At 60.1% G+C, this 45,921-nt stretch carries 45 protein-coding genes (1 of these 45 running past the window's edge); 44 read left to right on the top strand and 1 reads right to left on the bottom strand.

Annotated elements, in window-relative coordinates; genetic code table 11:
* From ACYSTU_RS25140 to ACYSTU_RS25355, 44 genes are all read left to right on the top strand, one after another.
* A protein-coding gene (locus ACYSTU_RS25140; RefSeq protein WP_499002258.1) for a glycosyltransferase crosses the window boundary here: on the top strand, positions 1 to 397 show its final stretch. It extends 3,197 nt beyond the left edge of the window; only the last 397 of its 3,594 coding nucleotides appear in the window; its start codon lies beyond the left edge, outside the window; its stop codon occupies positions 395 to 397.
* A 954-nt stretch (positions 398 to 1,351) separates the two neighbouring features.
* Positions 1,352 to 2,125: a glucose-1-phosphate cytidylyltransferase gene (gene rfbF / locus ACYSTU_RS25145; protein WP_016771105.1), complete on the top strand. Its 774-nt coding sequence runs from the start codon at positions 1,352 to 1,354 to the stop codon at positions 2,123 to 2,125.
* The gene (gene rfbG, locus ACYSTU_RS25150) at positions 2,107 to 3,189 is read left to right on the top strand and encodes a CDP-glucose 4,6-dehydratase (RefSeq protein WP_130901816.1); all 1,083 of its coding nucleotides are present in this window, start codon (positions 2,107 to 2,109) and stop codon (positions 3,187 to 3,189) included. The genes rfbF and rfbG overlap by 19 nt, the downstream gene beginning before the upstream one ends.
* Complete coding sequence (locus tag ACYSTU_RS25155) at positions 3,186 to 3,746, top strand: dTDP-4-dehydrorhamnose 3,5-epimerase family protein (protein WP_499002262.1); 561 nt, start codon at positions 3,186 to 3,188, stop codon at positions 3,744 to 3,746. The genes rfbG and ACYSTU_RS25155 overlap by 4 nt, the downstream gene beginning before the upstream one ends.
* Positions 3,743 to 4,969, top strand: a complete 1,227-nt coding sequence (locus ACYSTU_RS25160; RefSeq protein WP_499002265.1) for a methyltransferase domain-containing protein — start codon at positions 3,743 to 3,745, stop codon at positions 4,967 to 4,969. Before ACYSTU_RS25155 ends, ACYSTU_RS25160 begins: the two co-directional genes overlap by 4 nt.
* Positions 4,966 to 5,817 (top strand): NAD-dependent epimerase/dehydratase family protein, encoded by an 852-nt coding sequence (locus tag ACYSTU_RS25165; RefSeq protein WP_016771102.1) that lies wholly within the window; start codon positions 4,966 to 4,968, stop codon positions 5,815 to 5,817. Before ACYSTU_RS25160 ends, ACYSTU_RS25165 begins: the two co-directional genes overlap by 4 nt.
* Entirely contained in the window at positions 5,814 to 6,884 is a 1,071-nt protein-coding gene (locus ACYSTU_RS25170; protein WP_499002268.1) for a class I SAM-dependent methyltransferase, read from the top strand. Before ACYSTU_RS25165 ends, ACYSTU_RS25170 begins: the two co-directional genes overlap by 4 nt.
* A gap of 17 nt (positions 6,885 to 6,901) precedes the next feature.
* The gene (locus ACYSTU_RS25175; protein WP_038860482.1) at positions 6,902 to 7,639 is read left to right on the top strand and encodes a cephalosporin hydroxylase family protein; all 738 of its coding nucleotides are present in this window, start codon (positions 6,902 to 6,904) and stop codon (positions 7,637 to 7,639) included.
* A 55-nt stretch (positions 7,640 to 7,694) separates the two neighbouring features.
* Entirely contained in the window at positions 7,695 to 10,607 is a 2,913-nt protein-coding gene (locus tag ACYSTU_RS25180) for a glycosyltransferase family 2 protein (protein WP_499002271.1), read from the top strand.
* Positions 10,608 to 10,635: 28 nt separating this feature from the next.
* Positions 10,636 to 11,637 (top strand): UDP-N-acetylglucosamine 4,6-dehydratase (inverting), encoded by a 1,002-nt coding sequence (gene pseB / locus ACYSTU_RS25185; protein ID WP_263218077.1) that lies wholly within the window; start codon positions 10,636 to 10,638, stop codon positions 11,635 to 11,637.
* Positions 11,634 to 12,797, top strand: coding sequence for a UDP-4-amino-4,6-dideoxy-N-acetyl-beta-L-altrosamine transaminase (gene pseC, locus ACYSTU_RS25190; protein ID WP_499002274.1), 1,164 nt, complete (start codon positions 11,634 to 11,636; stop codon positions 12,795 to 12,797). Before pseB ends, pseC begins: the two co-directional genes overlap by 4 nt.
* Before the next feature lie 6 nt (positions 12,798 to 12,803).
* Positions 12,804 to 13,499: a pseudaminic acid cytidylyltransferase gene (gene pseF / locus ACYSTU_RS25195; protein WP_499002277.1), complete on the top strand. Its 696-nt coding sequence runs from the start codon at positions 12,804 to 12,806 to the stop codon at positions 13,497 to 13,499.
* Positions 13,496 to 15,001 carry a UDP-2,4-diacetamido-2,4,6-trideoxy-beta-L-altropyranose hydrolase gene (pseG, locus tag ACYSTU_RS25200; protein WP_499002280.1) on the top strand — a complete coding sequence of 502 codons (1,506 nt, stop codon included), beginning with the start codon at positions 13,496 to 13,498 and terminating at the stop codon, positions 14,999 to 15,001. Before pseF ends, pseG begins: the two co-directional genes overlap by 4 nt.
* On the top strand, positions 14,994 to 16,046 hold the full coding sequence (gene pseI, locus ACYSTU_RS25205; protein ID WP_499002283.1) for a pseudaminic acid synthase: 1,053 nt from the start codon (positions 14,994 to 14,996) through the stop codon (positions 16,044 to 16,046). The genes pseG and pseI overlap by 8 nt, the downstream gene beginning before the upstream one ends.
* 227 nt (positions 16,047 to 16,273) lie before the next feature.
* Positions 16,274 to 17,200: a ketoacyl-ACP synthase III gene (locus ACYSTU_RS25210; protein ID WP_016771093.1), complete on the top strand. Its 927-nt coding sequence runs from the start codon at positions 16,274 to 16,276 to the stop codon at positions 17,198 to 17,200.
* An 87-nt stretch (positions 17,201 to 17,287) separates the two neighbouring features.
* Entirely contained in the window at positions 17,288 to 18,577 is a 1,290-nt protein-coding gene (locus ACYSTU_RS25215; RefSeq protein ID WP_499002286.1) for a motility associated factor glycosyltransferase family protein, read from the top strand.
* Positions 18,574 to 18,840 (top strand): DUF8042 domain-containing protein, encoded by a 267-nt coding sequence (locus ACYSTU_RS25220; protein ID WP_016771091.1) that lies wholly within the window; start codon positions 18,574 to 18,576, stop codon positions 18,838 to 18,840. Before ACYSTU_RS25215 ends, ACYSTU_RS25220 begins: the two co-directional genes overlap by 4 nt.
* Before the next feature lie 242 nt (positions 18,841 to 19,082).
* Complete coding sequence (locus ACYSTU_RS25225) at positions 19,083 to 19,943, top strand: flagellin domain-containing protein (RefSeq protein ID WP_016771090.1); 861 nt, start codon at positions 19,083 to 19,085, stop codon at positions 19,941 to 19,943.
* Positions 19,944 to 20,016: 73 nt separating this feature from the next.
* Positions 20,017 to 20,373, top strand: coding sequence for a flagellar protein FlaG (locus ACYSTU_RS25230; RefSeq protein WP_150742462.1), 357 nt, complete (start codon positions 20,017 to 20,019; stop codon positions 20,371 to 20,373).
* An 82-nt stretch (positions 20,374 to 20,455) separates the two neighbouring features.
* Positions 20,456 to 21,910, top strand: coding sequence for a flagellar filament capping protein FliD (fliD, locus tag ACYSTU_RS25235; protein ID WP_024012100.1), 1,455 nt, complete (start codon positions 20,456 to 20,458; stop codon positions 21,908 to 21,910).
* 129 nt (positions 21,911 to 22,039) lie between these two features.
* Entirely contained in the window at positions 22,040 to 22,438 is a 399-nt protein-coding gene (fliS, locus tag ACYSTU_RS25240; RefSeq protein ID WP_024012101.1) for a flagellar export chaperone FliS, read from the top strand.
* A gap of 11 nt (positions 22,439 to 22,449) precedes the next feature.
* The gene (fliT, locus tag ACYSTU_RS25245; protein ID WP_016771085.1) at positions 22,450 to 22,746 is read left to right on the top strand and encodes a flagellar protein FliT; all 297 of its coding nucleotides are present in this window, start codon (positions 22,450 to 22,452) and stop codon (positions 22,744 to 22,746) included.
* A 172-nt stretch (positions 22,747 to 22,918) separates the two neighbouring features.
* A complete protein-coding gene (locus ACYSTU_RS25250; RefSeq protein WP_016771084.1) occupies positions 22,919 to 24,394 on the top strand; it encodes a sigma-54 dependent transcriptional regulator in 1,476 nt (491 codons plus the stop codon).
* A gap of 110 nt (positions 24,395 to 24,504) precedes the next feature.
* Entirely contained in the window at positions 24,505 to 25,716 is a 1,212-nt protein-coding gene (locus ACYSTU_RS25255) for a sensor histidine kinase (RefSeq protein WP_024012102.1), read from the top strand.
* 5 nt (positions 25,717 to 25,721) lie between these two features.
* Positions 25,722 to 27,104, top strand: coding sequence for a sigma-54-dependent transcriptional regulator (locus ACYSTU_RS25260; RefSeq protein WP_282383650.1), 1,383 nt, complete (start codon positions 25,722 to 25,724; stop codon positions 27,102 to 27,104).
* A 128-nt stretch (positions 27,105 to 27,232) separates the two neighbouring features.
* Positions 27,233 to 27,562, top strand: a complete 330-nt coding sequence (gene fliE, locus ACYSTU_RS25265) for a flagellar hook-basal body complex protein FliE (protein ID WP_016771081.1) — start codon at positions 27,233 to 27,235, stop codon at positions 27,560 to 27,562.
* Positions 27,563 to 27,576: 14 nt separating this feature from the next.
* Positions 27,577 to 29,364 carry a flagellar basal-body MS-ring/collar protein FliF gene (fliF, locus tag ACYSTU_RS25270; RefSeq protein ID WP_499002296.1) on the top strand — a complete coding sequence of 596 codons (1,788 nt, stop codon included), beginning with the start codon at positions 27,577 to 27,579 and terminating at the stop codon, positions 29,362 to 29,364.
* Complete coding sequence (gene fliG, locus ACYSTU_RS25275) at positions 29,357 to 30,376, top strand: flagellar motor switch protein FliG (protein ID WP_016771079.1); 1,020 nt, start codon at positions 29,357 to 29,359, stop codon at positions 30,374 to 30,376. The genes fliF and fliG overlap by 8 nt, the downstream gene beginning before the upstream one ends.
* A gap of 4 nt (positions 30,377 to 30,380) precedes the next feature.
* The gene (fliH, locus tag ACYSTU_RS25280) at positions 30,381 to 31,187 is read left to right on the top strand and encodes a flagellar assembly protein FliH (protein ID WP_499002298.1); all 807 of its coding nucleotides are present in this window, start codon (positions 30,381 to 30,383) and stop codon (positions 31,185 to 31,187) included.
* Positions 31,177 to 32,535: a flagellar protein export ATPase FliI gene (gene fliI / locus ACYSTU_RS25285; RefSeq protein ID WP_016771077.1), complete on the top strand. Its 1,359-nt coding sequence runs from the start codon at positions 31,177 to 31,179 to the stop codon at positions 32,533 to 32,535. Before fliH ends, fliI begins: the two co-directional genes overlap by 11 nt.
* A 6-nt stretch (positions 32,536 to 32,541) precedes the next feature.
* Positions 32,542 to 32,991, top strand: coding sequence for a flagellar export protein FliJ (fliJ, locus tag ACYSTU_RS25290; RefSeq protein ID WP_016771076.1), 450 nt, complete (start codon positions 32,542 to 32,544; stop codon positions 32,989 to 32,991).
* A 190-nt stretch (positions 32,992 to 33,181) separates the two neighbouring features.
* Positions 33,182 to 33,487 (top strand): STAS domain-containing protein, encoded by a 306-nt coding sequence (locus tag ACYSTU_RS25295; RefSeq protein WP_016771075.1) that lies wholly within the window; start codon positions 33,182 to 33,184, stop codon positions 33,485 to 33,487.
* A gap of 5 nt (positions 33,488 to 33,492) precedes the next feature.
* The gene (locus ACYSTU_RS25300; protein WP_217879543.1) at positions 33,493 to 35,196 is read left to right on the top strand and encodes an ATP-binding SpoIIE family protein phosphatase; all 1,704 of its coding nucleotides are present in this window, start codon (positions 33,493 to 33,495) and stop codon (positions 35,194 to 35,196) included.
* 30 nt (positions 35,197 to 35,226) lie between these two features.
* Entirely contained in the window at positions 35,227 to 35,574 is a 348-nt protein-coding gene (locus tag ACYSTU_RS25305; protein ID WP_123442841.1) for an Hpt domain-containing protein, read from the top strand.
* A gap of 105 nt (positions 35,575 to 35,679) precedes the next feature.
* A complete protein-coding gene (locus ACYSTU_RS25310) occupies positions 35,680 to 37,047 on the top strand; it encodes a flagellar hook-length control protein FliK (RefSeq protein WP_499002304.1) in 1,368 nt (455 codons plus the stop codon).
* 338 nt (positions 37,048 to 37,385) lie between these two features.
* A complete protein-coding gene (fliL, locus tag ACYSTU_RS25315) occupies positions 37,386 to 37,889 on the top strand; it encodes a flagellar basal body-associated protein FliL (protein WP_016771071.1) in 504 nt (167 codons plus the stop codon).
* A 9-nt stretch (positions 37,890 to 37,898) separates the two neighbouring features.
* Complete coding sequence (gene fliM, locus ACYSTU_RS25320) at positions 37,899 to 38,867, top strand: flagellar motor switch protein FliM (protein ID WP_003222890.1); 969 nt, start codon at positions 37,899 to 37,901, stop codon at positions 38,865 to 38,867.
* 55 nt (positions 38,868 to 38,922) lie between these two features.
* On the top strand, positions 38,923 to 39,381 hold the full coding sequence (fliN, locus tag ACYSTU_RS25325) for a flagellar motor switch protein FliN (protein ID WP_016771070.1): 459 nt from the start codon (positions 38,923 to 38,925) through the stop codon (positions 39,379 to 39,381).
* Positions 39,382 to 39,834 (top strand): flagellar biosynthetic protein FliO, encoded by a 453-nt coding sequence (gene fliO / locus ACYSTU_RS25330; protein WP_024012109.1) that lies wholly within the window; start codon positions 39,382 to 39,384, stop codon positions 39,832 to 39,834.
* Positions 39,834 to 40,592, top strand: coding sequence for a flagellar type III secretion system pore protein FliP (gene fliP, locus ACYSTU_RS25335; protein WP_071171446.1), 759 nt, complete (start codon positions 39,834 to 39,836; stop codon positions 40,590 to 40,592). Before fliO ends, fliP begins: the two co-directional genes overlap by 1 nt.
* On the top strand, positions 40,589 to 40,858 hold the full coding sequence (fliQ, locus tag ACYSTU_RS25340; RefSeq protein ID WP_016771067.1) for a flagellar biosynthesis protein FliQ: 270 nt from the start codon (positions 40,589 to 40,591) through the stop codon (positions 40,856 to 40,858). The genes fliP and fliQ overlap by 4 nt, the downstream gene beginning before the upstream one ends.
* Positions 40,859 to 40,861: 3 nt before the next feature.
* The gene (gene fliR, locus ACYSTU_RS25345) at positions 40,862 to 41,647 is read left to right on the top strand and encodes a flagellar biosynthetic protein FliR (RefSeq protein ID WP_073472764.1); all 786 of its coding nucleotides are present in this window, start codon (positions 40,862 to 40,864) and stop codon (positions 41,645 to 41,647) included.
* Between the two features lie 3 nt (positions 41,648 to 41,650).
* Positions 41,651 to 42,790 (top strand): flagellar biosynthesis protein FlhB, encoded by a 1,140-nt coding sequence (flhB, locus tag ACYSTU_RS25350; protein WP_024012110.1) that lies wholly within the window; start codon positions 41,651 to 41,653, stop codon positions 42,788 to 42,790.
* A 105-nt stretch (positions 42,791 to 42,895) separates the two neighbouring features.
* Positions 42,896 to 43,591, top strand: a complete 696-nt coding sequence (locus tag ACYSTU_RS25355) for a hypothetical protein (protein WP_499002312.1) — start codon at positions 42,896 to 42,898, stop codon at positions 43,589 to 43,591.
* Between the two features lie 469 nt (positions 43,592 to 44,060).
* On the opposite strand, the gene ACYSTU_RS25360 is transcribed toward ACYSTU_RS25355, so the two are convergent.
* The coding region (locus ACYSTU_RS25360) for an immunoglobulin-like domain-containing protein (RefSeq protein ID WP_499002315.1) at positions 44,061 to 45,921 on the bottom strand (1,861 nt) is incomplete at its 5' end.

Consider the following 45,921-nt stretch of genomic DNA (forward strand, 5'->3'; position numbering starts at 1 on the left):
CCCGGATGACCTGCGTCCGTACATGCACGAGTTCCACGGTGTGATTCCTCTGGACGTCTATCCGGCCAAGCTGGCCAGTCTTAACCTCGACCTGGCCCTGGCACCGCTGGAGTTTCACATTTTCAATGACTGCAAGAGCAACCTGCGTTTGCTGGAATACGGCGCCTGTGGTTATCCGGTCATCTGCACTGACACCGAAGCCTATCAGGGCTACCTGCCGTGCACGCGGGTGAAGACCAACAGCACTGATGAATGGCTGCAGGCGATTCGCATGCATCTGGCCGACCCTGACGCGAGTTATCGCATGGGTGACGAGCTGCACGAGGTGGTCATGCGCGATTATGTGTTGCGTGGTGACAATCTGCGGTATTGGGAGAATGGCTGGCTGGCGGATTGATCGTTTATATGGGCGGCTTTTTGGGGTTGCTTTTTTTGGGGTCTTGGCGGCCTTTGGGCCGACCAGGCTGTTGGGGTTTTGGGTGTAGATCCGTTTCTGCGGATGTTGCTGATTACGGTTCCGCCCTTACGGCGGGTCACCTTTTTCAAACGCCAAAAAGGTAACCCAAAAGGCTTGCTCCTACGTTCGGCCCTCGCAGGCTCGGGTTCCTTCGCTGCGGGACTGATCCGGGCGCAGCGGCTCCGGTTTGCTTCGCTGCACCTCCTTCCGCTGTGTCTGGCTGCGCCAGACGGTCGCTGCGCTCCTACGCCCGGATCAATCCCTTCACTCAGCCTTCCGACGTCGCCGGTGGATCAAGATCAAGAGCACTCGAGCTTGCGCTCATTGTTGAGTGGGGCGGCTTCGCCGCGGGCAGCTGCGCTGCTTTGCTTTTCTGTGGGAGCGAGCCTGCTCGCGAAGGCGGCCTGCCGAGCAACCCATTTCTCCCAAATGCCCACGATCCAACTGTAGGAGCTGCCGAAGGCTGCGATCTTTTGCTCTTGCTCTTGCTCTTGCTCTTGCTCTTGCTCTTGCTGTTCTGTGGGCGCGAGCCTGCTCGCGAAGGCGGCCTGACAGCCGACCCATTTCTTGCTGGATGCACGCGATCCAACTGTAGGAACTGGCGAAGGCTCGGGCTGCGATCGGACGATCTTTTGCTTTGGCTTTTGATCTCTTGCCCCTTCACGCCCTCAGCCTGCCCATCAGCCTGTTGCCACTTCCACCGACGCCTCTATCAGCCATCTCCGAAAACCCGAGTCTGAGCTGGCGCGTTTCCTGCAAGTGCCCCGCAAATCGCCATAAAACGAGCGCTCGCGGTGTTTCCTCCTGCGCCCGTAGCGGCAGAAGGTTTGGCCAGAAGGCCTGCGACGCTCAAAAAAGCAGTGCGCAGCCCGGTGACGTACGAGAGGGGAGACGATGAAGGCAGTAATTTTGGCGGGTGGCCTCGGCACGCGCATCAGTGAAGAGTCGCACCTCAAGCCCAAGCCGATGATCGAGATCGGCGGCAAGCCAATTCTCTGGCACATCATGAAGCAGTATTCCGCCCACGGGATCCACGACTTCGTCATCTGCCTGGGTTACAAGGGCTACGCGATCAAGGACTTCTTCGCCAACTACTTCCTGCATACATCCGACGTCACTTTCGACATGCGCAACAACCGCATGGACGTCCATCAGAACTACAGTGAGCCGTGGAGTGTGACCCTCATCGACACCGGCGAGGAAACCATGACCGGTGGCCGCCTGTTGCGTGCCGCGCGTTATCTCAAGGATGAAGAGGCGTTCTGCTTCACCTATGGCGATGGCGTTTCCGACATCAATATTGCTGAGCTGGTCGACTATCACAAGGCTCACGGCCGCCTGGCGACCGTCACTGCGGTGCAGCCGCCAGGTCGTTACGGCGCGCTTGAACGCCAAGGTGACCAGGTGCTGGGTTTCACTGAAAAACCCCGTGGTGACGGTGGCTGGATCAATGGCGGTTTCTTCGTGCTTTCGCCAAAAGTGCTGCCCTACATCAGCGATGACGCCACCACCTGGGAAGCCGAGCCGTTGGCCCGTCTGGCTCAGGACGAACAATTGAAGGCCTTCGAGCATGAAGGCTTCTGGCATCCGATGGACACCCTGCGTGACAAGAACCATCTCGAAGCGCTGTGGCAGAGCGGGGAGGCCCCATGGAAGCAATGGGCCTGAGTGCGGATTTCTGGCGTGGCAAACGCGTTCTCGTCACCGGACACACTGGATTCAAAGGCAGTTGGCTGACCCTGTGGCTGCAAAGCCTTGGTGCGCAGGTCAGCGGTTTTTCTCTGGATCCGTCGACCGAGCCGAGCCTGTTCGAACTGGCGCGCGTGCGCGAAGGCATCAATGATCAACGCGGCGATCTGCGTGACCTCGGTGCCTTGCTGGAAATCATCGCCGAGACCGAGCCGGAAATCGTCCTGCATCTGGCGGCCCAGCCTCTGGTGCGCGAGGGCTATCGCGATCCGCTTGGCACCTATTCCAGCAACGTCATGGGTACGCTGAATCTGCTCGAAGCGATTCGTCAGGTCGGCGGCGTGCGGGCCTGCGTGCTGGTGACCACTGACAAGGTCTACGCCAACAAGGAATGGCTGTGGCCATACCGCGAAGACGAAGCCCTTGGTGGACACGATCCTTACAGCAGCAGCAAGGCCTGCTGCGAATTGCTCGCGCAGTCGTACGCGGCGTCGTTCTTCCCGGCGGACAAACATGCCGAACACGGTCTGGCCTTGGCTACCGCACGCGCTGGCAATGTACTGGGCGGTGGTGATTTTGCGCCGGAGCGACTGATTCCCGACGTATTGAAAGCATGGACCGCCGACGAGCCAGTGACCCTGCGTTACCCGCAAGCCGTGCGTCCGTGGCAGCACGCGCTGGAACCGCTGGCCGGATATCTGCAACTGGCTGCTGCTCTCTACGAGTACGGCCCGGAATACGCCGGTGCGTGGAACTTCGGTCCCGGTGAGGCTGACATGTGCAGCGTCGGTGAAGTGGTTGAACTGCTCGCCAACCGTTGGCCGCAGGCCCGTGGTTTGCGCATCGAGCCGAGTGAATTGCACGAAGCCGGTCTGCTGCGTCTGGACAGCAGTCGTGCGCGGCAGGTGCTCGGCTGGCAGCCGCGCTGGTCGTTGCAGGCGTGCCTGGCGCAGACCCTCGATTGGCACTTGGCGTGGCAGAACGGCGATGATATGCGCGCCGTAACTCTGGGCCAATTGAATCTGTACCGAGGCGCGCTGTGAGCGAGTTTTCCCTGCAAGCGTTGCCATTGGCCGGCCTGTTCAGCGTTCAGCATAAACGTTTCGAAGACCAGCGCGGGCACTTCGCCCGGTTGTTCTGCGAGGGCAGCCTGAGTGCGTTCGGCAATGAATTTCATATCCGCCAGATCAACCATTCCTGCACCCGCGAGAAGGGCAGTGTGCGTGGCCTGCATTATCAGAATGCCAACGCCCCGGAAGCCAAACTGATCACGTGCCTGCGCGGTGAGGTCTGGGATGTGGCGGTGGATCTGCGCCCGGACTCGGAGACGTTTTTGCACTGGCACGCCGAGCACTTGAAGGCGGGCGATGGCCGCAGCCTGTTGATTCCGGGCGGTTTCGCTCATGGCTTTCAGACGCTCACCGACGACGCCGAATTGCTCTATCTGCACAGCGCCGATTACGTACCGGAGCACGAGGGCGGCTTGTCGGTGAACGATCCTCGGCTGGCGATTGCCTGGCCGTTGCCTGTCAATAATTTGTCAGCGCGCGATTCCAGCCATCCCGCGCTTGATCAACACTTTGCTGGAGTGCGTCTATGAATTGCCGTGGGTGCGCCGCACCGCTGAATCTGCCGCTGATCGACCTCGGCACTTCGCCGCCGTCCAACGCCTACGTGCATGCCGATCGCCTTGAGCAGGCCGAGCAATGGGTCCCGCTGAAAGTCGCGGTGTGCGAGCAATGCTGGCTGGTGCAGACCGAGGATTACACCAGTGCCGACAGCCTGTTTGATGCCGAGTACGCCTACTTCAGTTCGTTCTCCAGTACTTGGCTGAATCACGCCGAGCGCTATGTCGCCGAGATGAGCGAGCGCTTTGGGCTGAACGCTGACAGCCGCGTGGTCGAAGTTGCCGCCAACGACGGTTACTTGCTGCAATATGTCGCCGCGCGCGGCATCCCGTGCCTGGGCGTCGAGCCGACCCGCAGCACCGCACAGGCTGCACGGGAAAAAGGCCTGGAAATTCGTGAGCTGTTTTTCGGCCGCGACACCGCCACGCAATTGCGCAGCGAAGGCTGGGGCGCCGATCTGATGGCGGCCAACAACGTGCTCGCGCACGTGCCGGACATCAACGATTTCCTCGCCGGCTTCGCGACGTTGCTCAAGCCGACCGGCGTCGCCACTTTCGAGTTTCCGCAACTGCTGACGCTGATGGCTGGAGCGCAGTTCGACACGCTGTATCACGAACATTATTCCTACCTGTCGCTGACCGCCGTGCAGACCCTGTGCGAGCGCAATGGACTGGAAGTGTTCGACGTCAGCCAGTTGAGCACTCACGGCGGCTCGCTGCGCGTATTCGTGCAGCGCAAGGACGGCCAGCGCCGCACTGTTCTCCCGGCAGTTCAGCAACAACTGCAGGCCGAACTCGATGCCGGGGTGAAAACCGCCGAGTACTACGCGACCCTCGCGCCTGCTGCCGAACGCATCAAACATGACCTGCTGCGCTTCCTGTTGCAGGCCAAGGCCGACGGTAAACGTGTGGTCGGATACGGCGCGGCAGCCAAGGGCAATACCTTGCTCAATTACGCCGGGGTCAAACCAGACTTGCTCGCTTGGGTCGCGGATGCCAACCCGCACAAACAGGGCAAGTTCTTGCCGGGCAGTCGCATCCCGATTGTTGCGCCAGCGCAGATCGACATCGACAAGCCGGACTACGTGCTGGTACTGCCGTGGAACCTGCTGCACGAACTCAGTCAGCAACTGGCGCAGATGCGTCAGTGGGACGGGCGCTTCGTCATCGCCGTGCCTGAGTTGAAAGTGCTGTGAAAGTTCTGGTCACTGGCGCCACGGGCTTTGTCGGTCGGCATCTGGTTGCTGCATTGCTTGAACGCGGCTGCGAAGTTCGCGCGGTGGGGCGCAACGCAGAAAAGGCGCAGGGCATGCCATGGATCAACCACGTCGAATTCGTCGCGGCAGACATTCACGCTGCCGACCTGAATGTCGTCGCGCTGACCGAAGGCATCGACGCGCTGGCGCATCTGGCCTGGCCGGGGTTGCCGAACTATCGGGCGCTGTTTCATTTCGAGCACAACCTGATGGCCGATTACCGCTTTATCAAAAGCGCGGTAGAGGCGGGCGTGTCGCAGGTGCTGGTGACCGGCACTTGCTTCGAATACGGCATGCAGAGCGGTCCGCTCAGCGAATCAACCGAGCCACGGCCGAGCAATCCCTACGGTCTGGCCAAACATACGCTGCACCTGTTTCTGCAGAATTTGCAGCAGGAGCAACCGTTCACCCTGCAATGGGCGCGCTTGTTCTATTTGCACGGCGAAGGGCAGAACCCCAACAGCCTGTTGGCTGCGCTGGACCGGGCAATCGATGCCGGCGAGGCGTCGTTCAACATGTCGGCCGGTGAGCAGTTGCGCGATTTCCTCGCGATTGAAACCGCCGCGAGTCACCTCGCCGCGATCCTCCATCAGCGCGATTTCGATGGCGTGGTCAACTGCGCCAGCGGCCATCCGGTGTCGGTGCGTGCGCTGGTCGAACAGCGCTTGCATGAGCGTGGCGCAACACTGGCTCTGAACCTCGGCCATTACCCGTATCCGACCCACGAACCGCTGGCGTTCTGGGCCGTCACCGAGTGCTTGCAACAGTTATTGGGAGAGTCGCCATGAGGCACGAGTTGTACCGGGCCACCGGCCTGCCGGTGTTGCAGAACCGCACTTTCGCCGATGCCGAATCGGCGCGTGCCTCGGCCAGCGCCGACATGCTGCTGGTTCAGGACGAGCGCAGCGGTCTGGTCTTCAACGCCGCGTTCGATGCCGACAAGCTCAGTTATGACGCCGACTATCAGAACGAGCAGGCGCACTCCGGTCAGTTCCAGAAGCATTTGAGTGACGTCGAAGGCATCATCGCCAAGCACTTCAAGGGCCAGGAACTGATCGAAGTCGGCTGCGGCAAGGGCTACTTTCTCGAGTTGCTCAAAGGCCTGGGCTATTCGATCACCGGCATCGACCCTGCTTATGAAGGCGAAAACCCCGAGGTGATCAAGGCGCCGTTCACGCGCGGCCTCGGCCTGGCGGCAGACGCCATTGTGCTGCGTCATGTGCTGGAGCACATCGAAGACCCGGTGAGCTTTCTGGCCGTGATCGCCGAGGCCAATCAGGGCGGGCAGATCTACATCGAAGTGCCGTGCCTGGACTGGATCCTCGAGCACAAGGCCTGGTTCGACCTGTTCTACGAACACGTCAATTATTTCCGTCTCGATGACCTGCGCCGGATGTTCGGCACGGTGCATGAGGCCGGGCATCTGTTCGGCGGCCAGTATCTGTACATCGTCGCCGATCTGTCGACGTTGCGCCTGATACCCGAACAACCGGTGCCGCGCCTGACTCTGCCTGAAGATTTCAGCGCCAGTCTCGACCGCGCTGTGCAGATCATCCGCTCGGCGCCTGCGCAGGGTTCGGCGATCTGGGGTGCCTCGTCCAAAGGCGTGATCTATTCGCTGTACCTGCAACGCGCCGGCGTCGCGGTCGATCGCGTAGTCGATATCAACCCGGCCAAGCAGGGGCGTTATCTGCCGCTGAGCGGCGCGCGGGTGTCCTCGCCGCAAGAGGCCATGGATGCGCTGCCCGAAGGCGCGCACCTGTTTGTGATGAATTCCAATTACCTCGAAGAGATCAAGCGGATGACCGGTGGACGCTACGTCTATCACGCCGTCGACAGCGCTTCGTTTCAGTGACCCTTGAGATGACCAAAATGACCGACAACAGCATCAACCAAGCCTTCGAAGCCGAGTGCCGCGAGCAGATCGCCCAGCAAGGTGACGACCCCAAACTGACCGGCCTGGCCCGCGATTTCTTCAACGAATCGGCCAAGCACAAATACAGTTACCACTTCTCGTGGATGGGCCGCCCGATCATCCAGCTGCCGCAAGACATGATGGCCATGCAGGAGATCATCTGGCAGGTCAAGCCGGACCTGGTTATCGAGTGCGGCATTGCCCACGGCGGTTCGATCATCTACTACGCCTCGCTGCTCGAGCTGCAAGGCCACGGCGAAGTGCTCGGCATCGACCTCGACATTCGTCCGCACAACCGTGAAGCCATCGAAAGCCACCCGATGGCCAAGCGCATCAAAATGATCGAAGGTTCGAGCATTGACCCGGCCATTGCCGCTCAGGTGCAGGCCGCCGCCAAAGGCAAGAAAGTCATTCTGGTCCTCGACTCCAACCACACCCACGATCACGTGCTCGAAGAGCTGCGCCTCTACGCGCCGCTGGTGTCGGTCGACAGCTATTGCGTGGTCATGGACACCGTGGTTGAAGACATGCCGGCCGATTTCTTCCCGGATCGTCCATGGGGCCCGGGCGACAACCCGAAAACCGCCGTGTGGAAGTACCTGGAAGAGAACCAGGACTTCGAAATCGACCAGCAATTGCAGAACAAACTGCTGATCACCGTGGCGCCGGACGGCTACCTGCGTCGCGTTCGTTAATTCGCAACATTTACCCAGAGTTGTTTCGGCGAGTCGCCGGTTGTGGAGAGAAGTTATGCAAGGCAAGTACAGTTCTGAACTGACGCTACCGCTTGATGAGCTGTTGACGGTGGTGCTGATTACCCACAACCGACCGGCGTTCCTGCGTCGGGCTGTGAAGTATTACAGCGACTTGCCCTGCAAGATCATGGTGCTCGACTCCTCGCCGGAACGTCCGGAAGGCGATTTTTCCGCCGTCGATTACCATCATGTGCCGCAATTCGCGTACTGGGGGATGCAGGCCAAACTGGCCTACGGTGTCGAGCAACTGACCACGCCGTACATGGTGCTGGCGGCCGATGACGACTTCATCCTGCATGATTCATTGGCCGAATCCGTGGGTTTCCTGCAGGCCAATCCGGATTACGGCATGTGCCACGGCTATTGCCTGATGTACCTGACGCTGGCCGGTGGCGTCAGCTACTACCGCCGCGACAAAAAAGTCCAGGAAGACTACTGCTCCGAACAGGCTCAGGAGCGGGTCATCGATTACATGAGCCAGTACATCCCGCCGTTCTATGCGGTGACCCGTACTGATCTGATGAAGACCTGGCACTCGGCATTGCCACCCGGCACCAGCTTCCAGTGGCAGGAAATCGGCCATGTCTATTTCCTGCTGGCCAGTGCCAAAGCACGGATTCTGCCGATCCCTTATGTGGTTCGGGAGATCAACTACGGTGCCTCCGAGCACAGCACCGAGGTGTATCACTCGCTGACCTACGTCGATGCCAAATCGGTGGCCGAGCGTGAAGCCTTTGCCGAGTTCCTTGCCGCGCTGCCAACCCAGATCAAAGGACTGGACGCCGAGCAGGGCAAATCGCTTGCCCTGCAAAGCTTCGAGGCAATGGTCGACAGCCTGCAATCGAATCGAGCGCTGACCGCGGAACTGATCATCCAGTCCACCTGGAATCAGGAGCTCAAGTACCCGGATCGCCGTTTCGGGCCTTTGCAGTACGTGGAAATGCCGTTCTACAACGAGGCATTTTTCGACCGCCTGGCGCAGTTCGAATTCATGCTGCACGCCATGCCGGCGGGGCGCATCCAACTTGAAGGCCTGGAGGGCGTCTGGACCCGTCAGGCGCACTTGCTGCAAGCACGCAACAACGACACGCCGGAAAGCGTTCTCGACCGTTTGTGGCAGGCTCACGATCTCAATGCGTTCAATCGCACCGTTATCAAACGGCTGGCGGCTCAGCTGACTGCGATGGGCCAAGCCGAAGAGGCGCAAGCGATGCAGGCCTGGATCGAGCGTCTCGAAGCGTTGACCGTCGATGACCATCATGCGGTCATGGACAAGATGCAGTCCGGTCGCCTGCTCAACTGGCTGGCCGCACGTGCGCCCGGCGCTCACCTCGAGGCAATCGGCCAACATCTGGCGGTGAATGGCGGCGGGCCGCAGTTCGGCATTTTTCTGCTGGATCTGGACGACGACATCGACAAGCTTCAGGTGTCTCTCGACAGCTTGCTGGAAGGGCAGTGCAAGGCCTTCCGCATTGTCGTGTTCACCACCGGCGAAGCGCCCGCCGCGACCACGGCACAGAACACCCTGCATTTTGTCCGAGTGACCGCGGGCAATCTGATCGACAAGCTCAATCAAAGCGCTCGTCAATCACCGTGTGACTGGCTGCTGTTGGCTGAAGCCGGTGATGAGTTCACTGCCAGCGGATTGTTGCGCGCCAGCCTGGAGTTGATGAACGCCGGCGATTGCCGCGCGGTATCCACCGACGAAATCCAGCGTCAGGAAAACGGTGCCCTGACCGACGTGTTCCGGCCGGGCTTCAACCTTGATCTGCTGCTGAGCCTGCCAACGCTGATGGCGCGGCACTGGCTGGTACGGCGCGATGCGCTGGTCGAAATCGGCGGCTATCGAGCTGATTTCAATCAGGCACTGGAGCTCGATGTGCTGCTGCGTCTTATCGAAGAACATGGGCTCAACAGCCTGGCTCACCTCGACGAGCCGCTATTGATCAGCCAGGCACCAGAGCTGGTCGAGAATGCTGACGAGCGCCTGGCGCTGCTGCGCCATCTGGGCAATCGCGGCTACAAGGCCAAAGTGACGTCAGCGGTTCCAGGGGTTTACCAGATCGACTACCACCACAGTGATCGGCCTCTGGTATCGATCGTTATTCCGGCGGGCAGCGATCTGGCGGTGCTGCAACGTTGCCTTGAAGGTGTGCTGCTGCGTACCCGTTACCATCACTATGAAGTGCTGATCGCCACCGCTGCGGATCAGACGGCTGAGATCAATGATTGGCTCGGCACTTACAAGCACTCCAGAGTGCAGGTGCTGCGCACTGACCGGACGTTGAGCGAAGCAGGATTGTTCAACGCGGCCAGTCGTCAGGCGCGGGGCGAGTACCTGGTGCTGCTCGCCGCCGATGCGGAAGTGGTCAATCCGAACTGGCTCGACTCTTTGCTCAACCATGCTCTGCGTCCAGAGGTTGGCGTGGTCGGGCCGAAACTGATCGACCGTGATCGCAAGATCAGCCAGGCGGGATTGATCCTGGGCCTGAACGGCGGGGTCGATTCGCCCTTCGTTGGTGAAGATCACGATGCCGACGGTTACCTGCATCGCTTGGCGGTGGAACAAAACTACTCGGCGGTATCAAGCGTGTGCCTGATGGTCCGCAAAGAGCTGTACGAGGCGCTCGGCGGTCTGGACGAAAGCACATTTGCCGAAGGCTTCAGCGATGTCGATCTGTGCCTGAGCGCCGGGCAGGCCGGTTATCTGACGGTATGGACTCCGGCGGTGCAAGTCATCCATCAGGGCGGTATGCCTGACGCCCCGCAAGCGCTGCTGGCCCTGCGCGAAAAATGGCCGGCGGCATTCGTTCAGGATCAGGCCTACAACGCGAACCTGAGCCTGAAGGGCAAAGGCTTCGTGCTCGATGACAATGCTTCACTGGACTGGGCACAGTTGCTCGCTTAAGCCTGGCGACAGGGACGGAATTGACAAAATGTTCAACGGTAAATCGATCTTCATCTCCGGCGGCACCGGCTCGTTCGGACGCAATTTCATCCGTCGCTTGCTGGAGCAATACCAGCCCAAGCGCGTGGTGGTGTTCTCCCGCGACGAGCTCAAGCAATACGAAATGCAGCAGACGTTCAATGCACCGTGCATGCGTTATTTCATCGGCGACGTGCGTGACGCCGAGCGCTTGCGTCAGGCGATGCGCGGCATCGATTACGTAGTGCATGCCGCCGCGTTGAAGCAGGTGCCGGCGGCGGAGTACAACCCGACCGAATGCATTCGCACCAACGTCAACGGCGCGGAAAACATCATCGCGGCCGCCATCGATAACGGCGTAAAGAAAGTCGTCGCGCTGTCCACCGACAAGGCGGCCAGCCCGATCAATCTGTACGGCGCGACCAAGTTGCTTTCGGACAAACTTTTCGTTGCAGCCAACAATATTGCCGGCGAGCAGCAGACCCGTTTCGCCGTGGTGCGCTACGGCAACGTCGCTGGCTCGCGCGGCTCGGTGGTGCCGTTCTTCAGCAAGCTGATCGCTGACGGCGCGCAAGAATTGCCGATCACCGACGAGCGCATGACCCGATTCTGGATCACCCTTGATCATGGCGTGCAGTTCGTCCTCGATAGCTTCGCTCGCATGCACGGCGGCGAAGTGTTCGTGCCGAAGATTCCGTCGATCCGCATCGTTGATCTGGCGCGCGGCATGGCCGAGCATCTGCCGCACAAGAACGTCGGCATTCGTCCCGGTGAGAAGCTGCACGAACTGATGGTGCCGCTGGACGATGCGCGGATGACCCTTGAGTTTGACGACCATTACACGATTCAGCCGTCGATTCGTTTTACCAGCGTCGACGTCGATTTCGCCGTCGATAAACTCGGTGAACGTGGCCGTGCCGTGGACGAGGATTTCGAGTATCGCTCGGATACCAACCCGCATTTCCTTTCAGTGGGGCAGATCGCCGATCTGCACGCGAAGCTGTCGGTATGATCCCTTACGGTCGGCAGAGCCTTGATCAGGCGGACATCGACGCGGTGGTCGAAGTTTTGCAGTCGGACTGGCTGACCCAGGGGCCGACCATCGAACGCTTCGAGCAGGCCATGGCTGAGCGCTGTCAGGCCGATTTCGGCGTGGCGGTGTGCAATGCCACGGCGGCGCTGCACATCGCCTGTCTGGCCGCTGACCTGGGGCCGGGCGATCGCTTGTGGACCTCGCCGAATACGTTTCTGGCTTCGGCCAATTGCGGGCGTTATTGCGGCGCTGATGTTGATTTCGTCGACATCGATCCGCTGACCTGGAACCTCGACGCGGTGGCGCTGGCCGCGAAGCTGGAACAGGCCGAGCGCGACGGCACGCTGCCGAAAGTCCTTGTCGCCGTCGCGTTCTCCGGGCAGAGCTGCGATATGCGCAAGATCGCCGATCTGGCGGTGCGCTACCACTTCACCGTGATCGAAGACGCCTCGCACGCCGTGGGCGCGAGCTACGCCGGCCGCCCGGTCGGTTGCGGCGAATTTGCGGCAATGACGGTGTTCAGTTTTCACCCGGTGAAAATCATCACCAGCGCCGAAGGCGGCATGGTCCTGACCAATCGCCCGGTGCTGGCCGAACGTCTGCGACGCCTGCGCAGCCATGGCATGACCCGCGAAGCCGAGCACATGACCGAGCCCAGCCACGGGCCTTGGTATTACCAGCAAGTCGAGCTGGGCTTCAACTATCGGATCACCGATCTGCAAGCGGCGCTGGGCCTGTCGCAACTTGCCAAACTGGATGAGTTTGTTGCACGTCGCCGGGAACTGGCCGCGCGTTACGATCAACTCCTCGCCTACCTGCCGCTGACCTTGCCGAGCGCGCAACCGGAAGCCGAATCGGCGTGGCACCTTTACGTGGTGCGCGTGCAGGTCGAGCGCTGCAACCTCAGTCATCGTCAGGTGTTCGAAGGTTTGCGCAGCGCTGGCATCGGCGTCAATCTGCACTACATTCCCGTGCACTTGCAGCCTTACTATCGTGATCTGGGTTTTGCCGAAGGCGACTTCCCCGAGGCCGAGCGCTATTACGCCGAGGCGATCAGCTTGCCGCTGTTCCCTTTGCTCAGCGAAGTACAACAGGATCAGGTGGTCGAGCAACTGCGCCGGCTGCTGCTTGAGGAGTAAGGCACCGTGAGCTGCGTCGCGATCATCCCCGCCCGTGGTGGCAGCAAGCGCATCCCGCGCAAGAATCTCAAACCGTTCGACGGCGTACCGATGATCGTCCGCTCGATTCGCACGGCGCTGGAGTCAGGGCTGTTCGAGATGGTTGCAGTCAGCACTGACGATGAGGACATTGCCGACGTCGCGCGGGCAAATGGCGCCGAGGTGCCGTTCATGCGACCGGCTGATCTTGCCGATGATTTCACCGGCACCGCTGCGGTGATCGTGCATGCCTTGCAGCAATTGCCGACGTTCGATTACGCCTGCTGCGTGTACGCGACCGCGCCGTTGTTGCAGGCGCGTTATCTGCGTCAGGGTCTGGATTTGCTCAAGCAGCATCCGCACAAGTCGTTTGCCTTTTCGGTGTGCAGCTTCGGCTTCCCGGTGCAGCGCGCACTGACCCTCGACGAGGAGGGCGCGTTGACGTCTTTGTACCCCGAATTTCGTACCACCCGTTCGCAGGATCTGCCCGAAGCGTTTCAGGATGCCGGGCAGTTTTACTGGGGCCGCAGCGAAGCGTGGTTGCGCGGCGAGACGCTGTTCTCGCCAGCGAGTCTGCCGGTGATCCTGCCGCGTCATCTGGTCCAGGATATCGACACCCCCGAGGACTGGAAACGCGCCGAATACCTGTACGCCGCGCTCAAGGCCGACGGAGAACTGCAATGAGAGTGCTGATCCGCGCCGACGCCTCGCCAACCATTGGCAGCGGCCACATTGCCCGCTGCCTGACCTTGGCGCGGGTGCTGCGCGGGCAGGGCAGTCATGTCGCATTCGCCTGTCGGCGTTTGCCCGGGCATCGACTCGAAGCCTTGAATGCCGAGGGCTTCGAGATCTTCGCGCTGCCCGAGCGCTATCGTGATGAGGACCCGCTGCAGGCTATCGAATCGATGTTGCCGTGGCAGTTCGATATTGATGCACTGGGCCTGCTGCTGGACGGGCAGGCACCGTTCGACTGGATCATCGTCGACCATTACGGCCTCCATCATCACTGGCAAACCGCTGCCCGGCGCTGGGCGCATCGAATCGCCGCCGTGGATGATCTGGCCACGCGGCGCTACAGCGTCGATCTGCTGCTCAATCAGAACCTGTCCGGTCTTAGCGAAAACTACGCGCCGCTGCTGCCGCCAGGCTGTCGCACCTTGCTCGGCCCGCGCTACGCCATGCTGCGCGAAGAATTCAACTGCGATGCCATCGAGATCAAACCGAAGGCCCGCCGGGTGCTGGTGAATTTCGGCGGTTTCGACGCGGCGAGGCAGACTCACCATGCGATGCTGGCGCTGGCTGATTTCACTGAGTTGCAGGTGGATTTCGTCGCTGGCGCCGACAACCCGGCGTGGACGCAGATGCAAGCGTTGGCCGAGACGCGACCGAACTGGCGCCTGCACAGTTTCGTCAGTGATTTCCATCAGCGCATGACTGAGGCCGACCTGTTTATCGGCGCTGGCGGTGGCACCAGTTGGGAGCGCGCGGCGTTGGGCTTGCCGACCATCTGCATCGCCGTGGCGAACAATCAGCAGGCCAACGGCGAAGTCATGGCCGCTGCCGGTGCGCATGTGTTCATGGGCGCTCGCGAGCAGGTCAGCGTCGAGCAGTTGCGTGATGCGGTCGGCTTCGTCGTGAGCAATCTTTTTTTGCGCCGCAGCCTCGCCGAGCGCTCGCGGCAACTGGTCGACGGGCGCGGTGCCGAGCGTGTGGCGGCGGCGCTGGCCGGTGCGGTGCTGAAACTGCGCCCGGCGACGCTGGACGATGCGCAGTTGCTGTTCGATGGGCGCAATGCTGAAGCGGTACGGCGCTGGTCGCTGGAAACCGGAGTGATCGATTGGGCGCAGCATCTGAACTGGCTGACAGCGACCCTGCGCAATCCGCAACGGTTGCTGTTGATCGCCGAGGCGGATGACGGCCCGGTCGGGGTGCTGCGCTACGACTTGCGCGGGTTCGATGCCGAAGTGTCGATCTATCTGCTGGAGGGGCGTTTCGGCCTCGGTTGGGGCAGGGCAGTGCTCAGCCGTGGCGAAGCATTTGTCGCTGCGCACTGGCCGCAATTGACACGCATCACTGCGCGGGTCATGCCCGCCAATCAGTCCTCATTGAAAGTTTTTCGCGACGCCGGGTTCATCCAGGAAACCTGCGCGTTCAGCCGTGTTTTGAAGGATCACCCGCATGTCTAGTTTCAAGATTGGCCACCACACCATCGGTGCCGATGCGCCGCCGTTCATCATTGCTGAGATGAGCGGTAACCATAACCAGTCCCTCGACGTCGCTCTGCAAATCGTCGAGGCGGCGGCCAAGGCCGGGGCGCATGCCTTGAAGCTGCAAACCTACACCGCCGAAACCATGACCCTGGATTTGGCTGAAGGCGAATTCTTCATCAAGGATCCGGGCAGTCTGTGGGTCGGCACGTCGCTCTACGATCTCTACGAAAAAGCCCACACACCGTGGGAGTGGCACGCGCCGATTTTTGCTCGGGCCAAGGAGTTGGGGATGCTCGCGTTCTCGACGCCGTTCGATGACAGCGCGGTGGATTTTCTCGAAAGCCTTGAAGTGCCGGCGTACAAGATCGCCAGTTTCGAAAACACCGATCTGCCGCTGATCCGCCGTGTGGCGGCTACGGGCAAACCGCTGATCATCTCCACCGGCATGGCGAGTATTGCTGAGCTGGATGAAACCGTGCGTGCCGCACGCGAGGCCGGGTGCAAGGATCTGGTGTTGCTCAAGTGCACCAGCACCTATCCGGCCACGCCTCTCAACAGCAACGTGCGCACGATCCCGCATCTGCGCGAGCTGTTTGGTTGCGAGGTGGGGCTGTCAGATCATTCGATGGGCGTTGGCGTGTCGGTGGCAGCGGTGGCATTGGGGGCGACGGTGGTGGAGAAGCATTTCACCCTCGACCGTTCCGCCGGTGGCGTGGACGCGAGTTTCTCCCTGGAGCCTGCGGAGCTGGCCAGTCTGGTCGTCGAAACCGAGCGTGCCTGGCAGGCGATGGGGCGTGTTCAGTACGGTCCGACCGAGGCCGAGCGCAAGTCGCTGGTCTATCGCCGCTCGCTGTATGTCACCGCTGACATGGCCGCCGGTGAAGCCTTTACTGGCGACAATCTGCGCGCCATTCGTCCCGGTCTCGGTCTGCCGCCCAAGCACACCGAAGCCGTCCTCGGACGCCGTGCGCGCACCGCGATCAAGCGCGGTACGCCGCTGGATTGGTCGCTGGTCGAATAGGCCAATCTGCCATCGATTCGGCAAAATAGCGTGACCTGCGAGTCATAACGCGCATCTTCACTGTATTGTATTGACCGGGGAGATGGCGCCTGGCCCGTTTTGCGGTTCCAGTGATAGCCCTTTGCGCTTCCCGTGGCTGCCCGTCGTGGCGGCCGTTTTCTGTTTGTCGGCGCCCCTCGAATCCTTGCGAGCGGTGGTTTTGGGCTGTTTTTTATTGGGAAGCCGTAATGATTGGCATAAAAAGCATTGCGAGCTACGTTCCTGTAGCCGGCGTGGACAATTACGCACAAGGTGCAAAATTCGAAAAGGATGAAGAGTTCATCCTTGGCAAGATCGGTTCGGCGTTCCTGCCGCGCAAAGACGCTGAGCAGGAAACTTCCGACCTGTGCGTGGAAGCGGCCAATGCGCTGTTCGCCAGCAATCCTGAACTGAAGCGTGAATCGATCGACGCGTTAATTGTCGTCACGCAAAACGGTGACGAAGAAGGCCTGCCGCACACAGCAGCAATCGTCCAGGACAAACTCGGCCTGCCGACCAATGTCGCAGCGTTCGATATCTCTTTGGGCTGCTCCGGTTACGTCTACGGCATCTACGCGATCAAGGGCTTCATGGAAGCCGCCGGCCTGAAGAACGGCCTGCTGATCACCGCTGACCCGTATTCGAAAATCGTTGACCCGGAAGACCGCAACACCACCATGCTGTTTGGCGATGCCGCCACCGCTACGTGGATGGGCGAAAACCCGACCTGGGCGCTGGGCAAGGCCAAGTTCGGCACCGACGGTTCCGGCGCACCGCACTTGAAAGTCAGCAACGGCGTGTTCTTCATGAACGGTCGTCAGGTCTTCAACTTCGCTCTGCTGAAAGTCCCGGCGCACCTGCACGAGTTGCTCGACGATTCCAATCTCAAGGCCGATGACATCGACGCATTCTGCATTCACCAGGGCAGCGCGGCGATTGTCGACGCCGTGGCGCGACGCTTTGAAGGCGAACCGGAGAAGTTCATCAAGGACATGGTCGAAACCGGCAACACCGTGTCGTCGAGCATTCCGCTGCTGCTGGAAAAACATGTGCTTGATTCCGACTGGCAGCGCGTTGCGCTGAGCGGTTTTGGCGTGGGCCTGTCGTGGGGCTCGGCGATCATCTATCGTCCGTAAGCCCGAGCAAAAAGCGCTGATACAAAAATAGCGTTCAAGGTTAACCTTGAACGCTATTTTTTTGCCCGAGAAGGAGCGCGAGGCGCCATGAGCGAGTTTTTCCAAGCCAATGCCGAGGTGTTGCAACGGCGCTGGCCGGCGCTGTTCGAGCGATTGATGGCCGAAGACAGCGCGTCCGTACAGGCCGAACTCGTGCAAGGGCTGGGCTCGACGCTGAGCGTTGACGGCATTCAGTTGACCAGTCGCCATGATCGTCTGCACGAGGCGCAGGTTCAGGCGGCAAGCCTGCCGGCAAAACCGCATCTGCATGTCTATGGCACCGGCCTCGGCGATTTGCCCGGTGTGCTGCTGGAGCGCGCAGGGCTGGAGCGTCTGTACGTGCACATCCTCAACGGCGCGCTGTTCGCGCTGGTACTGCAACTGCTCGATCAGCGCCAATGGATGGAGGATCCTCGGGTCGAACTGTTTTACGCCGGTGATCACCCGGACTTCTTCACGCCATTCTTTGCCTTGCCCGCCGAGGTGATATTGGCCGATGACTTCAACGCGAAGATCCGCGACCGGCTGATCAATGAAGTGCACCTGACATTCAACAATCGCGATTTCGATCCGCAGTCGCCAGAAATCCAGCAACGCTTGCAGGAATGTCTGCCGGTGTTGCTTGGCGATGCCGATGTCGCGCAGTTGTTCGGCAGCTGCGCTGGACGTGAAATCTACGTGATCGCTACCGGGCCGACGCTGGAGCAGCAATTCGAGCGGCTGGCGGCGATCCGTCAGCTTGCCGAGCGGCCGTTGTTCATCTGTGTTGATACCGCTTATCGACCGCTACGTGAGCACGGCATCGTGCCTGATCTGGTGGTGAGCATCGATCAGCGCATCGGCTTTCGGCATCTGCCCTTCGAGACGTCTGACGGCATTACCCTGGTGTACCTGCCGATGAGCGACCCGCAGGTATTGAAGGCATGGAAGGGCAAGCGCTATGGCGGCTATTCGGCCAGCCCGATCTATGCCGAGCTGAAAGAACAGTATCCACGCGGCGAGCTGCACGTCGGCGGCAGCGTGATTCATCCGGCGGTGGATCTCGCGGTAAAAATGGGCGCGAGGCGTATCACGCTATTTGGCGCTGACTTCGCTTTCCCGATGAACAAGACTCACGCCGGTTGGAATGACGGCGATCTCGGACCACCGGTGAATCAGGCGCGGCACTGGGTGCGCGATGGCCACGGTCAGCGCGTCAGCACTCAGCTGAATTTTCGCGGTTATCTGTGTGTGCTCGAGCGTTATATCGCTGCGCATCCAAAGGTCGAATTTCTCAACAGCAGCCGCGCCGGTGCATTGATTGCCGGGACCGCTTTCAATCCGGAGTTCGTGCAATGAGTGCGCTGGGTCAGTGTCAGGATCAGTGTCGTCAGTGTGCGGCGTTGTTTCGCCTTGGGCGTGACGTTGAGGCGGCACTGACGATGGTCGATGTATTCGAACAGGCCCAGCAATGTCTGGCGTCTGCCTCAGTGGATATCCAGCAGGCGTGGGCACAGGTGCTCACGCAAATGCTCGACTGTCAGGAGCGCCAGGACTGGTTGGGCCTGGCTGACTATATGGAATACGAACTGGTCGAATTGCTGGAAAGTGCCAGGCGCTGAACCGCTGCGCAGCGCTGGCCCGCGGCTTTGCGTTACAGGCGGTTTTATGACGTCATTTTTTCGCGCTGGATGTGCTGCTAAGTCTTTGTTTTCTTGGGGGTGGCGTGGTGATGGCAAAATTTTTTCAAAAAGCCCTCAAGCAACCTGCAATCCCGACGATAACTATTACGAAGGTTCTCTAGGCCATACCCGGCGGTTGCCAGGGCCGGAAGCCGCAGTACCCAACCAACGAGGAATTCGTCATGGCTTTAACAGTAAACACCAACACCACATCGTTGAACGTTCAGAAAAACCTGAACCGCGCTTCCGACGCTCTGTCCACCTCGATGCAGCGCCTGTCTTCCGGCCTGAAAATCAACAGCGCCAAAGACGACGCCGCTGGCCTGCAGATCTCCAACCGTATGTCCTCGCAGATCCGCGGTAACACCCAGGCCATCCAGAACGCCAACGACGGTATCTCCGTTGCCCAGACCGCTGAAGGCGCTCTGCAAGCTTCGACCGACATCCTGCAGCGTATGCGTGAACTGGCTGTTAAAGCTCGTAACGGTACCAACGGCACCGCTGACCAGACCGCTACCAACGCTGAATTCGCTCAGATGTCTGACGAAATCACCCGTATCTCGGCTGCTACCAACCTGAACGGCAAAAACCTGCTGGACGGTTCGGCTGGTACTGTGACCCTGCAAGTTGGCGCAAACACCGGTTCGGCTAACCACATCGACCTGGTACTGAGCTCCAAGTTCGACGCCGTCAGCCTGTCGGTAGGTAGCGGTACTGTAGTTCTGACCGGTACTTCGGGTACTGGTGCTGGTTCTGCTTCGCAGAACATCGACAACGCGATCACTGCAATCGACGCCGCTATCGCTGCAATCGGTGCAACCCGTGCCAGCCTGGGTGCTTCGCAAAACCGTCTGACCAGCACCATCTCCAACCTGCAGAACATCACTGAAAACACCACCGCTGCTCAGGGTCGTGTACAGGACACCGACTTCGCCGCAGAAACTGCTAACCTGACCAAGCAGCAGACTCTGCAGCAAGCTTCGACCTCCGTACTGGCTCAAGCCAACCAACTGCCTTCCGCTGTACTGAAGCTGCTTCAGTAATTTCGGAATGAGTTTAAGCGGGGGAGTGCGCTTGTCGTGCTCTCTCGCTTTTTTACGTTAAGAGGTGATGGGCATGGACATGAGCGTAAAGCTTAACGTGTCTTATCCGGCTCCCAAGCCAGTAACGCCGGTCGCTGACAAGCCGTCAGCAACGCCTGAAGTTGCCAAGACTGAAGCGCCGGTCGCTGCCAAGAGACAGGATACGGACGACGCCAAGTTGAAACTGGCGGTGCAAGAGATAGAAAAGTTCGTACAGTCGATCAAGCGTAATCTGGAGTTCTCGATCGACGAGCATTCCGGCAAGGTCATCGTCAAGGTGATCGCAAGCGAGACGGGTGAGGTCGTTCGACAGATTCCCTCCGCCGAAGCCCTTAAGCTCGCAGACAGCCTGGCCAATGCAAGCCACGTGTTGTTCGACGCCAAAGTCTGATAGCTGGCATGAATAGTGTTTGCCCATTCTCAGGACGCGTGTAACGGTCAAAAGAATGGCAACAATCTGAAGGGAGATGCACATGGCAAGTCCAATTCTACCGGGTTCCGGACTGGGTTCCGGCCTGGACATCGGCGCGATCGTGACCGCGCTGGTCAACGCCGACAAGTCTGCCAAGCAGACGCAGATCGATACTGCTACCAAGACCAATAGCCTGAAGATCTCCGGTGTCGGTTCGTTGAAGAGTGCGCTGACCGCATTCCAGACGGCGATGACCAACCTGAGCAGCAAGACCAACCCTGCGTTTGCCGGCTTTGCGGCGACGTCGGGCAATACCGATATTCTCAGTGCCACCTCCGATAGCACCGCGGTTGCGGGCAAATACAATGTGGTGGTGAACAAGCTGGCCACGGGCTCGAAAATCGCCAGTGCTTCCTTTGCCGGCGGCGCCGCCAGTGCCATTCCGAGTGGTACCCTGAAAATCAGTCAGAATGGCACTGATTACAACGTCGACATCCCCGCCAATGCCACCTTGCAGACCACCCGTGACGCCATCAACAAGGCTCAGGGCGCCAACGGCATTTCCGCCAACATCGTCACCGACAGCTCCGGTTCCTCGCGCCTCGTTATCAGCTCAAGCAAGACCGGCGCAGGTTCCGATCTGACCGTTAGCGGTATTGCCGGTCTGGAAATCGATGGTACCCAGCTGATGGGTACCAGCCCGGCCGCCGGTGCTTCGGGCGCGGTCAACGGCGTTGCGCAAAATGCCGAGCTGACCATCGACGGTCTGACGGTAACCAGCAAGAGCAACACGGTAAGCGGCGCGATCAGTGGCCTGACCTTGAATCTGACCACGGCAACGCCGCTCAATGGCACGCCGACCGTCATCAGCGTCGATGCCAATACCAAGGGGTTGCAGACTTCGATTCAGACGTTTGTCGACGCTTACAATGCGCTAAAGAATACCGTTGACACGCTGTCCAAGGCGACGCCGGACGCAGACGGCAAACTGACTGTGCAGGCAGCCTTCACCGGTGACTCGCTGCCACGTTCGTTGATTGCCGATATCCGTGAGCAGTTGACGGCAGTGGGCGCTGGCGGACCGCTGGCGGTGTTGTCGCAGTTGGGTGTGATGACCGACCGCAACACCGGTAACCTGACGTTTGATACCGCTGCGTTCAACAAAACCATGGACCAGCCGGGCATGACTGGCCAGGTTCAGCAACTGTTCACCGGGACCGACGATACCAACGGTCTGTTGGCGCGCATGAAGGCGGCGGTTGATCCGTACCTCAAAGCTCCAGCGGGTAGCAAGGTTACCAGCGGTTTGCTCGATCAGCGTCTGACCATTCTGAACAACAACACACGCAATCTAACCAACCAGCAGCTGGCGCTGGATTTGCGTGTCGCCAACCTGACCAAGACGTTGACCGCCAAGTACAACGCCATGGACTTGCTGGTAGGGCAGATGAAGGCAACGGCGAGCAACATCACGTCGTTCTTCAGCTCGCTGAACGCTCAGCAGTCCGCGAAGTAACAGTCAGTAACGACAAAAACCCGGCTACGCTTTATCGGCGTGCGCCGGGTTTTTGTCTTTTGATCTAAAGTTTTCGGACCGGTTGGCGATACACTGGTTATACGAGTCAACGTGGCAATGAGGTAGAACATGAACCCGATGTTAGCCCTTCGGCAGTATCAGAAAGTCGGCGCCCATGCGCAGACGTCCGAAGCGAGCCCGCACCGCCTGGTGCAAATGTTGATGGAAGGTGGACTGGCCCGTATTGCTCAGGCCAAGGGCGCCATCGAGCGCAAGGACATCCCCGCCAAATGCACTGCGATCAGCAAGGCCATCGGCATTGTCAGTGGCCTGCGTGAAGGTCTCGACCTTGAGAACAACGCCGAGGCACTGGCCGATCTGGATGGCCTGTACATCTACATGATGAAGCGCCTCGCCGAGGCCAACATCAGCAGTGATCCGCGTGTCCTTGATGAAGTGGCCGGTCTGCTGACAACGGTAAAAGAAGGCTGGGACGCCATCGCGCCTGTGCCGGCTCCGCAGTTCTGAAGGAGATCACCATGAGTCTTGTATTGCAGCGAATAGCCGATACCCGTGAAGCGTTGGTCGGAGCATTGGCCGAGCGAAACTGGGAAGCCATTGGCGAGTTGGATCTGGCTTGCCGTTCCTGCATGGAAGACGTCATGGCGGAAGCTTCGCTGGACGAAGTTGCGCTGCGCGATAACCTTGAAGAGCTGCTATTTGTCTACAAAGAGCTTCTCGAGGTGGCAATGGGCGAGCGGCAGGCGATAGCCAACGAGATGTCGCAGATCACCCAAGCGCAAAAGGCTGCAAAGGTTTACCATCTGTTTGGTTGATTAACCGTCAGTTAAACCAGAGATGTGCGCCATAAATTTGACTGTGCACGGTTTTTTGACTTAACTAGTGGCTATTATCAGGTTTAGGGCGTCTACAGGCACATGGTGTCCTGCAAGCGTCTCGCTTGCCTTATTTTTCGGGCATTGAGTTGACTAGGGAAGTTGCTATTGCATGTGGCGTGAAACCAAAATTCTGCTGATCGATGACGATAGCGTCCGCCGCCGCGACCTGGCGGTGATTCTGAATTTTCTTGGCGAAGAAAATTTACCCTGCGGCAGCCATGACTGGCAGCAGGCTGTCGGCTCTTTGTCGTCTAGTCGTGAAGTCATTTGCGTACTGATCGGGACCGTCAATGCTCCTGGCGCGCTTTTGGGCTTGCTAAAGACACTCGCAACCTGGGATGAGTTCCTTCCGGTTTTGTTAATGGGCGATAATTCTTCCGTTGACCTGCCTGAAGACCAGCGTCGACGCGTCCTGTCGACCCTGGAAATGCCGCCCAGCTACAGCAAATTGCTCGATTCGCTGCACCGCGCCCAGGTCTATCGCGAAATGTACGACCAGGCCCGCGAACGCGGCCGTCATCGCGAACCCAATCTGTTCCGCAGTCTTGTCGGCACCAGCCGCGCGATTCAGCACGTGCGGCAAATGATGCAGCAGGTGGCCGACACCGACGCCAGCGTACTGATCCTCGGCGAGTCCGGCACCGGCAAGGAAGTGGTCGCGCGCAACCTGCACTACCACTCCAAACGCCGCGACGCGCCGTTCGTGCCGGTCAACTGCGGGGCGATCCCTGCAGAGCTGCTCGAAAGCGAACTGTTTGGCCATGAGAAGGGCGCCTTCACTGGCGCGATCACCAGCCGTGCCGGGCGCTTTGAGCTGGCCAACGGCGGCACGCTGTTTCTCGACGAAATCGGCGATATGCCGCTGCCGATGCAGGTCAAGCTGCTGCGCGTATTGCAAGAGCGCACCTTCGAACGCGTGGGTAGCAACAAGACCCAGAGCGTCGACGTGCGCATCATTGCCGCAACGCACAAGAATCTCGAAAGCATGATCGAGATCGGCTCATTCCGCGAAGACCTCTACTATCGCCTGAACGTGTTCCCGATCGAGATGGCGCCGCTGCGTGAGCGCGTCGAAGACATCCCGCTGCTGATGAACGAACTGATCTCGCGCATGGAGCACGAGAAGCGCGGTTCGATCCGTTTCAACTCGGCGGCGATCATGTCGCTGTGCCGTCACGGCTGGCCGGGCAACGTCCGCGAGCTGGCCAACCTGGTCGAGCGCATGGCGATCATGCATCCGTACGGGGTGATTGGCGTGGTCGAGTTGCCGAAGAAATTCCGCTACGTCGACGACGAAGACGAGCAAATGGTCGACAGCCTGCGCAGCGATCTGGAAGAGCGCGTGGCGATCAACGGCCATACGCCTGACTTCAGCGCCAGTGCACTGCTGCCGCCGGAAGGCCTCGACCTCAAGGACTACCTCGGTGGTCTGGAGCAGGGCCTGATTCAGCAAGCGCTGGACGATGCCAATGGCATTGTTGCCCGCGCCGCTGAACGTCTGCGCATCCGTCGCACCACCCTGGTCGAGAAGATGCGCAAGTACGGCATGAGCCGGGCTGGAGGAGACGAACAGGCGGATGATTGACGCCTGTTTTTCAAGCGCTTCATTTATAAGCGGTTTTTTTTAGGCACGGGTATTGCTATAGCCCTCGCAACGTTCCGTTTCACTGACGGTCAGCCAAGCGAGAGAGCCCAATGCCCCAAGCCGCCCAGATCTCTTCTGCCTCCAATATCGTGGGGCAACCCTCGTCCGTAGAGCAGGCAAGTCGTCAGGGGCTTGAGCAGGCCTTCCAGCTGTTCAACCAGATGTCGAGCCAGCTGACCGATTCCTACAGCCTGCTCGAAGCGCGGGTCACCGAACTCAAGGGTGAGCTGGCCGTGGTCAGCGCCCAGCGCATGCAGGAACTGGCGGAAAAAGAACGCCTGGCCAATCGCCTGCAAAACCTTCTCGACCTGTTGCCCGGCGGCGTCATCGTCATCGACGGCCACGGTCTGGTGCGCGAAGCCAACCCGGCCGCCATCGATCTGCTCGGCTCGCCACTCGAAGGCGAACTCTGGCGCCATGTGATCGCACGTTGCTTCGCTCCCCGCGAAGACGACGGTCACGAAATCTCCTTGAAAAACGGTCGACGCCTGTCGATTTCCACCCGCTCGCTGGATGCCGAGCCGGGGCAGTTGGTGCTGCTCAACGACTTGACGGAAACCCGGCATCTTCAGGATCAACTGGCACGGCATGAGCGTTTGTCGTCGCTGGGGCGCATGGTTGCGTCTCTGGCCCACCAGATTCGCACGCCGCTGTCCGCCGCTTTGCTCTACGCCAGTCATTTGACTGAACAGCAATTGCCGGTGGAAACCCAGCAACGCTTTGCGGGGCGCCTGAAAGAGCGTCTGCACGAACTCGAACATCAAGTGCGCGACATGCTGGTGTTCGCTCGCGGTGAATTGCCGCTGACCGACCGCATTACGCCCAATGCCTTGATGCAATCGCTGCAGGCAGCGGCGCTGACCCATGTGCAGGATCTGCCAATTCGCTGGCAGTGCGACAGCCATGCCGGTGAGCTGCTGTGCAACCGCGACACACTGGTCGGGGCATTACTGAATCTGATTGAAAACGCCATTCAGGCCAGCGCCGGCGAAGCGCGCCTGAAAGTGCATTGCTACACCAGAGGCAACACCCTGCGTCTGTGTGTCAGCGACAGCGGCAGCGGCATTGAGCCAACAGTTTTGGCGCGCCTCGGCGAGCCTTTTTTTACTACCAAAGTCACCGGCACCGGCCTCGGCCTGACCGTGGTCAAAGCGGTGGCCCGTGCGCATCAGGGAGAATTGACCTTGCGTTCGCGAGTCGGGCGCGGCACCTGCGCGCAGGTCAGCCTGCCACTGTTTTCCGCTGCACAGGGAGTTGAATAAACGTCATGGGCATCAAGGTGTTGCTGGTCGAGGATGACCGTTCGTTGCGCGAAGCGCTGGCCGATACGCTGTTGCTCGCCGGCCACGACTATCACGCCGTCGGCAGCGCCGAAGAAGCACTGACGGCGGTCGCGCAGCAAGCCTTCAGCCTGGTGGTCAGCGACGTCAACATGCCGGGTATGGACGGCCACCAGTTGCTCGCGTTGCTGCGCGCACGCCAGCCGCAATTGCCGGTGCTGCTGATGACCGCCCACGGCGCCGTCGAGCGTGCGGTCGATGCGATGCGCCAGGGTGCGGCGGATTATCTGGTCAAGCCGTTCGAGCCCAAAGCATTGCTCGATCTGGTGGCGCGCCATGCCTTGGGCAGCATTGACGCGGGCGAAGCGGACGGTCCGGTCGCCGTTGAACCGGCCAGTGCGCAGTTGCTTGAGCTGGCGGCACGGGTCGCGCGCAGTGACTCGACTGTGTTGATCTCCGGCGAGTCCGGTACCGGTAAAGAAGTGCTGGCACGCTATATCCACCAGCAGTCGCGGCGGGCCAGCCAGCCGTTTATCGCAATCAACTGCGCGGCGATCCCCGACAACATGCTCGAAGCGACATTGTTCGGTCATGAGAAAGGTTCGTTCACCGGCGCCATCGCTTCGCAGGCCGGCAAGTTCGAGCAGGCGGACGGCGGCACCATTCTGCTCGATGAAATTTCCGAAATGCCCCTCGGCCTGCAAGCAAAGCTATTGCGCGTGCTGCAAGAACGGGAAGTGGAACGAGTGGGCGCGCGCAAGCCAATCAGTCTGGATATTCGCGTGGTCGCCACGACCAACCGCGATCTGGCCGGCGAAGTGGCCGCGGGGCGTTTCCGCGAAGACCTGTTCTACCGCTTGTCGGTTTTCCCTCTGGCCTGGCGTCCACTTCGCGAACGCACTGCCGATATCCTGCCGCTGGCGGAAAAGTTGTTGGCCAAACACGTCAATAAAATGAAGCACGCAGCAGCGAAGCTGTCCCCCGAAGCTCAAGCATGTCTGACCGCGTACCCGTGGCCGGGCAATGTGCGTGAACTGGACAACGCCATTCAGCGCGCGCTGATCCTGCAGCAGGGCGGCTTGATTCAGCCGCAGGATTTTTGCCTGAGCGGTGCGGTGACATTTGCGCCGTTGCCGATCGCGGCATCGGTGATCCGCGAGGTGGAAATCGACTCGGACTCCTCCGGCGCCCTGGGCGATGACCTGCGCCGCCGGGAGTTTCAGATGATCATCGATACCCTGCGCGCCGAGCGTGGCCGCCGCAAGGAGGCCGCCGAAAAACTCGGCATCAGCCCGCGAACTCTGCGCTACAAACTGGCGCAAATGCGCGACGCCGGGATGGACGTCGAAGGCTATCTGTTCGCCACCTGATTGATGCTGCAAAACATTCCAGATGCTTTTCTCAGAAGGGTGCCCACTAGCTGGCACCCTTGTTGCTAATACCTGTGTACCCGCCGAGTGAGTGTCAAAAAATTGCGGGCCGCCCAAGAGAGTAGACCATGAGCCAAGGTATTGAATTTAATCGGTTGATGATGGACATGCAGGCCATGAAAGTGGATGCCATGTCTGCGCGTAAATCGACTGCCGCTGTCCCTGAAATCGCGGGCAGCAGCTTTTCCGACATGCTCGGTCAGGCGATCAATAAAGTCAGCGATACCCAGCAGGCGTCGACTCAACTGGCCAACGCGTTCGAGATCGGCAAGAGCGGTGTCGACCTGACTGACGTCATGATTGCGTCGCAAAAAGCCAGCGTGTCGTTCCAGGCTCTGACCCAGGTGCGCAACAAGCTGGTCCAGGCTTACCAAGACATCATGCAGATGCCGGTTTAAGGGCGAAATAAGTCATGGCAGAAGCAGTCGCTGATAACGTTCCGGCCAAGGCCAGCCCGATCGACGGCAAACCGCCGCTGTTCGGCCTGTCCTTTCTGGAAAACCTTTCCCAGATGACCGTGCTGCGTCAGGTCGGCCTGTTGGTCGGTCTGGCGGCGAGCGTGGCGATTGGCTTTGCCGTGGTGCTGTGGTCGCAGCAGCCGGATTACCGTCCACTGTACGGCAGCCTTGCCGGCATGGACGCCAAGCAGGTCATGGAAACCCTGGCCGCCGCTGACATTCCCTATAACGTAGAACCCAATTCCGGCGCCTTGCTGGTCAAGGCCGACGACCTGTCCCGTGCGCGGATGAAACTCGCTGCCGCTGGTGTCACTCCCAGCGACGGCAACATCGGTTTCGAAATCCTCGACAAGGAACAGGGTCTGGGCACCAGCCAGTTCATGGAAGCGACCCGTTATCGTCGCGGCCTCGAAGGCGAACTGGCGCGGACCATCTCCAGCCTGAACAATGTCAAGGGTGCCCGCGTGCACCTGGCCATTCCGAAGAGTTCGGTGTTCGTCCGTGACGAGCGCAAGCCGAGCGCTTCGGTACTGGTCGAGCTGTACAGCGGGCGTTCGCTGGAGCCGGGTCAGGTGGTGGCGATCATCAACCTGGTGGCGACTTCCGTGCCCGAGTTGAGCAAATCGCAGATCACCGTCGTCGATCAGAAGGGCAACCTGCTCTCCGATCAGGCGGAGAACTCGGAAATGACCATGGCCGGCAAGCAGTTCGATTACAGCCGCCGCATGGAAAGCATGCTCACCCAGCGCGTGCACAACATTCTGCAACCGGTACTGGGCAACGATCGCTACAAGGCTGAAGTTTCGGCCGACGTCGATTTCAGTGCCGTCGAATCGACCGCCGAGCAGTTCAACCCGGACCAACCGGCGTTGCGCAGCGAGCAGTCGGTCAACGAACAACGCACCGCCAGCAATGGTCCGCAAGGTGTGCCGGGTGCCCTGAGCAACCAGCCACCGGCGCCTGCCTCGGCGCCGCAGACCACCGGTGGCACCGCCGCACCGGCCGGGATGATCCAGCCGGGTCAGCCACTGGTTGACGCCAACGGTCAGCAGATCATGGACCCGGCCACCGGCCAGCCAATGCTCGCGCCGTACCCGGCGGACAAGCGTCAACAATCCACCAAGAACTTCGAGCTCGACCGTTCGATCAGCCACACCAAGCAGCAGCAGGGCCGTCTCAATCGCCTGTCGGTGTCGGTAGTGGTCGACGATCAGGTCAAGGTCAACCCGGCCAACGGCGAAACCAGCCGTGCGCCGTGGAGCGCCGACGAATTGGCGCGCTTCACCCGTCTGGTGCAGGACGCAGTCGGTTTCGACGCAAGCCGTGGTGACAGCGTCAGCGTGATCAACATGCCGTTCTCCGCCGAGCGCGGCGAAGTGATTGCCGATATTCCGTTCTACTCCCAGCCATGGTTCTGGGACATCGTCAAACAAGTGCTGGGTGTGCTGTTCATCCTCGTACTGGTGTTTGGTGTGCTGCGTCCGGTGCTCAACAACATCACCGGCGGTGGCAAAGGCAAGGAGCTGGCCGGTCTGGGCAGCGACGTGGAACTCGGTGGCATGGGCGGCCTGGACGGCGAACTGGCCAACGATCGCGTGAGCCTCGGTGGTCCGCAGAGCATTCTGTTGCCGAGCCCGAGCGAGGGTTATGACGCGCAGCTGAATGCAATCAAGAGTCTGGTAGCTGAAGACCCGGGTCGCGTGGCTCAGGTCGTGAAAGAGTGGATTAACGCAGATGAGTGATAACCGAGCCGCCACCGTCAAACTGACCAAGGTCGACAAAGCCGCGATTCTGCTGCTGTCCCTGGGTTCGACCGATGCTGCGCAAGTGCTGCGCCACATGGGCCCCAAAGAGGTTCAGCGCGTCGGCGTGGCCATGGCGCAGATGGGCAACGTCCATCGCGAGCAGGTCGAGCAGGTGATGAGCGAATTCGTCGACATCGTCGGCGATCAGACCAGCCTCGGCGTCGGTTCCGACGACTACGTGCGCAAGATGCTCACCCAGGCCCTAGGCGAAGACAAGGCCAACGGCCTGATCGACCGCATCCTGCTCGGTGGCAACACCAGCGGCCTCGACAGCCTGAAATGGATGGAGCCGCGCGCAGTCGCTGACGTGATCCGTTACGAACACCCGCAGATCCAGGCGATCGTGGTCGCGTACCTCGATCCGGATCAGGCCGGTGAAGTGCTCGGCAACTTCGACCATAAAGTGCGTCTGGACATCATCCTGCGCGTTTCGTCGCTGAACACCGTGCAACCGGCCGCCTTGAAAGAACTCAACCAGATTCTCGAGAAACAGTTCTCCGGCAACTCGAACGCCTCGCGCACCACCTTGGGTGGCATCAAGCGTGCGGCCGACATCATGAACTTCCTCGACAGCTCGATCGAAGGCCAGCTCATGGACTCGATCCGCGAAGTCGACGAAGACCTGTCCGGTCAGATCGAAGACCTCATGTTCGTCTTCAATAACCTTGCCGACGTCGACGACCGTGGCATCCAGGCGCTGTTGCGCGAAGTGTCTTCGGACGTGCTGGTACTGGCCCTCAAGGGTTCGGACGAAGGCGTCAAGGAAAAGATCTTCAAGAACATGTCCAAGCGTGCTGCCGAACTGTTGCGCGACGACCTCGAGGCGAAAGGCCCGGTGCGCGTCAGCGATGTCGAAACCGCGCAGAAGGAAATCCTCACCATTGCCCGTCGTATGGCCGAAGCCGGCGAGATCGTGCTCGGTGGCAAGGGCGGCGAGGAAATGATCTAAGCCCATGGATAAGCCTGACGAGTCTGTGACGGATCTGATCCGCGCCCGCGATGTTCGTGGTTTCGAATCCTGGGCGCTGCCCAGCTTCGACCCGCCGAAACCGGAACCCGAGCCTGAGCCGGAGCCCGAACCGCCGGAAATGGAAGAAGTGCCGCTGGAAGAAGTCCAGCCACTGACCCTGGAAGAACTCGAAAGCATCCGTCAGGAGGCTTACAACGAGGGCTTCGCCATTGGCGAAAAAGAAGGTTTTCACAGCACCACGCTGAAGGTGCGTCAGGAAGCCGAAACAGCGCTGGCGGCGAAAATCGCCAGCCTCGAGCTGTTGATGGCCAACCTGTTCGAACCGATCGCCGAGCAAGACACCCAGATTGAAAAGTCGCTGGTTGACCTCGTGCAACACATCACCAAGCAGGTGATCAAGCGCGAACTGGCCATCGACTCGACGCAGATCGAACACGTCATGCGCGATGCTCTCAAGCTGTTGCCGCTGGGCGTGGAAAACGTGCGCCTGTACGTCAATCCGCAGGATTTCGCCCAGGTCAAAGCCCTGCGCGAACGCCACGAAGAAAGCTGGCGCATCGTTGAGGACGAGTCGCTGTTGCCGGGCGGCTGCCGGGTTGAAACCGAGCACAGCCGCATCGACGCCAGTGTCGAATCGCGCGTGACCCAAGTGATGGCCAAGCTATTCGACCAGTTGCACGAGCAGGCCTTGCATCCGGCAGCGCCTGACTTGAGCCTGGAAATCCCCGAAGACACCCCAGTGGCTGTCGACTCTGACGAGCCGCACGCGGACGCCAGCGATGCGCCTTGAACGCACCAGCTTCGCCAAGCGCCTGAGCACCTATGCCGAGGCCACCGAGATTGCCGGCGCGCCGATCCTTGAAGGTCGGCTGCTGCGCATGGTTGGCCTGACCCTCGAAGCCGAAGGCCTGCGCGCCGCCATGGGCACCCGCTGCATGGTGATCAATGACGACAGTTACCACCCGTCCCAGGTGGAAGCGGAAGTCATGGGTTTTTCCGGCAGCAAAGTCTTTCTGATGCCAGTCGGCAGCGTCGCCGGCATCGCCCCGGGCGCCCGCGTGGTGCCGCTGGCCGATACCGGCCGTTTGCCGATGGGCATGAGCATGCTTGGCCGTGTCCTCGACGGCGCCGGCCGCGCGCTGGACGGCAAGGGCGGCATGAAGGCCGAAGACTGGGTGCCGATGGACGGCCCGACAATCAACCCGCTCAACCGTGATCCGATCAGCGTACCGCTGGACGTCGGCATCCGTTGCATCAACGGTTTGCTGACGGTCGGCCGTGGCCAGCGTCTGGGTCTGTTCGCCGGTACCGGTGTCGGTAAATCGGTGCTGTTGGGCATGATGACCCGCTTCACCGAGGCCGACATCATCGTCGTCGGCCTGATCGGTGAGCGTGGTCGCGAAGTTAAAGAATTCATCGAACACATTCTCGGTGAAGAAGGCCTCAAACGTTCGGTAGTGGTCGCCTCGCCAGCGGACGACGCACCGCTGATGCGTATGCGCGCGGCAATGTATTGCACGCGCATCGCCGAGTATTTCCGCGACAAGGGCAAGAACGTTCTGCTGCTGATGGACTCGCTGACCCGTTTCGCCCAGGCCCAGCGGGAAATCGCTCTGGCCATCGGTGAGCCGCCAGCAACCAAGGGTTATCCGCCCTCGGTGTTCGCCAAACTGCCGAAACTGGTGGAGCGCGCCGGTAATGCGGAGAAGGGCGGTGGCTCGATCACGGCGTTCTACACCGTACTGTCCGAAGGCGATGACCAGCAGGACCCGATTGCCGACTCGGCGCGGGGCGTGCTCGACGGCCACATCGTCCTGTCGCGGCGCCTGGCCGAGGAAGGCCACTATCCGGCGATCGACATCGAAGCGTCGATCAGCCGGGTGATGCCGGCGGTGGTTTCGCCGGATCACATGCAGCGCGCGCAGTACTTCAAGCAGTTGTGGTCGCGCTATCAGCAGAGCCGTGATTTGATCAGCGTCGGTGCCTACGTGGCCGGTGGCGATCGCGAGACCGATCTGGCGATTTCCCTGCAACCACAATTGGTCAGGTATCAGCGCCAGGGCCTCAACGACAAAATCAATCTGGGTGAAAGCCAGGCCTATCTGGAAACCCTGTTCGCCCCTGCGGCGGGCGGATAACCGGCCATGGCCGTCAGCCGCGCCGCGCGCCTGGCACCGGTGGTGGACATGGCCGAAAAGGCCGAGAAAGCCGCCGTGCAGCGCCTCGCCTACTTTCAGGGCCAGGTCAAAGTTGCCGAAAGCAAACTGGCCGACCTCAATGCCTTTCGTCTGGATTACTCGCAGCAATGGATCGTGCGCGGCAGCACCGGCGTGACCGGGCAATGGCTGCTGGGTTTTCAGGGTTTCCTGGCGCAACTCGATACTGCCGTCGACCAGCAACGGCAGAGCCTGGTCTGGCATCAGAACAAGCTCGACAAGGCGCGTGAGGAATGGCAGCAGGCGTTTGCCCGCGTCGAGGGTTTGCGCAAACTGGTGCAGCGCTATCGTGATGAAGCGCAACGCCTGGAAGACAAGCGCGAGCAGAAGCTGCTCGATGAACTGTCACAGCGTTTGCCACGGCGTGATGCCTTCTAAATCACACCGCCAAACCCTGTGGGAGCGAGCCTGCTCGCGAAAGCGCCGTGTCAGTCAACCCTGTAGTCAACTGCCAGAACGCCTTCGCGAGCAGGCTCGCTCCTACACTTGTTCAACCGTTGCGCCTTGCCCCAAGCCTATCCAGGTGCTACACCTTGTACAGGTTCGTCAATGACAAGGAAGCCAGTCAATGTCAGTCGTTACAGAAGTCTCTCCAGACCAGAAAAAGCTCACCATCGCCGTCAAAGGCCGGTTCGATTTCGGTCGCCATCAGGAATTTCGCGAGTCGTATGAACGGCTCCCACACAAACCCGAATCCATCGTGGTCGACCTCAAAGAGGCCACTTATCTCGACAGCTCAGCGCTGGGCATGCTGCTTCTGCTGCGTGATCACGCCGGCGGCGACGAGTCGGATATCCGTGTCGTCAACAGCAGCTCCGATGTGAAGAAAATCCTCGCGATTTCCAACTTCGACAAACTCTTCGACATCAGTTGATGCCCATGCAGGCGCAAGAGCCGCTGACCATTCTTATCGCCGAAGACAGCGCCGCCGACCGGCTGCTGCTGTCGACCATCGTCCGCCGTCAGGGCCATCAGGTGCTGACGGCGGCCAATGGTGCCGAAGCGGTCGAAACGTTCAAAGAGCAGCAGCCCGATCTGGTGTTGATGGACGCGCTGATGCCGGTGATGGACGGCTTCGAAGCGGCGCGGCAGATCAAGGCACTGGCGGGTGAAGCATTGGTGCCGATCATCTTCCTCACCTCGCTGACCGAGAGTGAAGCGCTGGCTCGGTGTCTGGAGGCTGGCGGCGACGACTTTCTGGCGAAGCCGTACAACCAAGTGATACTCGCCGCCAAAATCAAGGCGATGGATCGCTTGCGCCGCCTTCAGGCAACGGTCCTGCAGCAGCGCGATCTGATCGCCAGACATCACGACTATCTGCTCAATGAACAACGCGTGGCCAAAGCGGTGTTCGACAAGGTCGCGCATTCCGGTTGCCTGAGCGCGCCGAACATCCGATACCTGCAATCGCCTTACGCGCTGTTCAATGGTGATCTGTTGCTCGCGGCGTACACGCCGGCCGGTGAGATGCACGTCATGCTCGGCGATTTCACCGGGCATGGCTTGCCGGCAGCGGTGGGGGCGATGCCGCTGGCCGAAGTGTTTTACGGGATGACCGCCAAAGGCTACGGCCTGGCCGAAACCCTGCGCGAGATGAACGCCAAGCTCAAGCGCATCCTGCCGGTGGACATGTTCTGCTGCGCTACCTTGCTCAGTCTGAGTTTCCAGAGCCGTTCGGTGGAGGTGTGGAACGGCGGTATGCCCGACGGTTACTTGCACCGCATGGCCAGTGGCGAGCGCGTGCCGTTGCCGGCGCGGCATTTGCCCCTGGGGATTCTCAGCGCGCAAGCCTTCGATGACCGTACGGATGTGTATCCGATGGCCATCGATGATCGGGTGTTTCTGTTATCGGACGGGGTGATCGATACCTGCGATGCCAATGACCAGTTGTTCGGCGTCGAACGCTTGCAGCAGGTGTTTGCGGCGAACCGCGAGCCGGATCGGTTGTTCGAGGATATCGAACAGGCGCTGCGCGATTTTCGCGGGCAGGCCCGTGATGACGTGAGCATGGTCGAGGTCAGTCTGCTTGAGTCGGCGCAGACCCACGGCGCGGCGCCGGTGTATTCCGACAGCGGCCAGTCGTGCCCGCTGGACTGGTCGGCCAGTTTCGAGTTTCGCGGCGCCACGCTCAGGCGTTTCAATCCGTTGCCGTTCCTCTTGCAGTTGCTGCTTGAGGTGCATGGCTTGCGCGCGCAAAGCGGAGCGCTGTACAGCGTGCTCGCCGAGTTGTATTCCAATGGCCTGGAGCACGGCGTGCTCGGGCTGGATTCCAGTCTTAAACGCGATGCGGCAGGTTTCGCCCGCTACTATGAAATGCGCGCGGCGCGGCTGGAGGCGCTGCAAGACGGTTTCGTGCGCGTGCATTTGCAGGTCCAGCCGCAAGGCGAGGGCGGGCGGCTGGTCATTCGCGTCGAGGACAGCGGCAAGGGCTTTGATGTGGCGCGGGTCATGGAGCGGCCCGTGGATAGCGCCCGCTTGTCGGGACGCGGCATCGGGCTGGTCCGGCAACTGGGGCGCAACGCCAGTTGGTCGGACCAGGGTCGTAGTGCCAGCGTGGAGTTTTTCTGGGAGATTGAGGCATAATCCGCCCATTCTTGATCAAGGAGTGAGCAAGTGACAGACACACATGTAGATCGCGAAGTCCTCGATACTTTGCGCGAGGTGATGGAGGACGGCTATACGGAATTGCTGGAGACTTTTCTGGCAGATTCGCAAAGCCGCCTGCACGAGTTGCAGGACAGCACCAGCGCTAAAGCGCTATCCGATGTAGCCCATAGCTTCAAGGGCAGCGCGAGCAACATGGGCGCGGTTCGACTGGCCGAGTTGTGCCAGGACCTTGAGTCGAATGCCAAGAACAAAAGTCCGGAAGCGCTCGCTCAACTGGTGGCCGATATCCATTCTGAATTCGCCGAAGTACGCCCGGTGTACGAAAGCGAAAAGCACCACGCCCACATCCACTGAAGTCGCCGCCCGGCGCTTTTCGCAAGTGTCAGGCCAAACTGGCCCGGCACTTGCAGTCATCTTGCTCAACTGTACCTACGATCCCAGTGCAGCGGAGACCGTGTCATGCCTGCGACCCCCAACATTCTTCTTCAGACCGCCGCTCAGGCCAAGGCGCAAGCCGCCTCTGCCAAATCGTCGGCAATGGCCGCAGACACCGGGGACAAGGCCTCCAGCTTCGCCAGAGTGTTTGCCGATCAGGCGCCGGCCAAGCCTGCCGTGAGCGCTGACAATTCAGTCAAGCCGGCACGCGACAAGGTCGCGGACAGCAGCGGCAAAAAGGATATCGGCAAAGATCAGTCTGCCGCGCCCGAGCCAGCAGTTGCCGATAGCGGCAAAGCGTTGCCTGCCGACAAAGCGGCGACGAGCGACGACGCGACTGCCACTGCCGATGACACCACTGAAACGGTACAAAGCCCTGTGGCCGATGCCGCGCCTGTAGATCCGGCGCTTGATCCGGCCTTGGCGCAAGTCGTTCAGCCGTTGGTGGCAGCGCCTGTGGTGCAAGCACCAACAGTCACCACGCCAGCCCAGCCGGAAACCGAAGCGCCTGCACTGGCGGTCGTGTCGGGCATGGTCAAAGATCCGGCGGCCACCGACAGCGAATTTGATCCGACAGCCGACCCGCTCGATTCTCTGCCGGCCGTGCGCATGGCGATGGAGCAGGGCGGGCATATTTCTGGCGCCAGCCAGGCGCAACCGAAAGCCTCGCCTGCTCAGGCTCAGGCCGATGGCGAGTTGACCGCCGCGCAGAACTTCGCCGCCGGCATGGCCAGCATGCTCGACGTGCAGGCCGACAAGGACAGCACCAGTCAAGGCGGCGAACAAGCTTTCAGCGGGTTGATCGACGATGGTCTGAAGGATCTGAAATCGGCTACCAGCGACACCCGCGTCGACGACTTCGCCAACCGTCTGGCGGCACTGACCCAGGCCGCTACGCCGAAAACCGCGAATGCGCTGCCAGTGAATCAGCCGATCGCCATGCACCAGAGCGGCTGGACCGAAGAAGTGGTCAACCGCGTCATGTACCTGTCCAGCGTCAACCTGAAGGCCGCCGACATTCAGTTGCAGCCGGCGGAGCTGGGGCGCCTGGATATCCGCGTGAACATGGTTCCGGATCAGCAGACCCAGGTCACCTTCATGAGCGCGCATCCGAGCGTGCGTGAAGCGCTCGACAGCCAGATGCACCGCCTGCGCGACATGTTCAACCAGCAGGGCATGGGCCAGGTCGACGTCAACGTTGCCGACCAGAACCGTGGCTGGCAGGGCCAGCAAGGCCAGGAACAGGCGCAGCAGGGCCAGAGTGGTCGGACCAGCGCTGCGGGTGGCCGCCTGGATTCGGCGGATGAGGAATTGGCACCGGCTACAGTGGCGGAAGTTGCCGCGCAGACCACCAGCGTCATCGGCACCAGCGCGGTCGACTATTACGCCTGATCAAATCAAGAGCCCCCTCACCCTAGCCCTCTCCCAGAGGGAGAGGGGACCGATTGGGGAATCTTGAAGAACTACGCCGACCTGAACGAGCATCGCTGAATCCGTTCGACATTCGGCGACCTGTTGATTCCCGCCCTGAACTTGCAATCACCTCGGTTGTGCAGGTCGATGTCCAGCCCCATTACATCTCGGTCGGCCCCCTCTCCCTCCGGGAGAGGGCTGGGGTGAGGGTGCTTTTGACTTTAGCGTCGTTCTCGACCTCCGACACTTCTGGCATAACACTTGCTCTTGCCTTGCCGTGCGACTGTGAAACCCCCGATTAGTGACGGATTATTGGCATGGCGAAGAGCGAAGCTGCAGCAGTAAAAGACCCCGCAACCAAAGGCAAACTCAAGCTGATCATCGTGATCGTGCTGGCGTTGCTGGTGGCCATTGGTGCATCCGTCGGGGCGACCTGGTTCTTCATGCACGGCGCGCAGAGCAAGCCTGCCGAGGCCGCTGAAGCAGCACCGGTCGGCAAGCAGGCGGCGATTTTCGAGCCGATGGCGCCGGCCTTCGTTGCCAATTACAACCAGAACGGCCGTCAGCGCTACATGCAGGTGAGCATCACCATGCTGGCGCGTAATCAGGCCGATCTGGACGCGCTCAAAGTGCACATGCCGGTTATCCGCAACAACCTGGTGATGCTCTTCTCCGGTCAGGATTTCGCCACACTGGCGACACCGGTCGGGCAAGAGATGTTGCGCCAGAAGGCCACCGCCAGTGTCCAGGAAGTGGCGCAGAAAGAACTGGGCAAAGTGGTCATCGAACAGTTGCTTTTCACTAATTTCGTACTGCAGTAGGAACACGACATGGCCGTGCAGGATCTGCTGTCCCAGGATGAAATCGATGCGCTGCTGCATGGCGTCGATGATGGTCTGGTACAGACCGATAATGCTGCCGAACCCGGCAGTGTCAAAAGCTACGACCTGACCAGCCAGGATCGCATCGTCCGTGGACGCATGCCGACGCTGGAAATGATCAACGAGCGCTTTGCCCGCTACACCCGCATCAGCATGTTCAACATGCTGCGCCGCTCGGCGGACGTGGCCGTAGGTGGCGTGCAGGTGATGAAGTTCGGCGAATACGTGCACTCGCTGTACGTGCCGACCAGCCTCAACCTGGTCAAGATCAAACCGCTGCGCGGCACCGCGCTGTTCATCCTCGACGCCAAACTGGTGTTCAAGCTGGTGGACAACTTTTTCGGTGGCGACGGCCGTCACGCCAAGATCGAAGGGCGGGAATTCACCCCGACCGAACTGCGCGTAGTGCGCATGGTGCTCGAGCAGGCTTTCGTCGATCTGAAAGAAGCCTGGCAGGCGATCATGGAAGTCAATTTCGAGTACATCAACTCGGAAGTGAACCCGGCCATGGCCAACATCGTCGGTCCGAGCGAAGCGATTGTGGTTTCCACCTTCCACATCGAACTCGATGGCGGTGGCGGCGATCTGCACGTGACCATGCCTTACTCGATGATCGAGCCGGTGCGCGAGATGCTCGACGCCGGTTTCCAGTCCGACCTCGACGATCAGGACGAGCGCTGGGTCAACGCCCTGCGCCAGGACGTGCTCGATGTCGACGTGCCGATCGGTGCCACCGTGGCCCGCCGCCAGTTGAAGCTGCGCGACATCCTGCACATGCAACCGGGGGATGTGATCCCGGTCGAGATGCCGGAAGACATGATCATGCGCGCCAACGGCGTGCCGGCCTTCAAGGTCAAGATGGGCTCGCACAAAGGCAACCTCGCGTTGCAGGTGATCGAGCCGATCGAGCGTCGCTGAGGCGGCGCTTTTCACCCCCGTATTTAACCGAATTGTTGCCCGCCGAGGACACATGATGAACGACGATATGAACGCGCAGGACGACCAGGCACTGGCCGATGAATGGGCTGCGGCCCTGGAAGAAACCGGTGATGCCGGCCAGGCTGACATCGATGCACTGCTGGCTGCCGACGCCGGCACTTCCAGCTCCAACCGTCTGCCGATGGAAGAGTTCGGCAGCGTGCCGAAGAACAACGATCCGGTGACCCTCGACGGTCCGAACCTGGACGTGATCCTCGACATTCCGGTGTCGATCTCGATGGAAGTCGGCAGCACCGACATCAACATCCGCAACCTGCTGCAACTCAACCAGGGTTCGGTGATCGAGCTCGATCGTCTGGCCGGTGAGCCGCTCGACGTGCTGGTCAATGGCACCTTGATCGCCCACGGCGAAGTAGTGGTGGTCAACGAGAAGTTCGGCATCCGCCTGACTGACGTGATCAGCCCAAGCGAACGCATCAAGAAGCTGCGCTGAGTGAAAAGGTTTCTCTGGGTGCTGCTGGCATGGCCGTTGAGCGTGCTGGCTGCCGAGCCGAGCGCAACCACTGCCGCGCCTGCCGCCACCGCGCCGATGGTCAACAGCGGCGTGGCCGGTCAGTTGACGCAACTGGTGTTCGGTTTGCTTCTGGTGCTGGGCTTGATCTTCTTCCTCGCCTGGCTGTTGCGCCGCGTGCAACAGGCGGGGCCGGCGGGCAAGGGCCAGGTGATCGAGCTGATCGGTTCCCGCGCGCTCGGTCCGCGTGATCGCTTGATGCTGGTGCAGGTCGGCAACGAGCAGATTCTGCTCGGCCTCAGCCCCGGCACCATCACCGCGCTGCACGTGCTCAAAGAGCCGGTCGAAGTCCCCACCGCCAGTGAAAAAGCGACGCCGGAATTTGCTCAGCATCTGCTGAAGATTCTTGGCAAGGACCAAAAGGATACGAAGTAATGGGTGCGCTCCGCATCGTCTTGACGCTGCTCCTGTTGCTGGCCGCGCCGCTGGCGTTCGCCGCCGATCCGTTGTCGATCCCGGCGATCACGCTGGGCACCAATGCCGACGGCGCGCAGGAATATTCGGTCAGTCTGCAGATCCTGCTGATCATGACCGCGCTGAGCTTTATTCCAGCGGCGGTCATCCTGATGACCAGCTTCACGCGGATCATCATCGTCTTCTCGATCCTGCGTCAGGCCCTCGGCCTGCAACAGACGCCGTCGAACCAGATCCTCACCGGCATGGCGCTGTTCCTGACGCTGTTCATCATGGCGCCGGTTTTCGACCGGGTGAACAACGACGCGCTGCAACCCTATCTGGCGGAAACCCTCACCGCCCAGCAAGCGGTGGAAAAGGCTCAGGTGCCGATCAAGGACTTCATGCTCGCGCAAACCCGCACCAGCGATCTGGAGCTGTTCATGCGCCTGTCCAAGCGCACCGACATCGCCAGCCCGGATCAGGCGCCGCTGACCATTCTGGTGCCGGCGTTCGTGACTTCCGAGCTTAAAACCGCCTTCCAGATCGGCTTCATGATCTTCATTCCGTTCCTGATCATCGACCTCGTTGTCGCGAGCGTGCTGATGGCCATGGGTATGATGATGCTCTCGCCGCTGATCATCTCGCTGCCGTTCAAGATCATGCTGTTCGTGCTCGTCGATGGCTGGGCGCTGATCATCGGTACTCTGGCCAGCAGTTTTGGAGGTGTTTCGCCATGACGCCGGAAGTCGCGGTCGATATCTTTCGTGAAGCCCTGTGGCTGACCACCATGATGGTCGCCATCCTGGTGGTGCCGAGCCTTCTGGTCGGCCTGCTGGTGTCGATGTTCCAGGCTGCCACGCAGATCAACGAACAGACCCTGAGCTTCCTGCCGCGTCTTCTGGTGATGCTGGTGACCCTGATCATCGGCGGTCCGTGGATCGTGCAGACGTTCATGGAGTACATCATCCAGCTGTACAAAAACATTCCGATGGTCATCGGCTAAGCCATGCAATCGCTGCTTCAGCTGACCGACACCCAGATCAGCACCTGGGTGGCGTCGTTCATGTTGCCGCTGTTTCGCGTGGCGTCGATGCTGATGGTCATGCCGGTGTTCGGCACCACCCTGATTCCGCGTCGCGTGCGCCTGTATTTCGCCGTGGCGATCACCGTGGTCATCACCCCGGCGCTGCCGCCGATGCCGGCCGTCAGCCCGCTGGATCTCAGCGGCCTGCTGCTGATCGGCGAGCAGATTCTGGTCGGCGCCGTGCTCGGCTTTTCACTGCAACTGTTCTTCCAGGCCTTCGCCGTCGCCGGGCAGATTGTCGCGGTGCAGATGGGCATGGGCTTCGCCTCGATGATCGACCCTACCAACGGCGTTTCGGTGGCGGTGATCGGGCAGTTCTTCACCATGCTGGTGACGTTGCTGTTCCTGTCGATGAACGGCCATCTGGTGGTGTTCGAAGTCCTCACTGAAAGTTTCACCACGCTGCCGGTCGGCGGCGGTCTGATGGTTGCGCATTACTGGGAACTGGCCGGCAAACTCGGTTGGGTCCTCGGCGCCGCATTGCTGCTGGTGTTGCCGGCCGTCACCGCGCTGTTGGTGGTCAACATCGCGTTCGGCGTGATGACCCGCGCCGCGCCGCAACTGAACATCTTCTCGATCGGTTTTCCGCTGACCCTGGTGCTCGGCCTGTTCATCGTCTGGGTGGGGCTCGCGGACATTCTCAACCAGTATCAACCGCTGGCCAGCGAGGCCTTGCAGTTGCTACGCGAACTGGCACGGGCGCGCTGAGTCATGGCAGAGAGCGAAAGCGGTCAGGACAAAACGGAAGACCCCACGGAGAAACGCAAAAAGGACTCCCGTGAGAAGGGTGAAATCGCCCGTTCCAAAGAGCTCAATACTCTGGCCGTGATGATGGCCGGTGCCTCTGCGCTGCTGATCTTCGGCGGCATGCTCGCGCAAGAAATGATGGACGTGATGCGCCTGAACTTCACCCTGTCCCGCGAAGTGGTCATGGACCAAGGCGCGATGGGCCGGTTCTTGCTGGAGTCGGGCCTGATCGCCTTGCTGGCGATTCAGCCGGTGATGATCACCCTGTTGCTCGCCGCCATCATCGGGCCGATCTCCCTCGGTGGCTGGCTGTTCGCGGCAAAGTCGCTGGCGCCCAAATTCAGCCGGATGAACCCGGCCGCCGGCCTCAAACGCATGTTCTCGTTCAAGGCTGTGGTCGAACTGCTCAAGGCCCTGGCGAAGTTTCTGATTACCTTGGGCGTGGCGCTGTTGGTGCTGTCCGCCGACGTCGACGACTTGCTGCGCATTGCCCACGAACCACTGGACATGGCGATCATTCACAGCGTGTTGCTGGTGGGCTGGAGCACGCTGTGGCTGGCCTGCGGCCTGATCATCATCGCCGCCGTCGACGTGCCGGTGCAGATCTGGGAGAGCATGAAGAAGCTCAAGATGACCAAGCAGGAAGTGCGCGACGAACACAAGGACCAGGAAGGCCGCCCCGAGGTCAAGCAACGCATTCGCCAGACCCAGCGCGAAATGTCCCAGCGGCGCATGATGGCGGCGATTCCCGAAGCCGACGTGGTCATCACCAACCCGACCCACTACGCCGTCGCGCTCAAGTACGACTCGGAGAAGGGTGGCGCGCCGGTGCTGCTGGCCAAGGGCAGCGACTTCATCGCCCTGAAAATCCGCGAAATCGCAGTGGCCAATAACGTCATGCTGCTCGAGTCGCCCGCGCTGGCGCGCTCGATCTATTACTCAACTGAGCTTGAGCAGGAAATTCCCGGTGGGTTGTATCTGGCAGTGGCGCAGGTGTTGGCTTACGTCTACCAGATCCGCCAGCACCAGGCGGGCAAGGGCAAACGGCCGGATCCGTTGAAGGATGATTTGCCGATTCCGCCGGATTTGCGTCGGGATTCCTGATGGTTACCGCTTGTCTGGAAAGTCTCGGAACCTGTCAGGTTTGACAGTAGACGCCGCTCCCCAGCCGCGTTCCTATGCACTCGGGAATAATCCCTGAGCGCAGAGATGAAGATCATGGCAGAGCGAATCTATAAACAACTTGAAGGAATGACGCTGGACTACGTTTCAGGGCTACTGGAGGAAAATCCCAAAGAACGATTCATACGTTACACGGTGAGCTTTGACCTCGATCTGGACTTCACTCACTTCGTGCAGATGGCCAACGTCTATATCCCCGGTTATCTGAACAACCCGGTCAATGCCATCAGGCCTGAACTGGACGGATTGGCTTACCACTACTCCTACAACTATCTGTTCGATAGCGCGGGAAATATTCGCGACAAAATGGACTTGTTCGAGCTGTTCACATCGCCACGTTATTACATGGATCAATGGGCTACGGGGACCAAGTTGGCAGTGCGCTACAGCAAACCTGTGTTTGAGGTGGTCGAAGGAAAGTTGCGCATCACTGCAAGCAGGGACTTCCGGTTGCTGGACGACAGTCGGATGATCGCGATCGGTGATTTGCCCCTATTGCAGTTTCATTGGGCGCTGAACCTGTTGCAAAGCGACCTGGACATTCCTGAAGTCAAAGTGCCCACGACTGTTGTCGTGCTCATGTACATGCATGAAGACCGGGTCGTAGTTGAAGGCCAATCCGTATTTCGAGGCGTCAAGTATATTGATCGCAATCGCCTTGCGTTCGGCAATATCACGGCCAAGCAGATTCTGACTGCGCAGAAGTCCAAGACGAAAAAGTGATTGTCCCCACGCGCAGAACAGCAATGCAGCCCGGGGCGCTACGCGTCCCTACTTAACCCGAGTACAGAGCGCGTGAGCGCTCATCGAGAGCGCGTTCCTGCCTCGCCTTCAGTATCCAGCACCCGATTTACCGTTTGAGAAATAATGCGTCCCCTTTGTTCGCCCCCTTGTTGATGAAACATACAGGGTCGCAGCTGTACGCGGGCTGACCGACCGGACATCAAGGATTCCGGCACACCTGAAAGTGCCCCACGCACAGCCACCGCGACATGATTTCAAGCCTGAACATGTGCAGAACGCTGCGCCTTGATGTTGGACGGACGGTCAAATCCGATCGCTGATTGGTCAGCGACCGCTCCACAATAGAACCCGCCCCCAAGGCCCGCACGCCGGCGGATTCTGGCGTAGCTGTTGGCTATGGCGCAAGAGTGTACAGTCTCGGGGACTTGTCTAAAGATGTGTTTTTTACTCAACCGACGAAGCAGATGGCTCCAGCTAAAGAACGACCTGTTTCATGATAATAGGTGACATACAGACCCACCCAGTTTCCTGGTGGAGGCTGGTTCTGTAGGCCATATCCCCATTGAGGCGAGATATTAGAAGATGCCCTCCAATGTTCTGCATATCCCAAGGTGCTGGTGTACTGACTGTTCATTGCCACATGGTGTTGTTCGTTAGGCTCAATACCGCCGAGAGATGAGACCCATGATCTATATGCAGCAGCCGAGTTCATCGGCGCCCTAGTAAAACGCGCTGTGACAGTTCGGGTGCTGGACTTAACGGCGATTGTTTTCGATTGGCCACTACTGTCCTTGATTGTGATGGTTGTGTTCCCGGGAAGATGACTTCGAATTTTTCCTAGACTATCGACGCTGGCGATCTCCGGGCTGGATGATGTGAACGTATAAGGAGGTTTTCCTCCGGTCGCAGGGCGATCTACAGAGGTACCACTTGGATCGCCTCCTGCGCTGACCCATGGGAGTCCAGATCCGGCGATCGATATTCTGAGCCCGGTAAGTACTACATCAGAATCGTCCACGATAAGCTCTGGAGTAGCTTCCTTTACCTTCAGCGTCCTCGGCGCTGACTCCTCTCCCGAACCGTACATCGCCTTGGCGGTGAAACTGTGTGTCGTTACGCTCAGGGTTGCAATCGGGAATCCCCATTTGCCTGAGGCATCGACACTGACGGTGTCTATCGAAGCTCCAAGGTCGAATATCTCGACCGTCTGCCCCTTGGCTGCTTCACCACTCAAAGTGACATCTCTTTCCACAGTTTCACTGCCTTCTGGAATTTCCTCACCGCTGACTGTGCCTTTAACAGACTCAATGGTCGGTGCAACATCTTCTGTCACCGTCAAATTCCGCACATTCGAATACAACGGATTGCTCGGATAACATGCCTCGGCGTACAAGCGCCGCGCGCCGAGTGGCACGGTAATCGAGAGCTCCCAGATACCTGTCGTCGGGTCGGCGGTCGCCGTTCCCCTTGTGGCTGAGCCAGAGCCGGTGCCGTCACGGATGTCGATTTTCTGACCCAGGCTCGCTTTGCCTCTAAGTATCAGATCAGTGCTGACCGTAGTTGTACCCTCCAGCACTTCCCCCCCTTTGTCATCCAGCACATTGTCCAGCGTCGGCACTACCAGTGCGACCACAACAACATGGCGGGTGGCGGAGAGTATGCCGTCCTTGCGTCGGGCGCTCAGTTTGTAGGTATTCTCGGCAAACAGTCCGGTCAGTTGGAAAGTCCATTCTCCCTCTGGATCTACTTGAATTTCGGTATTCGGAATCAGTACGCCGTTATTGGCCAGATCGATCTTTGTGTTGGGCGTGGCCGTTCCACTCAGCGTGACGGCTGTTTCTACGGTAGAGCTGCCGTGAGAGATTTCTTCCCCGCTGGGTGAGCCTTTCACCGAATCCAAGGTCGGTACTATTGTTTCGTAGGCCTTGATCTTGTAAGTACGCAGCGCAAACATAACGGCCTCACTCTCAACCTGACTACCACCAAAGCCTGCCTTGAACTCCAATTCCAGGTCACTTCCATCTTCCAGACTTTGCAAGTCCGCCAGCGGAAACCCGCTGTGGGTATAAAAACCTTGGCTGATCCACGTGGCATTCGTTTGCGAACCCGGCGGTCGCCAGAAGGTTTTCGAGTACACCCCCCCGACTTTCAAAGTCCCTTTCGCTTTCAGCCAGACATATTGGCTCAACGCAATATGCGGGTAACTGTTCGCGCGAAGGGTGGCGTTGGTGGTCAATTGGCTGACGTCCAGCTCGGGTCCTTCGCCTGCTTCGGATGCCTGCGTGATCAGAGGCTTGGGCAAATCGCTT

Source organism: Pseudomonas glycinis (genome assembly GCF_054871425.1).

Bases quoted from the DNA above. Each gene is read 5' to 3' on its own strand.
- ACYSTU_RS25180 (WP_499002271.1), top strand. From the start codon at position 7,695: ATGCAAGGCAAGTACAGTTCTGAACTGACGCTACCGCTTGATGAGCTG.
- fliF (WP_499002296.1), top strand. From the start codon at position 27,577: ATGGCAGAAGCAGTCGCTGATAACGTTCCGGCCAAGGCCAGCCCGATC.
- ACYSTU_RS25220 (WP_016771091.1), top strand. From the start codon at position 18,574: ATGAGTGCGCTGGGTCAGTGTCAGGATCAGTGTCGTCAGTGTGCGGCG.
- fliI (WP_016771077.1), top strand. From the start codon at position 31,177: ATGCGCCTTGAACGCACCAGCTTCGCCAAGCGCCTGAGCACCTATGCC.
- fliH (WP_499002298.1), top strand. From the start codon at position 30,381: ATGGATAAGCCTGACGAGTCTGTGACGGATCTGATCCGCGCCCGCGAT.
- ACYSTU_RS25160 (WP_499002265.1), top strand. From the start codon at position 3,743: ATGAATTGCCGTGGGTGCGCCGCACCGCTGAATCTGCCGCTGATCGAC.
- fliS (WP_024012101.1), top strand. From the start codon at position 22,040: ATGAACCCGATGTTAGCCCTTCGGCAGTATCAGAAAGTCGGCGCCCAT.
- rfbF (WP_016771105.1), top strand. From the start codon at position 1,352: ATGAAGGCAGTAATTTTGGCGGGTGGCCTCGGCACGCGCATCAGTGAA.
- flhB (WP_024012110.1), top strand. From the start codon at position 41,651: ATGGCAGAGAGCGAAAGCGGTCAGGACAAAACGGAAGACCCCACGGAG.
- fliR (WP_073472764.1), top strand. From the start codon at position 40,862: ATGCAATCGCTGCTTCAGCTGACCGACACCCAGATCAGCACCTGGGTG.
- ACYSTU_RS25355 (WP_499002312.1), top strand. From the start codon at position 42,896: ATGAAGATCATGGCAGAGCGAATCTATAAACAACTTGAAGGAATGACG.
- ACYSTU_RS25225 (WP_016771090.1), top strand. From the start codon at position 19,083: ATGGCTTTAACAGTAAACACCAACACCACATCGTTGAACGTTCAGAAA.
- fliG (WP_016771079.1), top strand. From the start codon at position 29,357: ATGAGTGATAACCGAGCCGCCACCGTCAAACTGACCAAGGTCGACAAA.
- ACYSTU_RS25170 (WP_499002268.1), top strand. From the start codon at position 5,814: ATGAGGCACGAGTTGTACCGGGCCACCGGCCTGCCGGTGTTGCAGAAC.
- ACYSTU_RS25210 (WP_016771093.1), top strand. From the start codon at position 16,274: ATGATTGGCATAAAAAGCATTGCGAGCTACGTTCCTGTAGCCGGCGTG.
- fliL (WP_016771071.1), top strand. From the start codon at position 37,386: ATGGCGAAGAGCGAAGCTGCAGCAGTAAAAGACCCCGCAACCAAAGGC.
- fliP (WP_071171446.1), top strand. From the start codon at position 39,834: ATGGGTGCGCTCCGCATCGTCTTGACGCTGCTCCTGTTGCTGGCCGCG.
- ACYSTU_RS25255 (WP_024012102.1), top strand. From the start codon at position 24,505: ATGCCCCAAGCCGCCCAGATCTCTTCTGCCTCCAATATCGTGGGGCAA.
- fliE (WP_016771081.1), top strand. From the start codon at position 27,233: ATGAGCCAAGGTATTGAATTTAATCGGTTGATGATGGACATGCAGGCC.
- rfbG (WP_130901816.1), top strand. From the start codon at position 2,107: ATGGAAGCAATGGGCCTGAGTGCGGATTTCTGGCGTGGCAAACGCGTT.
- fliJ (WP_016771076.1), top strand. From the start codon at position 32,542: ATGGCCGTCAGCCGCGCCGCGCGCCTGGCACCGGTGGTGGACATGGCC.
- pseB (WP_263218077.1), top strand. From the start codon at position 10,636: ATGTTCAACGGTAAATCGATCTTCATCTCCGGCGGCACCGGCTCGTTC.
- ACYSTU_RS25260 (WP_282383650.1), top strand. From the start codon at position 25,722: ATGGGCATCAAGGTGTTGCTGGTCGAGGATGACCGTTCGTTGCGCGAA.
- ACYSTU_RS25230 (WP_150742462.1), top strand. From the start codon at position 20,017: ATGGACATGAGCGTAAAGCTTAACGTGTCTTATCCGGCTCCCAAGCCA.
- pseG (WP_499002280.1), top strand. From the start codon at position 13,496: ATGAGAGTGCTGATCCGCGCCGACGCCTCGCCAACCATTGGCAGCGGC.
- pseC (WP_499002274.1), top strand. From the start codon at position 11,634: ATGATCCCTTACGGTCGGCAGAGCCTTGATCAGGCGGACATCGACGCG.
- ACYSTU_RS25310 (WP_499002304.1), top strand. From the start codon at position 35,680: ATGCCTGCGACCCCCAACATTCTTCTTCAGACCGCCGCTCAGGCCAAG.
- fliT (WP_016771085.1), top strand. From the start codon at position 22,450: ATGAGTCTTGTATTGCAGCGAATAGCCGATACCCGTGAAGCGTTGGTC.
- ACYSTU_RS25215 (WP_499002286.1), top strand. From the start codon at position 17,288: ATGAGCGAGTTTTTCCAAGCCAATGCCGAGGTGTTGCAACGGCGCTGG.
- ACYSTU_RS25300 (WP_217879543.1), top strand. From the start codon at position 33,493: ATGCAGGCGCAAGAGCCGCTGACCATTCTTATCGCCGAAGACAGCGCC.
- ACYSTU_RS25295 (WP_016771075.1), top strand. From the start codon at position 33,182: ATGTCAGTCGTTACAGAAGTCTCTCCAGACCAGAAAAAGCTCACCATC.
- pseI (WP_499002283.1), top strand. From the start codon at position 14,994: ATGTCTAGTTTCAAGATTGGCCACCACACCATCGGTGCCGATGCGCCG.
- ACYSTU_RS25250 (WP_016771084.1), top strand. From the start codon at position 22,919: ATGTGGCGTGAAACCAAAATTCTGCTGATCGATGACGATAGCGTCCGC.
- fliM (WP_003222890.1), top strand. From the start codon at position 37,899: ATGGCCGTGCAGGATCTGCTGTCCCAGGATGAAATCGATGCGCTGCTG.
- fliQ (WP_016771067.1), top strand. From the start codon at position 40,589: ATGACGCCGGAAGTCGCGGTCGATATCTTTCGTGAAGCCCTGTGGCTG.
- fliN (WP_016771070.1), top strand. From the start codon at position 38,923: ATGAACGACGATATGAACGCGCAGGACGACCAGGCACTGGCCGATGAA.
- fliD (WP_024012100.1), top strand. From the start codon at position 20,456: ATGGCAAGTCCAATTCTACCGGGTTCCGGACTGGGTTCCGGCCTGGAC.
- ACYSTU_RS25175 (WP_038860482.1), top strand. From the start codon at position 6,902: ATGACCGACAACAGCATCAACCAAGCCTTCGAAGCCGAGTGCCGCGAG.